Annotated in this window: 49 protein-coding genes, 3 tRNA genes and 1 other annotated feature (1 of these 53 cut by a window edge); of the genes, 23 read left to right on the forward strand and 29 right to left on the reverse strand. The window is 65.4% G+C overall.

The annotated features are described in order from the left end of the window. From CGX12_RS01645 to CGX12_RS01655, 3 genes are all read right to left on the reverse strand, one after another. The coding region (locus CGX12_RS01645; RefSeq protein ID WP_176441972.1) for a PqiC family protein at positions 1-345 on the reverse strand (345 nt) is incomplete at its 3' end. A gap of 2 nt (positions 346-347) precedes the next feature. Beyond that, the gene (gene pqiB / locus CGX12_RS01650; protein WP_094038159.1) at positions 348-1985 is read right to left on the reverse strand and encodes an intermembrane transport protein PqiB; all 1638 of its coding nucleotides are present in this window, start codon (positions 1983-1985) and stop codon (positions 348-350) included. After that, positions 1978-3342, reverse strand: a complete 1365-nt coding sequence (locus CGX12_RS01655; protein WP_176441973.1) for a paraquat-inducible protein A — start codon at positions 3340-3342, stop codon at positions 1978-1980. Before CGX12_RS01655 ends, pqiB begins: the two co-directional genes overlap by 8 nt. Before the next feature lie 270 nt (positions 3343-3612). Between CGX12_RS01655 and CGX12_RS01660 the strand changes: the two genes are divergently transcribed. The 9 genes from CGX12_RS01660 (at position 3613) to CGX12_RS01700 (ending at position 18580) form a co-directional block, all read left to right on the forward strand. After that, positions 3613-7023, forward strand: a complete 3411-nt coding sequence (locus CGX12_RS01660) for a putative bifunctional diguanylate cyclase/phosphodiesterase (protein ID WP_094038161.1) — start codon at positions 3613-3615, stop codon at positions 7021-7023. 102 nt (positions 7024-7125) lie between these two features. Beyond that, positions 7126-8958, forward strand: coding sequence for a sensor domain-containing diguanylate cyclase (locus tag CGX12_RS01665; RefSeq protein WP_176441974.1), 1833 nt, complete (start codon positions 7126-7128; stop codon positions 8956-8958). Positions 8959-9088: 130 nt separating this feature from the next. After that, entirely contained in the window at positions 9089-9457 is a 369-nt protein-coding gene (locus CGX12_RS01670; protein WP_094038163.1) for a response regulator transcription factor, read from the forward strand. Then, a complete protein-coding gene (locus CGX12_RS01675) occupies positions 9457-10080 on the forward strand; it encodes a chemotaxis protein CheC (RefSeq protein ID WP_094038164.1) in 624 nt (207 codons plus the stop codon). The genes CGX12_RS01670 and CGX12_RS01675 overlap by 1 nt, the downstream gene beginning before the upstream one ends. Continuing rightward, positions 10077-11915 (forward strand): sensor domain-containing protein, encoded by a 1839-nt coding sequence (locus CGX12_RS01680; RefSeq protein ID WP_142995562.1) that lies wholly within the window; start codon positions 10077-10079, stop codon positions 11913-11915. Before CGX12_RS01675 ends, CGX12_RS01680 begins: the two co-directional genes overlap by 4 nt. 88 nt (positions 11916-12003) lie before the next feature. Further along, positions 12004-12807, forward strand: coding sequence for a transporter substrate-binding domain-containing protein (locus tag CGX12_RS01685; RefSeq protein WP_176441975.1), 804 nt, complete (start codon positions 12004-12006; stop codon positions 12805-12807). Then, positions 12807-14927 (forward strand): ATP-binding protein, encoded by a 2121-nt coding sequence (locus tag CGX12_RS01690; protein WP_094038167.1) that lies wholly within the window; start codon positions 12807-12809, stop codon positions 14925-14927. The genes CGX12_RS01685 and CGX12_RS01690 overlap by 1 nt, the downstream gene beginning before the upstream one ends. Before the next feature lie 35 nt (positions 14928-14962). After that, positions 14963-17320 carry an ATP-binding protein gene (locus tag CGX12_RS01695; RefSeq protein WP_176441976.1) on the forward strand — a complete coding sequence of 786 codons (2358 nt, stop codon included), beginning with the start codon at positions 14963-14965 and terminating at the stop codon, positions 17318-17320. Positions 17321-17335: 15 nt separating this feature from the next. After that, on the forward strand, positions 17336-18580 hold the full coding sequence (locus CGX12_RS01700; protein ID WP_094038169.1) for an EAL domain-containing response regulator: 1245 nt from the start codon (positions 17336-17338) through the stop codon (positions 18578-18580). A 57-nt stretch (positions 18581-18637) separates the two neighbouring features. Here CGX12_RS01700 and CGX12_RS01705 read toward each other — a convergent pair whose 3' ends face one another. From CGX12_RS01705 to CGX12_RS01715, 3 genes are all read right to left on the reverse strand, one after another. Further along, the gene (locus CGX12_RS01705) at positions 18638-19828 is read right to left on the reverse strand and encodes an amino acid aminotransferase (protein WP_094038170.1); all 1191 of its coding nucleotides are present in this window, start codon (positions 19826-19828) and stop codon (positions 18638-18640) included. 108 nt (positions 19829-19936) lie between these two features. Beyond that, complete coding sequence (locus tag CGX12_RS01710; RefSeq protein WP_094038171.1) at positions 19937-21127, reverse strand: Bcr/CflA family multidrug efflux MFS transporter; 1191 nt, start codon at positions 21125-21127, stop codon at positions 19937-19939. Positions 21128-21199: 72 nt separating this feature from the next. Continuing rightward, on the reverse strand, positions 21200-22090 hold the full coding sequence (locus CGX12_RS01715) for a DNA replication terminus site-binding protein (RefSeq protein ID WP_094038172.1): 891 nt from the start codon (positions 22088-22090) through the stop codon (positions 21200-21202). Here CGX12_RS01715 and CGX12_RS19790 point away from each other — a divergent pair. Next, positions 22089-22256 (forward strand): hypothetical protein, encoded by a 168-nt coding sequence (locus CGX12_RS19790; RefSeq protein ID WP_176441977.1) that lies wholly within the window; start codon positions 22089-22091, stop codon positions 22254-22256. The two genes, CGX12_RS01715 and CGX12_RS19790, sit on opposite strands and share 2 nt — an antisense overlap. Positions 22257-22297: 41 nt before the next feature. On the opposite strand, the gene hisIE is transcribed toward CGX12_RS19790, so the two are convergent. From hisIE to hisG, 8 genes are read right to left on the reverse strand one after another with little or no spacing between them, the layout of a single operon-like run. After that, positions 22298-22903, reverse strand: coding sequence for a bifunctional phosphoribosyl-AMP cyclohydrolase/phosphoribosyl-ATP diphosphatase HisIE (gene hisIE, locus CGX12_RS01720; protein ID WP_094038173.1), 606 nt, complete (start codon positions 22901-22903; stop codon positions 22298-22300). Next, on the reverse strand, positions 22896-23669 hold the full coding sequence (hisF, locus tag CGX12_RS01725) for an imidazole glycerol phosphate synthase subunit HisF (protein ID WP_094038174.1): 774 nt from the start codon (positions 23667-23669) through the stop codon (positions 22896-22898). Before hisF ends, hisIE begins: the two co-directional genes overlap by 8 nt. Continuing rightward, the gene (hisA, locus tag CGX12_RS01730) at positions 23651-24388 is read right to left on the reverse strand and encodes a 1-(5-phosphoribosyl)-5-[(5-phosphoribosylamino)methylideneamino]imidazole-4-carboxamide isomerase (protein ID WP_094038175.1); all 738 of its coding nucleotides are present in this window, start codon (positions 24386-24388) and stop codon (positions 23651-23653) included. Before hisA ends, hisF begins: the two co-directional genes overlap by 19 nt. Continuing rightward, on the reverse strand, positions 24389-24979 hold the full coding sequence (gene hisH, locus CGX12_RS01735) for an imidazole glycerol phosphate synthase subunit HisH (RefSeq protein WP_094038176.1): 591 nt from the start codon (positions 24977-24979) through the stop codon (positions 24389-24391). Continuing rightward, complete coding sequence (hisB, locus tag CGX12_RS01740) at positions 24976-26046, reverse strand: bifunctional histidinol-phosphatase/imidazoleglycerol-phosphate dehydratase HisB (protein WP_094038177.1); 1071 nt, start codon at positions 26044-26046, stop codon at positions 24976-24978. Before hisB ends, hisH begins: the two co-directional genes overlap by 4 nt. Further along, entirely contained in the window at positions 26047-27105 is a 1059-nt protein-coding gene (gene hisC / locus CGX12_RS01745) for a histidinol-phosphate transaminase (RefSeq protein WP_094038178.1), read from the reverse strand. After that, the gene (gene hisD / locus CGX12_RS01750) at positions 27102-28394 is read right to left on the reverse strand and encodes a histidinol dehydrogenase (protein WP_094038179.1); all 1293 of its coding nucleotides are present in this window, start codon (positions 28392-28394) and stop codon (positions 27102-27104) included. Before hisD ends, hisC begins: the two co-directional genes overlap by 4 nt. A gap of 3 nt (positions 28395-28397) precedes the next feature. Then, positions 28398-29294, reverse strand: coding sequence for an ATP phosphoribosyltransferase (hisG, locus tag CGX12_RS01755; protein WP_094038234.1), 897 nt, complete (start codon positions 29292-29294; stop codon positions 28398-28400). A 42-nt stretch (positions 29295-29336) separates the two neighbouring features. Next, positions 29337-29461: a sequence feature (His leader region), on the reverse strand. A 363-nt stretch (positions 29462-29824) separates the two neighbouring features. Between hisG and CGX12_RS01760 the strand changes: the two genes are divergently transcribed. The 3 genes from CGX12_RS01760 (at position 29825) to CGX12_RS01770 (ending at position 34557) form a co-directional block, all read left to right on the forward strand. Beyond that, the gene (locus CGX12_RS01760; RefSeq protein ID WP_094038180.1) at positions 29825-30664 is read left to right on the forward strand and encodes a DUF2279 domain-containing protein; all 840 of its coding nucleotides are present in this window, start codon (positions 29825-29827) and stop codon (positions 30662-30664) included. A 228-nt stretch (positions 30665-30892) separates the two neighbouring features. Then, on the forward strand, positions 30893-31849 hold the full coding sequence (locus CGX12_RS01765) for an ABC transporter substrate-binding protein (RefSeq protein ID WP_094038181.1): 957 nt from the start codon (positions 30893-30895) through the stop codon (positions 31847-31849). Beyond that, entirely contained in the window at positions 31846-34557 is a 2712-nt protein-coding gene (locus CGX12_RS01770) for a PAS domain S-box protein (RefSeq protein WP_094038182.1), read from the forward strand. Before CGX12_RS01765 ends, CGX12_RS01770 begins: the two co-directional genes overlap by 4 nt. Positions 34558-34570: 13 nt before the next feature. Here CGX12_RS01770 and CGX12_RS01775 read toward each other — a convergent pair whose 3' ends face one another. Beyond that, positions 34571-34987: a DsrE family protein gene (locus CGX12_RS01775; RefSeq protein ID WP_094038183.1), complete on the reverse strand. Its 417-nt coding sequence runs from the start codon at positions 34985-34987 to the stop codon at positions 34571-34573. A gap of 36 nt (positions 34988-35023) precedes the next feature. Beyond that, complete coding sequence (locus CGX12_RS01780) at positions 35024-36343, reverse strand: tetratricopeptide repeat protein (protein WP_094038184.1); 1320 nt, start codon at positions 36341-36343, stop codon at positions 35024-35026. Positions 36344-36495: 152 nt separating this feature from the next. On the opposite strand from CGX12_RS01780, the gene CGX12_RS01785 reads away from it, so the two are divergent. From CGX12_RS01785 to tsaB, 3 genes are all read left to right on the forward strand, one after another. Next, entirely contained in the window at positions 36496-37470 is a 975-nt protein-coding gene (locus CGX12_RS01785; protein ID WP_094038185.1) for an AraC family transcriptional regulator, read from the forward strand. Between the two features lie 71 nt (positions 37471-37541). Beyond that, positions 37542-39461, forward strand: a complete 1920-nt coding sequence (yoaA, locus tag CGX12_RS01790) for a DNA repair helicase YoaA (protein ID WP_094038186.1) — start codon at positions 37542-37544, stop codon at positions 39459-39461. Positions 39462-39469: 8 nt separating this feature from the next. Continuing rightward, entirely contained in the window at positions 39470-40150 is a 681-nt protein-coding gene (gene tsaB, locus CGX12_RS01795) for a tRNA (adenosine(37)-N6)-threonylcarbamoyltransferase complex dimerization subunit type 1 TsaB (RefSeq protein WP_094038187.1), read from the forward strand. A 20-nt stretch (positions 40151-40170) separates the two neighbouring features. Here tsaB and CGX12_RS19795 read toward each other — a convergent pair whose 3' ends face one another. Beyond that, complete coding sequence (locus tag CGX12_RS19795; RefSeq protein WP_176441978.1) at positions 40171-40326, reverse strand: hypothetical protein; 156 nt, start codon at positions 40324-40326, stop codon at positions 40171-40173. 109 nt (positions 40327-40435) lie between these two features. Here CGX12_RS19795 and fadD point away from each other — a divergent pair, with 109 nt between their 5' ends. Together fadD and rnd are read left to right on the forward strand one after the other, a co-directional pair. After that, positions 40436-42145 carry a long-chain-fatty-acid--CoA ligase FadD gene (fadD, locus tag CGX12_RS01800; RefSeq protein WP_094038188.1) on the forward strand — a complete coding sequence of 570 codons (1710 nt, stop codon included), beginning with the start codon at positions 40436-40438 and terminating at the stop codon, positions 42143-42145. A gap of 105 nt (positions 42146-42250) precedes the next feature. Beyond that, positions 42251-43348, forward strand: coding sequence for a ribonuclease D (rnd, locus tag CGX12_RS01805; RefSeq protein ID WP_094038189.1), 1098 nt, complete (start codon positions 42251-42253; stop codon positions 43346-43348). A 36-nt stretch (positions 43349-43384) separates the two neighbouring features. On the opposite strand, the gene minE is transcribed toward rnd, so the two are convergent. The 3 genes from minE to minC are packed head-to-tail and all read right to left on the reverse strand — an operon-like array spanning position 43385 to position 45190. Then, positions 43385-43678: a cell division topological specificity factor MinE gene (gene minE, locus CGX12_RS01810; protein ID WP_094038190.1), complete on the reverse strand. Its 294-nt coding sequence runs from the start codon at positions 43676-43678 to the stop codon at positions 43385-43387. Positions 43679-43681: 3 nt separating this feature from the next. Next, positions 43682-44494 (reverse strand): septum site-determining protein MinD, encoded by an 813-nt coding sequence (gene minD / locus CGX12_RS01815; RefSeq protein ID WP_094038191.1) that lies wholly within the window; start codon positions 44492-44494, stop codon positions 43682-43684. A 24-nt stretch (positions 44495-44518) separates the two neighbouring features. After that, positions 44519-45190, reverse strand: coding sequence for a septum site-determining protein MinC (minC, locus tag CGX12_RS01820; protein WP_094038192.1), 672 nt, complete (start codon positions 45188-45190; stop codon positions 44519-44521). 105 nt (positions 45191-45295) lie between these two features. Here minC and CGX12_RS01825 point away from each other — a divergent pair, with 105 nt between their 5' ends. From CGX12_RS01825 to CGX12_RS01835, 3 genes are read left to right on the forward strand one after another with little or no spacing between them, the layout of a single operon-like run. Continuing rightward, positions 45296-45577 carry a YcgL domain-containing protein gene (locus tag CGX12_RS01825; protein ID WP_094038193.1) on the forward strand — a complete coding sequence of 94 codons (282 nt, stop codon included), beginning with the start codon at positions 45296-45298 and terminating at the stop codon, positions 45575-45577. Between the two features lie 31 nt (positions 45578-45608). Next, entirely contained in the window at positions 45609-46271 is a 663-nt protein-coding gene (locus tag CGX12_RS01830) for a fumarylacetoacetate hydrolase family protein (protein WP_094038194.1), read from the forward strand. Between the two features lie 3 nt (positions 46272-46274). Next, positions 46275-46709, forward strand: a complete 435-nt coding sequence (locus CGX12_RS01835; RefSeq protein ID WP_094038195.1) for a YcgN family cysteine cluster protein — start codon at positions 46275-46277, stop codon at positions 46707-46709. A gap of 39 nt (positions 46710-46748) precedes the next feature. On the opposite strand, the gene dsbB is transcribed toward CGX12_RS01835, so the two are convergent. After that, a complete protein-coding gene (gene dsbB / locus CGX12_RS01840; RefSeq protein ID WP_094038196.1) occupies positions 46749-47270 on the reverse strand; it encodes a disulfide bond formation protein DsbB in 522 nt (173 codons plus the stop codon). Between the two features lie 124 nt (positions 47271-47394). Here dsbB and fadR point away from each other — a divergent pair, with 124 nt between their 5' ends. Further along, on the forward strand, positions 47395-48111 hold the full coding sequence (gene fadR / locus CGX12_RS01845) for a fatty acid metabolism transcriptional regulator FadR (RefSeq protein WP_094038197.1): 717 nt from the start codon (positions 47395-47397) through the stop codon (positions 48109-48111). 33 nt (positions 48112-48144) lie between these two features. Here fadR and CGX12_RS01850 read toward each other — a convergent pair whose 3' ends face one another. From CGX12_RS01850 to CGX12_RS01860, 3 genes are read right to left on the reverse strand one after another with little or no spacing between them, the layout of a single operon-like run. Next, complete coding sequence (locus CGX12_RS01850) at positions 48145-49668, reverse strand: SpoVR family protein (protein WP_094038235.1); 1524 nt, start codon at positions 49666-49668, stop codon at positions 48145-48147. A 7-nt stretch (positions 49669-49675) separates the two neighbouring features. Further along, entirely contained in the window at positions 49676-50944 is a 1269-nt protein-coding gene (locus CGX12_RS01855; RefSeq protein ID WP_094038198.1) for a YeaH/YhbH family protein, read from the reverse strand. A gap of 22 nt (positions 50945-50966) precedes the next feature. Continuing rightward, a complete protein-coding gene (locus CGX12_RS01860; RefSeq protein ID WP_094038236.1) occupies positions 50967-52889 on the reverse strand; it encodes a PrkA family serine protein kinase in 1923 nt (640 codons plus the stop codon). A 702-nt stretch (positions 52890-53591) separates the two neighbouring features. Here CGX12_RS01860 and CGX12_RS01865 point away from each other — a divergent pair. After that, positions 53592-54179, forward strand: a complete 588-nt coding sequence (locus CGX12_RS01865; protein WP_094038199.1) for an FMN-dependent NADH-azoreductase — start codon at positions 53592-53594, stop codon at positions 54177-54179. A gap of 54 nt (positions 54180-54233) precedes the next feature. On the opposite strand, the gene aptA is transcribed toward CGX12_RS01865, so the two are convergent. The 5 genes from aptA to CGX12_RS01890 all read right to left on the reverse strand — a co-directional run. After that, positions 54234-55556, reverse strand: a complete 1323-nt coding sequence (gene aptA / locus CGX12_RS01870; protein ID WP_094038200.1) for an omega-aminotransferase AptA — start codon at positions 55554-55556, stop codon at positions 54234-54236. Between the two features lie 181 nt (positions 55557-55737). Beyond that, positions 55738-55814: transfer RNA gene (locus tag CGX12_RS01875), tRNA-Val, on the reverse strand. Between the two features lie 20 nt (positions 55815-55834). Next, positions 55835-55911 (reverse strand) — tRNA-Val (locus tag CGX12_RS01880). Positions 55912-55935: 24 nt separating this feature from the next. Further along, positions 55936-56012 (reverse strand) — tRNA-Val (locus tag CGX12_RS01885). Positions 56013-56103: 91 nt separating this feature from the next. Beyond that, on the reverse strand, positions 56104-56761 hold the 3' portion of the coding sequence (locus CGX12_RS01890) for a DUF3080 family protein (RefSeq protein WP_254918178.1). It continues 335 nt past the right edge of the window; the window shows 658 of its 993 coding nt (coding positions 336-993); its start codon lies beyond the right edge, outside the window — the gene reads right to left on this strand; its stop codon occupies positions 56104-56106.

A 56761-nucleotide genomic window follows, 5' to 3' on the forward strand; every position in this document is an offset into this window, starting at 1 on the left:
GGGTGGAAAAGGGACGGCGCGCGGCGGCCCCCGGCTCCCCCCCGGGGATGGGGGGGGGGCGCGGCCGAGCCGCTCCTGCAGCAGCCGCTGCAGCTGGCCGGCGATGTCTTCCCCCCAAAGGTGCTGGCGCGCCTGGTACACCTCGATGTCGTTCAGCTGCATCACGATGCCCTCGCTGTCCAGGTGGCCGGCCAGCCGCACCGGCGCCACCTGGATGGCCAGGCGGCGCTCATACTGCTGTGCCGGCGCCGTGCTCGGCAGCAGGTAGCTGGCGGTGCCGGGCTGGCTGGCGGCGCAGCCGGCCAGGCCGAGCAGGGCGGTCAGCAGCAGGGCAGGGGTGCTCATTCTCATCTGGGGGCCCTCGGTTGTGGGTCTTCGGTCAGTTTCTTGTCAAAGATCAGGGCGTTGGGCTGATCGTTCAGGGTCCGTACCACCGGCTGCAGCTCGCGCATCAGCTTCTCCAGCCGGGACAGGGTCTGGGTCAGCTCGTCGTAGCCCTGGGAGTCGGGGGCGAAGCCCTGCAGGGTGTCGCGCAGCTGGCGCAGGGTGGCGTTGGCGTTTGCCGGCAACTGGCCGGTGGCCGGATCGGCCAGCAGCGCATCCACCGAGGCGGCGATGCCGTTCACTTTCTCCATGGTCTGGCGGGTGGTGGCCAGGGTGTCGTTGAGGGTGTCGAGGAGGGGCTCCACGTCCAGGTTGTTCAGTTTGTCGAGCAGGTTGGACACCTTCTGCTCGATCTGGGCGAAGCTGCCGGAGGTGGTGGGGAACACCGGCCGCTCCACAAAGGTCATGCGCTGGAAGGGCACCACGTCCTTGTGGAAGTTGAGATCCACGAACAGGGCGCCGGTGAGCAGGTTGCCGGCCTTGAGCGAAGCGCGCAGGCCGTTGTGGAACATCCGCTCCAGGCGCTGGTACCACTGGTCGGTGTCTATCTCCTGCTGCTCCTCGTCGAAGCGCTGGGGCTCGATGCGGATCAGCACCGGAATGGCGAAGCGACTGAGGGAGTCGGGCTGGGGCGCGGTGAAGTTCCAGGGCACGCTCACCACGGTGCCGATGCGCACGCCGCGGTATTCCACCGGGGCGCCGGGACTCAGGCCCCGCACCGTGTCGTCCACCAGTAGCACGTATTCCAGGTACTGGTCGTAGCTGCCCTCGTAGGCGCTGTCTTCGTCGGGGAACAGCACATAGCTGGCACCGGGTTTGGCGGGCCGGCCCATGGCGGCGTTGTCGGGCACGCCGAAGGTGACGCCGCCGCCGATCAGGGATTCGAGTGATGCTACATTGACCCGGAAGCCCTGGGAGTCCAGGCGCACGTCGACCCCGGCGGTGGTCCAGAAGCGGGTGGTGCTGGTCACCAGCACCTCGTAGGGCGACTGGATATAAAGCTGGTGGCGCATCTCCCGTTTCTTGGGATCGAAGCGGCTGTCTTCCACCCGGCCCACGGTGTACCCCTGATAGGTAACGGGGTCGCCGGTGGTGATGGCGTTGCCCACCTGGCTGACCAGGGTGATGCGCAGGCCGGGGGCGTCGGGGGAGGCCACCGGTGGCTGCTCCAGCACGGTGAAGGTGCGCTGGGGCTGGTCGCCGCCGCCCGGCAGCAGCTGGATATAGGCGCCGGACAGCACGGTGCCCAGGCCGCTGATGCCTTCCCGGCCGATGCGCGGCTTCACCACCCAGAAGCGGGTGTCACTGTTGAGCATGGCTTCCGCCTGGGGACTCATGCGGGCGGTGATCTCCGCATGGGCCAGATCGTCCGACAGACTTACCCGCTCGACCCGGCCCACTTCCACGTTGCGGGTTTTGATCAGGGTCTTGCCCGCCTCTATGCCTTCGGCGTTGTCCATGATCAGGGTGATGGAGGGCCCCAGCTTGCTGAGGTTGTCGTAGATCATCCAGACGCCGATCAACACCGCCACCAGGGGCACTATCCAGATGGGCGAGAGGGATCTTTGGGTCCGGCGTTCGGCACGCGGGCTGTCAGGCATGGTCGGGTTCCTTGCAGGCGTTGTCATGGCCGGCGCTCGGCCGGTCGGAAGGCGGTTCGGCGGCGGCGCCGGCCCAGATGGCCCTGGGATCGAACACCATGGCGGCCAGCATGGTCAGCACCACCACGGCGGCGAAGGCCAGGGCGGCGGGGCCGGGCTCGACGGACATCAGCGAGCCGCTGCGGATCAATGCCACCAGTATGGCCACCACGAAGACGTCCACCATCGACCAGCGGCCGATGAACTCGGTCACCCGGTACAGGCGGATACGGGTCAGGCGGTCGAGGCTGTCCTGGCGACGGCTCACCACGTAACAGAGCCACAGCAGCGCCAGCATCTTGCTCACCGGCACCAGCACGCTGGCGGTGAAGATGATAAGGGCGATGGGCCAGTCGCCGTGCTGCACGAACAGCAGCACCCCGCCCATGATGGTGGAGGGCAGGCTGCTGCCGAGGGAGGTGGTGACCATGATGGGGTAGAGGTTGGCCGGCAGGTACATGACGAGCGAGGCGGCCAGCAGCGCCAGGGTAGCCTGGTTGCGCACTCCCCGGTAGGGGTGCAGGGGCTCGTCGCAGCGCAGGCAGCGGCCCTTGCCGCTTTCTGCTATGGGATTGACCAGGCCGCAGGTGTGGCAGCCCACCAGCCCCTGTTCGGCGGCGGTAAGCCCGGGGCGGGCGCCTTCCGGCGCCATCGGCTCCCGATCGAGGGAGAACCACAGCCAGTCGCTGTCGATGGACTGGGTGGTGAACAGCAGCAGCAGGGCATAGGCGCAGAAGGTCCAGAACGACAGCCCCAGCTCGATATGGGCCATGCCCATCACCTTGATCAGGCTCACCAGGGTGCCGATCACGAAGACGTCGGCCATCATCCAGGGGGTGACGTGGCGCAGGGTGCGGGCGATCTGCCGGCTTCGCGGCAGCGGCCGGCGCAACAGTATGCCCAGGCACAGCCAGGCCACCGAGCACAGGTATACCGCCGGCAGCACGATAACGGTGAGCAGCACGCACAGGGCCACCAGCGGCTGGTGCAGGCCGATCAGGGTGGAGGCGGTGCTGGTCAGCTCTATCCGGTTGCCGATGCCGCTGAGATCGAAGCCGACGAAGGGAAAGGCGACAGACAGGCCCAGGGTGACCAGGGTGGCCAGGCTCAGCGCCAGGCTGCGTTCGGCCGGGTTGGCGTGGCGGCGCACCAGGGTGTGGCCGCAGCGCGGGCACTGGGCTTTTTCCCCGGCCTTCAGGGGCGGCAGCGACACCAGCAGATCGCATTCGTGGCAGGCGCGCAGCCGCCGCCGGGACACGGAATGGCGCCGGTGACGGCTCGCCGGGCCGGGCAGGAACGCTGTGCTGTGCTCGGTCAAGGTGACGTCGAACCTCCGGAATACCGCTGTGAGTGCTTGATGGTACGACAATTTGGCCTGCTTGATAAGGTGCAAGCGGCGGGCTGCTCCCGGGGTCGGAGACCGGCCAAAAGGTGAGGCGGGCCACAGGCCGGCCGCCTGGCAGGGCCAGTCCTATTGAGTCCGCTGCCACAAAGCGGCAAAATTCCCCCTGGTCCGCCATGTTGCCGGTAACATTTTGAATCCGTCGTAGAGTGGTGTCTTTCCTTTCAGCCGGAGCCTCTCCCGAACATGCCCATCGAAGCCAGGCGAATCGCCCTCCATGTCTACCTGCTGCTGATCGTGACATCTGGTACCCTGATGGGCGCCCTGGGATTCGTTGTCGGCCTCTTTCTGCCCCCGGACGATCTGCTCGGCCGGGTGCTCACCCCCGGAGGGGCCCTGGGCGTCATGCTGTCGGCCCTGGGGCTGTACTGCTGCCTGAACGGCCGCTGCCGGCTCAAGGGGAGCCTGGCGCTGGCCGTCATGATGCTGGGCGGCCTGAGCCTCTGGGATCAGCTGTTTCCGCCGCTGGCCCCGGTCCATCCGTTGCTGGCCCGGCTGGGCTCGTCGTCGTTGCCGATGGCCCTGATGCTGCTGGCGACGGGACCCTGCCTGCTGCTCGGCAAGGAGAGCCCCCGCGGACGGCGCTGCTGGCGTGGAACGGGCGCGGTGGCGCTCGTCGCCGGGGCCCTGCTGATGCTGCTGCAATGGACGGGAGAGGCCGCCGCCTGGCAGGGCGCGCATCCCGCCGCGTCCACCATCGTCAGCCTCTACCTGGTGGTGTTCGGGCTGGCGCTGTGGCTGGCCACCGGGCTGGACGGGCCGCTGGCGCTGGGCCGCGGCGCCTACCTGATCGGCACCCTGGGCATGGGGATCACCTGCCTCGGCTGGTACCTGCTGAGCCTGTCCCATCACCTGGAACTCCGCCAGCAGAGCGGGCAGACCGGCGAGAACATGGCGGCGGCGGTCGCCGAGGTGGTCGCCGGCCATGTCCAGTTGCTGCACCGGCTGGGGGAGCGGACCGCGCCCACGGCGAGCCGGGAACCCCAGGCCTCCCATCGGCTCGACGCCGCCAGCTACCTGCGGGATTTTAACAGCATCAAGTTCCTCTGGCTGGCCGACGGCGATGGCGCCGTGATCTGGCGACTGCACCAGCCCGATGCCGGCGTCGACCCCCTGGCCGCCGGGTCGGCGGCGCTGCACGACTGGCTGCGGGTCCCGTCCCCCGAGCCACGGCTGCTGGTGCTGAGCGGCCTCTATCCGGAGCCGGACCCCGCCGCCATCCTGATCAGCCTGCCGCTGGCGGCGGCGCCGGAGCCGGGGATGCAGTTGCTGGCCAAGGTCAGCCTGACCGAGGTGCTGCGGCACAATGTGCACATGAAACTGGCGCCGTTCGCCGTCCATGCCTACCTGGATGGACGGGAGCTGCTGGATTTGTCCGAGTCTGGCTCGCATCGGCACGGGCTGGAACTCGCGCGCCGCGGCCTGCGCCTGCCCCATGGCCCCGAACTGACCCTGGTCACCTACCTGGACGACCGGCGGGCGCTGGCCCTGGCCGCCCACCTGCGGCTGCTGATGGCCCTGACCGGCTTTTTCCTGAGTTTTCTGGCGGCGATCAGTTTCGAACTGGCCAAGCTGTCCCGGCGCAAGGGACAGGCGTTGCAGCAGGCCAGGCAGCACCTGGAGCGCCAGCAGGGCATCGAACAGATGATCTCCCGCGGCCAGCCCCTGGCGACCATCCTGGATGAGATTTGCCGCCTGCTGGCGGTACAGTTGCCGGGCAGCCGGGCCGAGGTGGTGATGCCGCCGGCGGGGCGGGAGGGCGAAGGCGAGTGGTACCCGGTACTGAGCGGCGGTGGTGCCGAACTGGGGGGGCTGCGGATAGTGCCGGGAGAGGGCGAACCGGGCCGGGAGCGGCAACAGCATGTCGAGAACGCCGTGGCTCTGGTGGCGCTGGCGCTGGAGCGCGAGCAGAACCACCGGCTGCTGCTGGAAAACGAACAGCGTTACCGCTCCCTGTTCGATTACAACCCCGACGCGGTGTTCTCCCTGGATCTCGAGGGCATCTTCACCAGCGTCAACCCGGCGTTCTGCGAGTTGCTGATGCTGACGGCGGACAGCGTCGTCGGCCGTTCTTTCCGGCTGCTGGTGGAGCCCGCCGAGCAGGCCCTGGCCGAACAGGCCTTCCGGCAGGTGGTGACCGGCCTTGCCCGCCGCTACCAGCTGACGGCCGACAACGGCCGGGGCATCCGGGTGGACCTGGATGTCACCAAACTGCCGATCGTGGTCAACGGCCGGATCACCGGGGTGTACGGCATCGCCAAGGACATTACCCGCCAGCAGGAAGATGCCCGCCGCCTGGCCCACCACGCCGGGCATGATGCCCTGACCGGCCTGCCCAACCGCTCCCTGCTCGAGCAGCGCATGGCACTGCTGGGGCGCGGACAGGGAACCCTGGTGGTGATGTTCATCGATCTGGACGGCTTCAAGCCAATCAACGACAGCCTGGGCCACGGCGTGGGGGATCGCCTGCTGGTGGAAGTGGCGCGGCGGCTCGAGGGGCTGATGTCGGTCAACGACATGGTGGCCCGTTTCGGCGGCGACGAGTTCGTGGCGCTGCTGGCCGGGCTGGACGGACCGGAGGCGGCCGAACGGCTGGCCCGGCGCGTGCTGTCGGCCCTGGCGCAGCCCTATCGCATCGGCCATAACGAACTCTTTATCACCGCGAGCATCGGCCTGGCCGGGCGCGCGGCGGAGCGGAACGAGGCCGGGCCGCTGCTGCAGCAGGCGGACATGGCCATGTATGAAGCCAAGCGCCAGGGTCGCAACCACTGGCAGTGGTACAACGAGGCCCTCAACAGCGTCATGGTCCGGCGGGTGGTCCTGCGCAACGAACTGCAGGATGCCATCGACCATCATCATCTCGAACTCTACTACCAGCCCCTGTTCAATCGCCAGGGCGAGGTGCCCGGGGTGGAGGCGCTGCTGCGCTGGAAGCATCCGCACAAGGGCTATATCTCGCCCGCCGAGTTCATTCCCCTGGCGGAGGAAACCGGCCAGATCATCGCCATCAGCGAGTGGGTGATGGCCCGGGCCTGCCGCGATGCGGCGCAGCTGCGGGAGCTGGGCGACTACCGGGTGGCGGTGAACCTGTCGCCGCTGCAGTTCTACCGCTCCAGTTTTCTCGATACCCTGAGGGCCAAGCTGCGGGAGGCCGCCCTGCCGGCGAGTGCCCTGGAGCTGGAGCTGACCGAAGGCATACTGATGGACGACGCCCAGCACGCCATCACCCTGCTGGAGGAGATCCGCGCCATGGGCATCCGGGTGGCCATCGACGATTTCGGCACCGGCTTTTCCAGCCTGAGCTATCTCAAGCACCTGCCGGTGCACAAGGTAAAAATCGATCGCAGCTTTATCCAGGACGTGACCGAGGCCTCCCATGATGCCGCCATCGTGCGCGGCATCATGGTCATGGCCCATGAGCTGGACCTTGAAGTGGTGGCCGAAGGCATCGAAACCCGGGCACAGTTTGAACGGCTCCGGGGGGACGGCTGCGACCTGTTCCAGGGGTTTTATTTCGCCCGTCCCATGCCGCTCGATCAGTTGCGGTCATTTTTGCTGGAAACGCGATCTGCTCACTTGACGACCGTTAACAAATGATGAAAATAACGCCGGTTCTTCGCCGGCTGCGGCGAGGAAAATGGCTCCGAAAGAGCCTGTTCGGCCCGCTCAGGGGTCAGTTTACCCAGTGGAGTGACCAGCTTGCCGCTTCCCCCCTATCCCGATGATGAAGCCCGACGGCTGCAGTTGCTGCAGGATCTGGCCATACTGGATACCGCGCCGGAGGAGGGCTTTGACGCCCTGACCCGGCTGGCGGCGGAGATCTGCGGCTGCCGCATCGCCCTGATCACCCTGGTGGACGAGGCGCGGCAGTGGTTCAAGTCCCGCCAGGGGCTGGCTGTCAGCGAGACCCCGCGGGACATCGGCTTCTGCAGTCTCGTCCTGTTGCAGGGCGAGCCCCTGGTGGTGCGGGATGCGGCCCGGGAGCCGCGCTTCGCCCACAATCCCCTGCTCGCGCAGCAGGGGGTGCGGTTTTATGCCGGGGTCCCCCTGGTGGTGCAGGCCGGGGTCAGCGCCGTCGGCACCCTCTGCGTGGCCGATCCCCATCCCCGCCCCGAGGGCTTGAGCGAGCTGCAGCTGCTGCAACTGGGCACCCTGGCCGAGCTGGTGAGCGAGCGGCTGCGCAGCCGCCTTATCATCCGCCGCCTGCGGGAGTCGGAGCGGGCGCGCAATCGCCAGTCCCAGTTGCTGGAGGCCATCAAGCGGGCGTCCGGCATCGGCTTTGCCCTGCTGGATCAGGCCGGCACCATCGTCGAACTCAACGACAAGGTCGCCAGCATCCTGGAGCAGCTCCCCGAGACCCTCAAGGGCACGGACCCCCTGGCCCTGACCCTGCCCGCCGCCCGGGCAGGGGTGGCACGGATGATCAACTGCTGCCTGGCGGAGGGACTCAGGGTCAACGGCGACTGGCCCCTGCTGAGCAGGCAGGGGGCGCTGCGCATCGCCGGGGTCAACGCCGAGCGGCTGTGGCTGGATGACCAGCCCTACCTGTTCTGTGTGCTCGGCGACAAGACTCAGGAGCGGCTCGAGGAAACCCTGCGCGATACCCAGGCCCGCACCCTGCGCGAGGTGACCCTGGAGAATTCCCTGTCCGAGATCCTGGCGTCCATCGGCAATGCCATCGTCTATCACAGGCCCGGTGCCCGGGTGCTGATAAGCCACCTCACCGACGACAGCCTGGACATCGAGTACCTGTCCCATCCGGAGCTTGAGGGGCTCCGGGTGCCGCCGCTTGCGGGAACCCGGCCGGTATTCCACGATGCCGGCCAGTCGCCGTTCACCCAGGAGGTGGCGGAGGTGGGGGCCTGGTGGCGGTTCCCGCTGCTGAGCGAGGATCGCCTGCGGCTGCTGGGGGATCTGTGGATATTGCCCCGCCAGTCCACCCGGCCCGCGGCTTCCGAGTTCGTCTTCCTCGAGGGGCTGGCCCGGGTGGCGGGTTTTGCCATGGAGCGCCAGGATCAGTGGGAGGCGCTGCGTGAACGGGCCGAGTACGACGCCCTGACCGGCCTGGCCAACCGAACCCTGCTGGTGGAACAACTGGGTCAGGCGTTGTATGACGCCGCCGAGCACCGGCAGCGGCTGGCGCTGCTGTTTATCGATCTCGACGATTTCAAGCAGGTCAACGACAGCCACGGCCACCATGCGGGGGACAAGGTGCTGACCTGCCTGGCCGAACGCATGAGCGAGACCCTGCGCAAGACCGACATCATCGCCCGCCTCGGGGGCGACGAGTTCGTGGTGGTGTTGCCCGAGGTGGAACTGGACAGTGCCCGGCGGATAGCGCAGAAGCTGCTGGAGGCGCTGTGCCAGCCGATCAAGTGGGAAGAGCGGTTCCTGCCGGTCAGCCTGAGCATCGGACTTATCCTGTCGCGCCCCGGAGAGCTGGACGAGCAGGCCCTGATCCAGCGGGCCGACGCCGCCATGTACCGGGCCAAGCAGGCGGGCAAGAAGCAGGTGGTGCTGTTGCCGGCCTGAGCGGAGGCCGCCGCTCGCCGTGATCCCGGTTTTCTTTTCCGGCAAAGATTCATTTATATCCATTTCAAACGGCGATGTTTTCTCTATAATGTTGGGCTTGTTGCCAATTCAGCCGTTTCCGGACACTAAGATGACCCAAGCCAACGCCATGACCCTGCTGCTGGTGGATGACAGCAGAGTAGCCCGCCTCAGCCTGGTGCGTCAGCTGCAGAGCCTGCCGCTGGCCCTGGACATTCTGGAAGCCGCCTCGGCGGACGAGGCCGAGGCCCTGATGCAGCAGCGGCAGGCCGATGCGGCCCTGATCGACTTCAATATGCCGGGGCGCGACGGCATCGAGCTGGCCAGCCTCTTCCGTCAGCGCCACCCCCGGATGAAGCTGGCCCTGGTGACCGCCAATATCCAGGACGCCCTGGTGAAACGGGCCCGGGAGCTGGACATGACCTTCGTCGCCAAGCCCGCCAGCCTGGACGATCTGGCCCGTTTCCTCGAGGTCGCCTGATGACACTGAGCCTGACCGCCGATGAACACGATGTCATCGTCGAGCTGATGAACATCGGTGTCGGCCGGGCGGCCGGCGCCCTGTCGCAGCTGGTGCAGGACGAAGTACTGCTGTCGGTGCCCCAGTTGCAGTTCCTGACCCCGGCCGAGGCCAGGGACATCTTCTGCCGCTCCATGCCCGGCCTGCTGGCCGGGGTGATGCAGGGGTTCCGGGGCTTTATGAGCGGCCGCGCCGCCCTGCTGTTTCCCGAGGAGCGCAGCCTGGAGCTGGTCCGGGCCATGCTGGGGACGGACCTGTCCGCCGACGAAATCTCCGAGCTGGAGCAGGAAACCCTGGCCGAACTGGGCAACATCCTGCTCAACAACTGCCTGGCGACCCTGGCCAACCTGCTCAACCAGCAGATCCAGACCGAGCTGCCCCAGGCGTTCAATGTGGATACCCCCCACCTGTTGAGCCGGCTGTCGCCCGCCCAGGACGACGAGGGCTCCATGATCATGCTGGTGCAGATCGACTTCAGCCTGCGTGAAAGCGCCCTGCAGGGATACCTGGCCTTTCTGATCGACCTGCATTCGGCGGACACCTTTATCGAGGCGCTGCGTCGCTATCTGGCCGGACTCGAGTGAAGTCAATCGCCATGGATGAGGCACCGAATTACCCGGACCGGCTGGCACTGGCCACCCTGGATCATATCGAGAGCGGCATCATCATCCTCGATGGCGCACGGCGGGTGTGTTTCTGGAACCAGTGGCTGGAGCAGCACAGCGGCATCGGTGCCGGCGAGGCACTCGGTTGCCGGCTGGAACAGCTGTTCGGCGAGCTGCCGGCGGTCTTGCTCGACGCGGTGCGCGACGCCTGCGAACACCGGCTGTCCCGGCTGCTTTCCCACCAGCTGCATCCCCGCTTGCTGCCCCTGCACTGCCGGGCGGCGTCCGGCCGTGGCGGCCCGCTGTTCCACTCCATGCTGTTGCGTCCCCTGGCGCAGACGGAGGGGCTGACCCTGGTGCAACTGCTCGACGCCACCAATGCGGTGCGGCGCGAGCGGCACCTGCGCGACAAGGAACAGGCGTTGCGCAAGGTGCACCAGCACCTGTCGGAAGAAAAGCAGTATATCGACACCGTGCTCAAGACCATCAGCGCCCTGGTGGTGGTGACCGATATCCAGGGGCACATCCTCAGCATCAACCGCAGCTGCGAGCAACAAACCGGGTTCAGCGAAGAGGACGTGCTGGGCCAGCCGCTGAAGGTGCTGTTCAGCATCGACAGCTTCAACCGGCTGCTCGAGGGCCCCTGGCAGTATGACGAACCGCTGCCCTTCACCTGCCGCATGCACAATGCGGCGGGGGAGCTGATGCATATCCGCTGGACGGTGAAAAGCGTCGGCGAGGCGGGCCAGCCGCCCCGTTACCTGATCTATACCGGCCAGGACATCACCGAACGGGAGCGGGCCGATGCCCTGCTTCGCCTGGAGCGGGAGATCCTGGAAATGGCGACCGCCGGCGAGCCACCGGAGCGGACCCTGGATCACGTTTGCCTGGCGCTGGAGCGTCAACTGGAGCAGTGCCGGGTCGCGGTGCTGCAACTGGCGGAGGACGAGCGCCTGCGGATCAGCAACGGTCCCGGCCTGGCGGAGGATTTCGGCCGGCGGCTGGCGGCGTTGCAGACCGAGAACCTGCTGCGCATTCTGCAGCCGGGGCTGCGGGATGGCCGCTTGCAGGTATTTGTGGCCGAAGGCCCGGCGCCGCGCTGGCGATCCTGGCTGGCGCTGGCGCGGGATCATGACATCGCCGGCTGCTGGCTGATGCCCATCCATGCCGGCGCCCGGGTGCCCCAGAGCCTGTTTGCGGTCTTTCCCCGCCAGCGTGTCCACCCCTCGGCCCACGAACAGATGGTGATCCAGCGTATCGCCCACCTGACGGCGCTGATCCTGGAGCGCCATCTGCAGCAGGAGCGGATCCGCTACCTGGCCCTGCACGATCCCCTGACCGGCCTGGCCAACCGCAGCCTGCTGAACGAGCAGTTGCTGCGCAGCATTCACCGGGGCCGCCGGGAAGGGCAGCCCTTTGCGCTGCTGTTCATCGATCTGGACGGCTTCAAGGCGCTCAACGACACCCACGGCCATGACGCGGGGGATGCTTTCCTCGCCGCCCTCGGACATCGGCTGAAAACCAAGCTGCGGGCCACCGACTGCTGTGCCCGTACCGGGGGCGACGAGTTCGTGATCCTGCTGGAGGCGGTGGCCGACGAAAAAACCGCCCGGCGCGTCGCCGAGTCGGTGCTGCGGCTGATCTCCACGCCGCTGGAGTGGGGCGGGCATGCCCTGCAGGTGTCGGCCTCCATCGGCCTCGCCCTCTACCCGGAAGACGGTGACGGCGCCGATGCCCTGCTGACCCGGGCCGACAACGCCATGTATGGCGCCAAGGCCGGGGGCAAGGGCTGCATAGTGCGCCTGCCGGGCTGAACGGGTCGGGATGGGGATGACCATGGATAAACGAATGGCGTCAACACCGGGCGGAACAGGGCGAAACGGAGGAAGGGGACGGCTCCTGGTGGCCGTGGCGTTGGTGCTGGCGGTACTGCTGGGCTGGTGGCACGGGCGCGACGACGGCTCGCTGCAGCGGATCCGGGAGAGCGGGGTGTTGCGCATCGGCTATGCGGTGGAGGCGCCCTATGCCTACTTGTCCGGCACCGGGGCGGTGATTGGCGAGTCGCCGGCCACCGCCCGCCTGATCGCCGCAGCCATGGGCGTGGAACGGCTGGAATGGGTACTGGTCCCCTTTTCCCACTTGATTGCCGACCTGCAGGAAGGGCGCTTTGATCTGATTGCGGCCGGCCTCTTTATCACCGAGGAGCGCGGCTCCCAGGTGCGGTTTTCGTCCCCGGTGCTGGCCATCCGCTCCGGCGTGCTGCTGCGGCGGGGCGAGCAGGAGTCCTTGCGCGAGCGGCTGCTGACGGCAATGCCGGTGCCGCTGGCGGTGCTGGAAGGCGCGGTGGAGCACCAGTGGGCAGTGCTCCGGCCCGAGTTTGGGCCCGGCCTGGTGGTGGTTCCCGATGCCCTGAGTGGCCAAGTGGCGGTGGCCAGCCGGGAGGTTGACGCCCTGGCCCTGTCCTGGCCCGCGACCCGGCTCATGGCGGCGGCCGCACCGGCCACCTTCGAGGCGATGCTGCTGCCGGGCGCCGGCGAAACGGTGAACCTGACTGCCTTTGCCTTCCGGCCCCGGGATCTGAGCCTGCAACAGGCCTGGGAGCGGGCCCAGCGGCAGGTGATAGGCTCATCGGCCCACCTGGCGGCTATTGCACCCTACGGATTCAGCCAGGTCGATCTGGCCGTGGGCAAGGAGACTGCCGACTGATGGAAAAAAATATCCTCGCCACGGCCGGCCTGCGGGCCCGCAACTGGATCTGGCTGAGCATGGCCGCCGCCGTGCTGGTCTGTCTGCTCGTCGCCGGGCTGCACTATCACCACAAGAGCCGGCTCGGCCAGGCTGCGGTGCTGGTGCAGGAACTGGGCCGGGCCGGCGATGACCTGTCCCAGGGGCTGCTGCACCTGACCCTGAGCACCACCGCCGACTCGCCCTGGCAGCGGGAACGGGGGCTGGTACTGCTGCAGCAGGCCATGACCGGATACCAGCGGACCCTGGCGCGGCTCGACCCCGCTGCCGATGCGAGTGCTTTTCGCCGTGATCTCGACGCCTTGGAACAGCAGTTGCAGCCCCTGCGGCAAGATCCATTTTCTGCTGCCCAGAGTCTGTCGCTGCGATTGGCCATGTACCGCCTCAACAGCAGTGCGCAGCAGCTTGACGGCGAGCTGCGCCGGCAGCTCGGCGAACTGTCGGGGCAACTGGATCTGTATTTCGACGGCGGGGTGGTGCTGGCGCTGCTGTTGCTGGGCGGTATCTGCCTGGGTCTGTTCCGGCTGGAGCAGAGCCGCAGCCGGCAACAGCAGCGCCTCGAGCTGCTGGAGGCGGCGGTCTCGCAGCTGAACGACATCGTCATGATTACCGAGGCCGGTCTCCTGGACGAGCCCGGACCGCGTATCGTGTTTGTCAATGCGGCCTTCGAGCGGCACACCGGCTATCGGCGGGGAGAGGTGATCGGGCGGACGCCGCGCATTCTGCACGGCCCGGAAACCAGCGTCGAGGAGCGCCGGCGTATCCGCCGGGCCCTGGAGCACTGGCAGCCGGTGCAGGCGGAGATGCTCAACTACACCAAGGGTGGCGACAAGCTCTGGCTCGAACTGAGCATAGTGCCGCTGACCGATCGGCAGGGTCGCTACACCCACTGGGTGTCGGTCGAGCGCAACATCACCGAGCGGCGGGAGCTGGAGGAGCAGTTGCACCAGGCCCGGCGGCTGGAGTCGGTAGGCCAGTTGACCGGGGGTATCGCCCATGACTTCAACAATCTGTTGACGGTGATCATCGGCAATGCCGAGCTGTTGCAGGAGCAACTGGCCGAGGCGGATCCCCTGCGCCCCCTGGCGGAGTCCATGCTTTCCGCGGCCCAGCGAGGTGCCGAGCTGACCAGCCGTCTGCTGGCCTTTGCCCGCCGGCAGGCCCTGGTGCCGCGGGTGGTGGCGGTCAATGAACTGATGGATGAGATGCAGTTGCTGCTGCGGCGGACCCTTGGCCACCATGTGGCCATCGAGGTAGTCCAGGAGCCGGGTCTCTGGCCGGCGCTGGTGGACCCGGCGCAGTTGGAAAGCGCCCTGCTCAACCTGTGCATCAATGCCCGGGATGCCATGCCCGGCGGCGGGCGGCTGACCCTGGAAAGTGCCAACATCAGCCTGGACGAGGAGGATGCCGGCCGCTACGGCGACGTGGCGCCGGGCGACTATGTGCAACTGGTGGTATCCGATACCGGCAGCGGCATCGCCGCCGAGCACCTGCACCGGGTGTTCGAGCCCTTCTTCACCACCAAGGAGCAAGGCCGGGGCACCGGGCTCGGGCTGTCGATGGTGTTTGGCTTCATCAAGCAGTCGGGCGGCCATATCACCCTGTATTCGGAGCCGGGAGAAGGCACCACGGTGCGCATGTACCTGCCCCGTTCTCCGGTGGCAACACAGCCAGCAGCCCCGGTGACGGCCCCGGGACGCCGGGGTGGGGACGAGACCATCTTGCTGGTTGAAGACGATGCCGAGGTGCGCCGCTATGCCGAGATACAGTTGCAACGGCTGGGTTATACGGTGTTGCTCGCCGCAAATGGCTCCAGCGCGCTGCAGATACTGAGGGAGAGGCAGGATATCGATCTGCTGTTTACCGATGTGATGATGCCGGGCGGCATTAACGGACCCGAACTGGTCGAGCAGACGCGCTGCCTGCATCCGCATATCAAGGTGCTGTACAGCTCCGGCTACGCTGCCAGCACTCTCCTGCACCAGGGGCGGGTGGCGCCGGAGTGGCAACTATTGACTAAGCCCTACCGGCGCGCCGAGCTGGAAGCCAAGGTGCGCCAGGCGCTGGAGCAGCGGCCATGAGGCGGTGGGGGCCGGACAAGGGAAGCTGGCTTCCGGTGCCGAACGGGCACCCCGCCTGGCGCTGGAGTTCGCTGGGGGCGCTCGCCCTGATCTTTGCGGCCGACGCCCTGACCCCACTCGGGTTTGCGCACGGCATCCTCTATCCGCCGGTCATACTGCTGGCCTTGTTCAGCGGCAGCATTCGCCTAGTGTCCGCCGTCAGCCTGGCGGCGGCGGTCCTCACGGTGGCGGGCGTGTTCATTTCCCCGGCGGCTCCCCGTGACTTCGCTCCCCTCTTTGTGTTGGCCAACCGGTTGCTGGCCCTGGTGGCCATTGCCCTGAGCGGCCTGCTGTCGGTCGCCATCATCCATTACCTGCGCCAGACGCATGACGCTTACCGGGCCCAGCAGCGGAGCCGTCAGGAGTCGGAGCTGCTGGCCGGGCGGCTTCGCAACACTCTGGAAAGCATGACCGAGGCTTTTCTGGTGCTGGACAGGGAGCACAGGATCACCTTTGCCAACCGGCGGGCGGAACGGCTGCTGGATACGAGGTCGCCGGCCATGCCGGGCCAGCCGCTGGTGGCCGTCTTTCCCCAGGTCCGGGCGTTGCTGGAGCAGGGGGGACCCGAGGGGGAGGCGGAGTTGTTCTACCCCCGGCGCGAGTGTTGGCTGGCGTGCCGTTATGTGCGCACCGACGACGGCCTGGCGCTGACGTTGCAGGACTGCACCGAACGCAAGCGTAACGAGCAGAGCAGGCTGACCGAAGCCCGGGCATTGCAGATGATCTATGAAGGCGCCTCTCTGCGGGCGGTGCTCACCCAGATAGTGCTGGGTATCGAGCAGGTATTGCCCAACACCCTGGCCTCGGTGCTGCTGCTGGACGAAGCCGGCATCCACCTGCAGGAAGGGGCGGCGCCCAGCCTGCCCGAGTCCTACAATCGGGCGGTATACGGCCTGGCCATCGGTCCTCGGGCCGGCTCCTGCGGTACCGCCATGTACCGGCGCGAAGCCGTGATCGTGGAGGACATTGCCACCGACCCGCTGTGGGCGGACTACAAGGCGCTGGCGCTGGCCCACGGCCTGCGGGCTTGCTGGTCTATTCCCGTGCTTGACGGTTCAGGCCGGGTGTTGGCCAGTTTTGCGCTCTACCACCAGCACCCGAAAGCTCCGAGCGAAGCCGATCGTGCCCTGATCGACCGTACCAGCCACATCGTCGGTCTGGCCCTGGAGCGTCATCGCCAGGAAGCGGCCCAGCGCGCCCTGGAGGAGCAACTGCACCATGCCCAGCGGATGGAGGCCGTGGGCCAGTTGACCGGCGGTGTCGCCCACGACTTCAACAACCTGCTGACGGTGATCCTGGGTAACGGCGAACTGCTGCAGGAGCAACTGGCGCGGGAGCCGGCGCTGGCCGAACTGGCGCAGATGATGGTGGTGGCCGCCCAGCGAGGGGCGGATCTGACTCAGCGGTTACTGGCTTTCGCCCGCCGCCAGGCGCTGGAGCCCCAGGTGATCCGGGTCAACGAGCTGGTCGAGGGCATGCGCACCCTGCTGACCCGGACCCTGGGGCAGCACATCAGCATGGAACTGTGTCCGACCGAGGATCTCTGGCCGGCGCTGGTGGATCCGGCCCAACTGGAAAGCGCCCTGCTCAACTTGTGTCTCAATGCCCGGGATGCCATGCCGGGTGGCGGCCGGCTCACCATTGAAACCGCCAATGTCCGGCTGGACAGGGACTATGCCGCCACCCATGCGGAGGTGGAGCCTGGCGACTATGTGCTGCTGGCGGTGTCGGATAACGGCAGCGGCATTGCTCCCGAGCACCTGGGGCGGATTTTTGAACCCTTCTTCACCACCAAAGAGAAGGGCAAGGGCTCGGGGCTGGGGTTGTCGATGGTGTTCGGTTTTATCCGCCAGACCCGCGGCCATGTCAGCGTCTATTCCGAGCCCGGCATCGGCACTGTGGTGAGGATGTACCTGCCCAGGGCCGGGGCCGGGGCGCTTGAGGCGGAGCCGACCAAGAGGGTGGCACCCTTGCCGCGGGGCGGCGACGAGTGCATCCTGCTGGTGGAGGACGATGCCCTGGTGCGCCGTTATGCCGAGGATCAACTGCGGGGCCTGGGCTACCGGGTGCTGACCGCCAGCAACGGTGACGAGGCCCTGATCCTGCTGCGGCAGGAGCAAGACATCGATCTGCTCTTTACCGACGTGGTGATGCCCGGCGGCTTGGGAGGGCCGGAGCTGGCGGCCCAGGCGAAGGTACTCAGGCCCGGGCTTAAGGTGCTGTTCACCTCGGGCTATACGGAGAACGCCATCGTCCACCATGGGCGCCTGGACAAGGGGGTACAATTGCTGGGGAAACCCTATCGGCGCGCGGAGCTGATGGTGAAAATACGCCAGGCGATGGATAATTCATAAAAAAAGCGGGGTTTCATGATGGCGAAGACAAGGCTGTTGATCCTGGACGATGATCCCATGACCGGGCAGACCATAGCACGCATCGCCGAGTTCGCCGGGGCCGAGGTATGCTTTACCACGGATCCGGAGGAATTTTTCCAACTGGTGGAAACATGGCAGCCAACCACCATTGCGCTCGATCTGGTGATGCCCCGGATGGATGGGGTACAGGTGATGGCGGCCTTGGCTGACAAGGGCTGTTCCGCCCGCCTCATCATCAGCAGTGGGGTGGGCACTCGCGTGCTGGATGCCGCCGGCCGCTCCGCCGCCGAGCATGGCCTCAATATTGCCGGCGTACTGCCGAAGCCCTTTACTCCGGCCGAGCTCAGGACCCTCCTGGCAGAGGAGCCGTTGGCTGATGCCCCGTCTTTACGCCGGGCCCCGGGCCCCGGGCCGCGCCAGCCGACCCTGAAGGAACTGCACCATGCCCTGGCCAAGGGGGCCATCGGCGTGGTGTATCAGCCCAAGGTGGCCTGTCGGGGTACCGAGCTGGCCGGCTTCGAAGTCCTGGCCCGCTGGCAGCACCCGGAGCTGGGTGCCATCGCTCCGGATGTCTTCATCGCCCTGGCCGAGTCGGGAGGGCTGATCGACGAACTGACCGAGCAGGTGCTGGAGCAGGCGTTGAACTGGTTCGCCGGGCTGAATCGAGCCAAGGGAGCCCTGGCGGCGGTGCCGATGCCGGCTTGCTCTCTGAAGCAACTGACCCTGTCCATCAACATTTCGGCCCGCTCTCTGGGCAACCTGGCCCTGTTCGAGCGCCTGGAGCGTCGTTGCGAGGCGTTGGGGCTGGCGCCGGAGCGCCTGATCTTCGAGCTGACCGAAACCAGCGCCATGGAGGATCCGGTGGCTTCCCTGGATATCCTGACCCGGTTGCGGATGAAAGGATTCCAGCTGTCCCTCGACGACTTCGGTACCGGCTTTTCATCGATGTTGCAGCTGGTACGATTGCCCTTTTCCGAACTCAAGGTAGACAAGTCCTTCGTGATGACCGCCATGCAGTCCCAGGAATCCCGGGCGGTGATCAAGTCGGTGATCGAGCTGGGACACAGCCTCGGCCTGCAGGTCACGGCGGAAGGCATCGAGGATAGGAAAACCCTGGACTATCTGCGGCAGTCGGGCTGCGATCTGGCTCAGGGGTACTTTATCGGCAGGCCCATGGCCGAGGCGGCGCTGCCGGCCTGGATCCACGACTACCAGGCACAAGCCAGGGAAAACGGCTGACCGAAACCAGAAAAAAGCCCCGCCGAAGCGGGGCTTTTTTGTCGCCGGGGGGAGGGGTCAGATCACCGCGGCGATGGCGTCGCACAGGGCGTCGATGTTCGACTTGGTGATGCCGGCCACGCTGATGCGGCCGGAGCCGACGATGTAGATGCCGAACTCGTTCTTCAGCCGCTCCACCTGCTCCTTGTTCAGGCCGGAGAAGGAGAACATGCCGTTCTGGCGGGCGATGAAGCTGAAGTCCTGATCCACGCCGCGGCCGGACAGTTTTTCCACCAGCAGGGTGCGCATTTCCTGGATGCGGTCGCGCATCTCGGCCAGCTCGTTCAGCCAGTCCTGGTACAGCTCCGGATCCTCGGCCACCAGGGCCACCACGGCGGCGCCGTGGGAGGGTGGGTTGGAGTAGTTGGCGCGGATGATGGTTTTCACCTGGCTGAAGGCGGTGTCGGCCACGGCGGCGTCGCTGGCGACCAGGGTGAAGGCGCCCACCCGCTCGTTGTACAGGCCGAAGTTCTTGGAGAAGGAGCTGGCGATCAGCAGTTCTTTATTGTGCTCGGCGAACACCCGCAGGCCGTAGGCGTCTTCCTCGATGCCCTTGGCGAAGCCCTGGTAGGCGAAGTCGAACAGCGGCAGCCAGCCTTTCTCGGCGGACAGCCTGGCCAGTTGCTGCCATTGCTCGGCGGTGGGGTCGATGCCGGTGGGATTGTGGCAGCAGCCGTGCAGCAGCACCACGTCGCCGGCCTTGGCCTGGGCCAGGTCGGCCAGCATGGCGTCGAAGTCCAGATCCTTGGTGTCGGCGTTGTAGTAGCCGTATTCCTTCACCTCCAGGCCGGCGGCGGTAAACACGGCCCTGTGGTTGGCCCAGGTGGGGTTGGAGATCCACACGGTGTTGCTGTCGAGCTGGCGGGCGATGAACTCGCCGGCGATGCGCAGGGCGCCGGTGCCGCCCGGTGCCTGGGCGGTGCGGGCGCGGCCGGCTTCGGTCACGGCGGAGCCGGCGCCGAACAGCAGCTGCTGCACCACGCGGCCGTAGGCCTCGGTGCCTTCAATGCTGAGGTAGTTCTTGGTGGTCTGCTCCTGCACCAGGCGGGCTTCGGCTTTTTTCACGCAACGCAGCACCGGGGTCTGGCCGGCTTCGTCTTTGTAGATGCCCACACCCAGGTTGATCTTGTCGGTACGGGGATCCTGGCGGAACGCGTCGGTAAGGCCCAGGATGGGATCGGCAGGGGCGGCGGTGACCTTCTCGAACATGGTAGTGTTGATTCCTTGTAATGATAAATATGGTCCGGGTCGCGGGCTGCGACAGCCCCTAGTTATAACACTTGCGCCCCCATTAAAAAACGGCTTTCACCGGGGAATTTATGCCCGGGCCTTCAGCGCCGGATGCACCAGCAGCCAGTAGCCGGACAGGGCCAGCCAGGTGCACAGGCTCATCACCAGCGCCATGGGCAGGGCCGAGGGCACATGGCTGGCATTGACCGCGAAGGCGGCCACCGCGCCCAGGCCGAAGCGGGTGGTGCCGGCCAGTGCCGAGGCGGTGCCGGCGCTTTCCGGAAAGTGGCTGAGCAGGCCGGCCATGGCGTTGGCGCCGATCAGGCTTATCTGGGAGATCACCAGCATCACCGGCAGCACTATGCCCCAGAGTCCACCCAGGCCGGTGGCGGCGTTGAAGACGAGGAGGATGGCGCCCAGGCTGGCATTGACCAGCCCGGTCTTGAGCAGCCGATCGCTGCCCAGGCGCTTGACCAGCCGGCTGTTGCCGAAGGTGAGCACCATCATCAGCAGGATATTCAGGCCGAACAGCAGGCCGTAGTGCTGGGCCGGGACCCCGAACAGCTCGATGTACACCAGCGGCGAGCCGGAGATAAAGGCGAACATGGAGGCGGTGGTCAGGGCGCCGCACAGGATGTAGCCCAGGGCCGCCCGGTGGCTCAGCACCTTGCCGTAGTTGCGCAGTATGGGCAGCAGCCGGAACGGCTGGCGCAGCTCGGGATTGAGGGTTTCCGGGATCTTGAATGCCAGGGTGACGGCGACCAGGGCGCCGATGGCCGCCAGCAGCACGAAGATGCCGTGCCAGTGGGCCACCAGCAGCAGGTAGCCGCCGACGATGGGGGCGAGCAGGGGGGCCAGCGTCATCACCAGTATCACCATGGACATGACCCGGGCGAACATGTCCCGTTCGAACATGTCGCGCAGCAGGGCGTTGAGCACCACGGATCCGGCGGCGCCACCGATGGCCTGCAGCAGGCGGAAGGCCATCAGCGCCTCTATGCTGTCGGCGAAGGCGCAACCGATGCTGGCCAGGGTAAAGAGCGCGAGGCCGCCGAGCATGACCGGCTTGCGGCCCACGCTGTCGGCCAGGGGGCCGTAGAACAGCTGGCCGAGGGCGAAACCGGCGAGGAAGACGCTGATGGTGAGCTGGGCCTGGGCCACCGGTACGCCCAGATCCCGGGCGATGGTGGGCAGGCTCGGCAGGTACATGTCGATGGCGAGCGGCGTCAGGCCGGCGAGGCTCGCCAGCAACAGCAGCAGGGAAAGGGGCAGACCCATGAGGAACATCCAGAGGTAACAAGTGCAACCAATTTAAACATGATAAGCATTATCATGCAAAGGAAGTGCGCCTCAGGGCCGGTAGGGGTAGATATGCAGCCGGGGAATGAGCGGCTCGTCCTTGATGCGGGCTTCCCGGCGTTTGCGGGGGGTGGCCGGCGGATAGTCCGCAAGCGCGGTCAGCGCCGGCGGCTCGTCCTGGCACAGGATAAGCGGCAGGTGGGCCTTGACCTGCTGCTGGCGGGGGCGGATCTCCTCCTCCTGCCAGCGCACGTTGACCATGGGGTGGGTCTTGACCGGCCGGCGCAGGCGCAGCTCCACCCCCGGCGGCAGCCGCTTGACGTCGTAGATTTCCCGGTCCACGCATTGCAGCCAGGTCTGGGCGTCGACCAGGGGAGGAGGTTTGAGCCGGGACTCGGTGAGCTGGCGCACCAGCTGCTCTTTATCCACTTTCTGGATGATCTGCTTGTTGGCCCAGGTAAAGCCCAGCCGGGAGGCGGGGCGGGGCAGCAGCACCAGCTGGCGGTAGACCTGCAGGGTGATGAGGCCGGGCAGGGTGTCGTGCACCAGGGCGAACTTCTTGTCGCGGCCCTCGGCTTCCTGCACCAGCGCCCGGAACGCCAGCTTGAGCCGGTTGACCTCGTCCACCAGGGCGGCGGTGTCCTCCCCGAGGGCGGCGGGCAGCAACAGCAGGCCGGGCAGACGGAAGCTGGCCTTGGCCGAGCAGTCCGGTTGCAGGTGCCACTGGCGATAGGCCGCCAGGGCGGCGTGCAGGGCGGCATCGCCTTGCAATGGGCTGACGGGGATCCGCGCCACCGGCTCGTGCTCCTGGCCGAGCGGCACGGGCGGCAGGGCATAGCAGCGGGCGAAGGGGCTGGCCCCGGCCAGGAACTGGCAGAGGGCGCTGGTGGCGCTTTCCAGCTCGGCAAAGGCGTGACGCAGGCGGGCGGCGAGGGTGAACATGATTTATGCCAACATACTTTGGGTGCTTTTGAATCTAGCAGGCGAGACGGCGCGGCGCAAGCAGCAGGATGAGGTGGCGCGCCAGGCCGGCAGGGAGGGGGCAGTAGATACACCTATTTTACATAATGTGTGCGCGGGCGAAATAAAAAAGAAAAAGGGGTCCTAGTCAATTAAAAAGTGACTAGGACCCCTTTTAGGGCGGGCGGCTTACTTGTGCCGCGCTTTCAGCTTATTGACCACGTCGGTCAGCTGCAACCCTTCCTGCTGCAGCAGCACGGTCAGGTGGTAGAGCAGGTCGGCGGACTCGCTGACCAGCTCTTCGTGGTCGTGCACCGTGGCGGCCAGCGCCGTTTCCACCCCTTCCTCGCCCACCTTCTGGGCGATGCGCTTGGTGCCCTTGGCGTAGAGGCTGGCGGTGTAGCTGGTGGCCGGATCCGCGCCCTTGCGGCTGGCCAGCACCTGCTCCAGCTCGGCGAGGAAGCTCAAGCTTGGCAACTGCTGGTCGTTGAAACAGGACACGTTGCCCAGGTGGCAGGTGGGGCCGATAGGCTCCACCATCGCCAGCAGGGTGTCCTGATCGCAGTCGGTGCTGAGATCGCGCAGCTGCAGCACGTGGCCGGAGGTTTCACCCTTGGTCCAGAGCCGGTTTTTGGTGCGGCTGAAGAAGGTGACCTGGCCGGTGGCCTGGGACTTTTCCAGCGCTTCCCGGTTCATGTAGCCGAGCATCAGCACCCGGCCGCTGTGGCAGTCCTGCACGATGGCGGGCATCAGGCCGTCGACCTTGTCCCAGTCCAGCTGGTTGGCGTCAATCACGGATCACCACTCCTTCTTGCTTGAGGTATTGCTTGAGCTCACCGATGTCGATGATGCCCTTGTGGAACACGGAAGCGGCGAGGGCCCCGTCCACGTCCGCCTCGAGGAAGGCGTCGCGGAAATGCACCATCTCGCCGGCGCCGCCGGAGGCGATCAGCGGTACCTGGCACAGGGCGCGCACCCGCAGCAGCTGCTCGATGTCGTAGCCCTGGCGCACGCCGTCCTGGTTCATCACGTTGAGCACGATTTCGCCCGCGCCGCGCCGCTGCACCTCTTCCACCCAGTCGAAGGTGCTCCACTTGGTCACCTGGGTGCGGCTCTCGTCGCCGGTGAACTGGTGCACCTGATACTGGCCGCTGGCCTCGTCATAGTAGGAGTCGATGCCTACTACTATGCACTGCACGCCGAAGGTGTCCGCCAGCTCGGTGATCAGTGCCGGGTTGGCCAGGGCCGGGGAGTTGATGGAGATCTTGTCGGCGCCGAATTCGAGGATGCGGGCCGCGTCCTCGATGGACTTGATGCCGCCGGCCACGCAGAAGGGGATGTCGATCACCTCCGCCACCCGGCTGACCCAGCTCTTGTCCACCACCCGCTCCTGGCTGGAGGCGGTGATGTCGTAGAACACCAGCTCGTCGGCGCCCTCGGCGGCGTAGCGCTCGGCCAGGGGCACGATGTCGCCGATGATCTCGTGGTTGCGGAACTTCACGCCCTTGACCACCTGGCCGTCCTTGACGTCCAGGCAGGGGATTATGCGTCTTGCCAGCATGAAATGGCCTCCTTGACGGTGAACTTGCCCTCGAGCAGGGAGCGGCCCAGGATCACCCCGGCCACGCCGGTGCCCTTGAGCGCCTCGATGTCGCCGATGTTGCCGATGCCGCCGGAGGCCTGCCAGAGGATGGTGGGGTAGCGGGCGGCCAGCTCCCGGTACAGGGCGACGTTGGAGCCGGACAGGGTGCCGTCCTTGGAGATGTCGGTGCACAGCACGTGGCACAGGCCCGCGGGCAGATAGTGCTCGAGCAGGGCTTCGATGGTGATGCCGCTGTCTTCCTGCCAGCCGGCGATGGCGATCTTCTTCTCGCCCTCGGGGGTGATGTTGATGTCGAGGGCCAGCACGATGCGCTCGGGGCCGTACTGCTTGATCCAGCCGGCCACCAGCTCGGGATTTTTCACCGCGGTGGAGCCGATCACCACCCGCTGGGCGCCGATGTCGAGCAGATCCTTCACGTCCTGCTCGGTGCGGATGCCGCCGCCGATCTGCACCGGCACGGCGGTGTTTTCAATCAGGCTTTTAATCACGGCAAGCTGGCGCTGGTCGCTGTTTTTGGCACCGTCCAGATCCACCAGGTGCAGCTGGGTGGCGCCTTCGGCCACATAGAGGTCGAAGCGCTCCTGGGGCGAGGCGGTGTATTCGGTTTTCTGCTGGTAGTCGCCCTGGTACAGGCGCACCACCTTGCCATTGATAAGGTCTATGGCGGGAATGATCATTTACAGCTCCAGAAAGTTTTTCAGCAACTGGGCGCCGGCGGCACCGGAGCGCTCCGGGTGGAATTGCACGCCGAAGAAGTTCTCCTGGCCGATGGCGGCGCTGAAGGCCTGGCCATACTGGCAGGAGGCCAGGGTGTATTCGCCCACCGGCACCGCGTAGGAGTGCACGAAGTAGAAGAAGCTGCCGTCGGGAATGTCCTTGAACAGCGGGTGGCCGGGCAGGGGAGTGATCTGGTTCCAGCCCATGTGCGGCAGGCGGATACCGTCGCCGCCCACCAGCTTGGTGCAGTCGGCGTCGATCTTGCCGAGGCACTCGACGTCGCCTTCCTCTGAGCGGTTGACCAGCATCTGCATGCCGAGGCAGATACCCAGCACCGGCTGGTGCAGCCGGTTGATGAGTTCCACCAGGCCGCGCTCGCGCAGGTTCTTCATCGCCTCGCGGGCGGTGCCCACGCCGGGCAGGAACAGCTTGTCGGCCCCCAGCACCACCTCCGGATCCTTGCTCACCTGTACCTGGTAGCCCAGGCGCTCGATGGCGTAGCGCACGGAGGACAGGTTGGCGCAGCCGGTATCGATAATGACGACCTTCACAGTACCCCCTTGCTCGACGGCAGATCATCGCCTTCCACCCGGATGGCCTGGCGCAGGGCGCGGCCGAAACCCTTGAACAGGCTCTCCACCATGTGGTGGGTATTGTCGCCGGTCACCTTGAGGTGAATATTGGCGGCCAGGCTGTCGCTTAAACTCCGGAAGAAGTGGGGCACCATCTCCACCGACAGATCGCCGGCCTTGTCCTGGCGGAACTGGCCCTCGAACTTCATATAGGGACGGCCGGACAAGTCCAGGGTGATGGCCGCCTCGCACTCGTCCATGGGCAGCACGAAACCGAAGCGGCCGATGCCGCGCTTGTTGCCGAGCGCCTTGCGCAGTGCCTCGCCCAGGGCCAGGGCGGTGTCTTCCACCGTGTGGTGGTCGTCGATGTGCAGGTCGCCCTCGACCGCCACTTCCAGATAAAAGCCGCCGTGGGTGGCGATTTGATCCAGCATGTGGTCGAAGAAGTGCAGGCCGGTGCTGATCTTGCTGCCACCGCGTCTATCCAGATCCAGCTTGACGCGGATGTCGGTTTCCTTGGTGGTGCGGATCACCTCGGCGGTACGGCCGCGGCTCAGCAGGCGCACCACGATTTCGGGCCAGCCCAGGTCGTGGTGGCCGTAGTGCAGGCCCTTTAGTCCCATGTTCTCGGCCAGTTGCATGTCGGTGACGCGATCGCCGATCACCCAGGAGTCGGTGAAGTCGACGCGGCCGGCCTGCAGGTAGTCCTTGACCAGCCCCAGGCGCGGCTTGCGGCAGGCGCAGTCGTCGTGCTGGAAGTGGGGGCAGATCAGGATGTCGTCGAACTTGACGCCCTGGGAGGTCAGGATCTGCATCATCAGGTTGTGGGGGGCGTCGAAGTCTTCCTGCGGGAAGCTGTCGGTGCCCAGGCCGTCCTGGTTGGTGACCATCACCAGCCGGTAGCCCGCGTCCTGCAGCTTGAGCAGGGCCGGGATCACGCCGGGCAGGAAGGCCAGTTTGTCGAGCCGGTCCAGCTGTTTGTCGACCGGCGGCTCTTCCACCATGGTGCCGTCGCGGTCGATAAATAAAATACGTTCCTTAGTCACTTATTGCTCCTGTTGCAGTACGGCCAGTACCGCGTCCATTTCGGCCTCTTGGCCGATGGTGATACGAATGCAGTCGGCAAGCCCGGGCTTGCTGGAAAAATCACGCAGTATGATACCCGCCCGGCTCATGCGGTCAAAGACGGCGCTGCCCGGGGTGAAGCGGACCAGCAGGTAGTTGCCGTTGGGGGCGAATACTTCTTTGACCTGGGCGTTGCCGGCGAGTTGCCCGGCAAGCGTCGCCTTGAGCCGGTTGATCTCCGCCACCCGCTCGCGCATCCGCGTGAGGCCGTCCTCGCTCAGGGCCTGGGCGGCAATCTGGGCCACCGGCTCGGGGATGGGGTAGGGGGCGATCACCTTCAACAGCAGTTGCACCACCTCCGGGTTGGCCAGGGTGAAGCCGCAGCGGATGCCGGCCAGGCCGAAGGCCTTGGACAGGGTGCGGATAAGCACCAGCTCCGGGTAGTCGGCCAGCAGGCCGGCCTGGCTGTGCGCGGGGCAGAACTCGATATAGGCCTCGTCCACCACCACCAGGGCGCGGCCGCGGGCGGCTTCGAGCAGGCGGATGAGGCCGCTTTGCTCCACCAGATCGCCGGTCGGGTTGTTGGGCGAGCACAGGAACACCAGCTTGGCCTCGCCCAGGCGGTCGATGATGCCGTCGAAGTCGGGCTGGCGGGAGGCGCTCAGCGGCACGTCGATGATGCCCACGCCGTTGGTCTCGGCGCTGATGGCGTACATGCCGTAGGTGGGGGTGCAGATGATGATGCTGTCACGGCCCGGCTCGCAGAAGGTGCGGATCAGCAGCTCGATGCCTTCGTCGCCGCCGCGGCTGACCAGCACCTGCTCGGGGGCCACACCGGCGTAGCCGGCATAGCCGTTGATCACCGCGGGCGGCTGGCACTCGGGGTAGCGGTTCAGGCGCGAGCAGTCCAGACGGAAGTCGCCGCTGTCGGCCGCCTCGTTGGCGTTCAGCCAGATGTGGCCCTGGCCGCCGATGCGGCGGGCGGACTGGTAGGGGGTGAGCGCCTGAACCTGGGCGCGGGCCAGTTGGGTGAGGCTCATGCTTGTTTCTCCAGTTTGGCCAGCCGCAGGCTGACCGCGTTTTTGTGGGCATCCAGGGTTTCGGTGGCGGCGAGCAGCTCCACCGCCGGACCTATGGCTTGCAGTCCCGCCGGGCTCAGCTCCTGCACCGTGTAGCGGCGCTGGTAGTCGGCCAGCCCCAGGCTGGAGCAGGTGCGGGCATAGCCGTAGGTGGGCAGGGTGTGGTTGGTGCCGCTGGCATAGTCGCCCACCGACTCCGGGGTCCAGGCGCCGAGGAAGATGGAGCCGGCGTTCCTGAGTTTGGGCAGCAGGGCGCGCGGGTCTTCGGTCTGCACGATGAGGTGCTCGGGGGCGTAGGCGTTGGAGATGGCGACGGCCTGGGCCAGATCGTCGCAGATAAAGGTGCGGCTCTCGGCCAGGGCCCGGCGGGCGATGTCGGCCCGGGACAGGGCGGCCAGCTGTTCGGCCAGGGCGGCATCCACCCGCTCGGCCAGGGCGCGGCTGGGGGTGACCAGTATCACCTGGGAGTCGGGGCCGTGCTCGGCCTGGGACAGCAGATCCGAGGCGATAAAGGCGGCGTCGGCGGACTCGTCGGCGATCACCAGCACTTCCGAGGGGCCGGCGGGCATGTCGATGGCGGCGCCGTCCACATCACCGGACACCTGGCCCTTGGCCTCGGTCACCCAGGCGTTGCCCGGGCCGAAGATCTTGTCCACCTTGGTCACCGTCTCGGTGCCGTAGGCCAGGGCGGCCACCGCCTGGGCGCCGCCCAGGCTATAGATGGCGTCCACGCCGCAGCGCCGGGCGGTATAGACGATGGCGTCGTTCACCGGCGGCGGCGAGCACAGCACCACCCGCTCGCAGCCGGCGAGCCTGGCCGGGATGGCCAGCATCATCACGGTGGACACCAGGGGCGCGCTGCCGCCGGGCACATAGAGGCCGACCTTTTCGATGGGCTGGTAGTGCAGCTCGCAGCGTACCCCCGGTTTGGTGTCCAGCACCACGGGGCTGGGGAGCTGGGCCCGGTGGAAGGCCTCGATATTGTCGATGGCGAGCTCGATGGCGGCTTTCAGCTCCTCGCTCACCCGGCTGCCGGCGGCCGCGATGTCCTCCTCGGTCAGCTGCAGGCGCTCGAGTTCCACCTTGTCCAGGGTGCGGGTCAGTTCCCGCAGGGCGGCATCGCCGCCGGCGCGCACTTTTTCGATGATATCCGCCACCTGGGCGTCACGCCCGCCCTGGGCCAGGGCGGGGCGGCGCAGGGCGTCGGCCTGCTCTTGCTTGCTCAGTCGGTTCCAGTCGAAGGTTTGCATGGTTTACTCCATCATCTTCTCGATGGGCAGCACCAGGATGGAAGAGGCGCCCAGGGCCTTGAGGCCTTCCATGGTTTCCCAGAACAGATCCTCGGTGCTGACCACATGGATGGCCACCTGCTTGGTTTCGCCGGCCAGCTGCATGATGGTGGGGCGCTCGGCGCCGGGCATCAGGGCAATCACTTCTTCCAGCTTGTCCTGGGGCGCGTGCAGCATGATGTACTTGCTTTCCCGCGCCTGCTGCAGGCCCTGGATGCGGGGCAGCAGCTTGTCGATGACCTTCTGCTTGTTGGCGGCCAGCGGATTGGCGCTCTGGATCAGCACCGCCTTGGAACGGTAGATGACATCGGTTTCCACCAGGCCGTTGGCCTCCAGGGTGGCGCCGGTGGACACCAGGTCACAGATGGCGTCGGCCAGGCCGGCGCGGGGGGCTACTTCCACCGAGCCGTTCAGCATCACGCTCTTGAACTTGACGCCCTGGCTGTCCATGTAACGCTTCAGCAGCCAGGGGTAGGAGGTGGCGATGCGCTTACCTTCCAGGCTCTTGGGACCCTGGTAGTCGAACTCCTCGGCCACCGCCAGCGACAGCCGGCAGCCGCCGAAGTCGAGCCGCTTGAGCACGCTGTATTCGGCGGACTGGCCGGTGGCCTGGCGCTCCATCACGGTTTCTTCCAGCACGTTTTCGCCGACGATGCCGAGATCGACCACGCCGTCCATCACCAGGCCGGGGATATCGTCGTCCCGCACCCGCAGCAGATCGATGGGCATGTTTTCGGCGTGGGCGATAAGGCGCTGCTCGCGCAGGTTGAGCTTGACGCCGCAGCCTTTCAGCAACTGCTGGCAGTCGGTGCTGAGGCGGCCGGATTTCTGAAGGGCGATGCGAAGGCGATTCTGATCCAATGTCATGTGCTGTGTTCCTTGTGATAAACCGTAAAGCCGTAAAACGAAAAACCCCCGGAAGGGTAGCTTCCGAGGGTCTGGTATTTCTGTCCTGCTGGAAGCCGCCAAGCGCAAGGTCTTCCAGAATAAGTATCCTGAAAGACTAGTCGGGATGATGATGGTGCTTGGCGTTGTGCAGGAAGTTCATATAAAGGCGTAACCTGAATCTCTCTAATGGTCTGGGCTCACCATAGCAAGCCGGGCGGGCTTTGCCAACCCCGACGCCGGATAAACTTGGCGGAGAACAGCGGCGGGCAACGGGCGGGGCGGGGCCACGGGGACAAGGTTTTGGAGATATGCTCCATATTTTTGTTATTCAATATGATTTTGTTCCGCAGTAGTGAAAGTTGGTAGCGTTGAATATTGAATTTCATTCGCTTCCCTGGCGGCGACCAAATGGCGGCGGAAAGCGGGATGGAACCATGACAAGGGCACCCCGGGCCTGGCTCGCTACACTTAGGGATGCCCTGTTTCCGGTCTCAAGGTGACCCATGCCTCCATTCAAATCGAGTGTGCTGTCGATAGTCTTGCTGCTGATGGCGCCGCCGGCCGGTGCGCAGGTGCCGGTCTTGCCGGAGCAAGGCTGGTCGCGGGAGCAGAAGACCTGGGCGCTCAACCTGGCGATAGTGGGCGGGGCCACCGCCTACGGGGTGGCGGTGTGGGACTGGGGTGAGTCCAGCTTCGGCACCCAGAGCGAGGGCTGGTTCGGCCGCGATACCGAGCACGGCGGCGCCGACAAGCTGGGCCACGCCTATACCGGCACCGCGGCCACGGCCCTGTCGGCCGCCCTCTACCGCCGCTGGGGCTACGACGATGCCGAGGCGGCCCGGCTGGGCGCCCTCAGCGGCCTGCTGCTGACCACCACGGTCGAGCTGGGCGATGGCTTTTCCCCGGAGCACGGCTTCAGCTGGGAAGATCAGGTGGTCAACCTGGCCGGGGTGGGGCTGGAATACCTGCGCCAGCGCCATCCGGCCTGGCGCGAGCGGGTGCAGTTCCGCTGGGAGTACTGGCCGTCTCCCGCCGTGCGCCGGGGCCGGCACCACGACATTTTTACCGACTATTCGGGCTCGCGCTGGCTGCTCGCCTTTCCCCTGCACGCCTGGGGCGCCCAGGGAAACGCGCTGCGGTGGATAGAACTGCAGGCGGGCTACGGCAGCCGCGGCTTTGCCGAGCGGGATCGCGACTTTTTCGACCGGCCCGGGCGGCATCCTTTTATTGGCGTCGGCCTCCATCTTCCTCTGGCGCTCGGGCTCCTCGGCGCCGGCCCCGCCACCCGGCGCTGGTTCGAGTATATCCAGGTTCCCGGCACCGCCCTGCCGCTGCCACCATGAGCTTCGGCTGACCCCCTTGATATAAGAAGATTGATCTTGCTCCTGTCAGGAATAGCCGTTCTATGGGAAAATCCCCACGTTTTGCGTGCCATCCAAGGGCGCGCTTTTTTATGGAGCAGTAATGACAGTTCGTCCCGATGCATGGAGCACCGCTTATCGCCCGCCTTTCCCTTGGGGTATCCCGCTTTCCGCTCAAGCCCGGCCCCGGGCTGCCGGGAGCCTGAGCCGATGAAACGCCGTCGTTTCCTGTCCGGCCTGGCGACACTGCCCCTGTTGCCCTGGCTGGGCGCCTGCTCCGCCGCGCCCCTGCGCCTTGGCATCCATCCCTGGATCGGTTACGAGACCCTCTATCTGGCCCGTGACTTCGGCTGGCTGCCGCCGGCTATCCAGTTGCAGAGCGGCGCCAGTGCCAGCGACAGCCTGGCGGGACTGCAGCAGGATCGGCTCGACGCCGCCTGCCTGACCCTGGACGAGGTGCTGCTGGCGCGCGGCGCCGGCGTGCCCCTGACCATAGGGCTGGTATTCAATGTCTCGGCGGGGGCCGACATGGTGCTGGCCAGGGAGGGGATCCAGCGCCTGGAGCAGTTGGCCGGCAAGCGACTCGGGGTTGAACCCAATGCCCTGGGGACCCTGATGCTGGCCAAGGTGCTGCGCCGGGCCGGGCTGTCGCCGTCGGCGTTGACCCTGGTGGAGCTGGCGCCTGAGTCGCAGCTCGAGGCCTGGCGCGCAGGGCGGCTGGACGCGGTGATCACCTACGAGCCCACCGCCGGCCAGTTGCTGCAACTGGGTGCCCGGCGGCTGTTCGACAGCCGGGAGTTGCCGGACACCATCTTCGATGTGCTGGCGGTACGGCGGGATCGCATCCGGCGGCCACAGCTGCAGGCTTTGACGGCCGCCCATTTCCGCGCCCTCGAACATATCCGCAGCAACCGCCAGGATGCCCTCTATCGCATCGCCGCCCGCCAGGGCGTGAGTCATGCCCTGGCCGAGCGGGCCTTGGCGGGCGTGGTGCTGCCGATGCTGTCGGCCAACCGCCGCTACCTGGTCGACGGGGAGGGCAAGCTGGCCCAGGCGGCGGCCCTGTTGGCCGAGCTGATGGCCGGCCAGGGTCTGCTGGCCCGGCCCGATGATCGGCAGGGGCTGTTTTCGCCGCTGTGGCTGCCATCGGAGCGGGAGCACGGATGAAACAGTCATTGTTGACCCCCTTGCTCGCCCTGCTGCTGTGCTTGCCGCTGCGGGCGGAAGAGATACTGACCCTGGGGGTGTTCGCCTATCGGGACAAGCCGGTGATGGAGGCGCAACTGCAGCCCCTGGTCGACTACCTGAGCCAGCAGCTCGAGGATGGCCGGGTGGTGCTGAAGGCACTGGACCAGGAGGAGATGGAGGCGGAGCTGGCCCGCAACGGTCTGGATCTGGTGTTCACCAACCCCAGTCATTATCTGATCCTGCGCAGTCAGAATGCCCTGACCGGCGCCCTGGCAACCCGGATCAGCCGGGAACGCGGCCTGGCTACCAGCGCCCTGGGCGGGGTCATCATCAGCCGGGCCGAACGCGAGGATCTCCATACCCTGGCCGATCTCAGGGGGCGGCGCCTGGCCATTCCGGGTATCAAGTTTCTTGGCGGCTACCAGGCGCAGGCCTATGAGCTGAAACAGGCCGGCATCGAACTGCCGGGCGGCGTAGACCTGGCCGAGCTGGGCAGCCATGACCGGGTGGTGGAGGCGGTGCTGGCCGGCCAGGCCGACGCCGGTTTTATCCGCACCGGCATGCTCGAGTCCCTGGTGGCCGAAGGCCGGCTCGCCGGGGACGAGTTCAGGGTGATCAACGCCCAGCACCTGCCCGGTTTTCCCTATGCGGTGTCGACCCGGCTCTACCCGGAATGGCCGATCCTGGCCCTGCCCCATGTCGAGGCGCGCCAGGTACGCCGCATCGCCAGTGCGTTGATGGCGCTGGCGCACCCCCATCCGGCGGCGGTGGCCGCCGGCATCGAAGGCTTTGCGCCGCCCGGCGACTACCTGCCGGTGGAAAACCTGGCGCGCAGCCTGCGCCTGCCCCCCTTCGACCTGGAGCCGGTGCTGACCCTCGAGGATCTGTGGCAGTACTACGGCCGCTGGATATTGTGGGGGGCCTTGCTGGTCGTGGTGTTGAGCGGCTCGACCGCGGCGCTGATCTGGCAGAACCGCCAGGTTCGCCTGAGCCGTCGACAGTTCCGGGAGCAGAGCCGGCGGCTGGAGGAAGTGATCTGGGGCACCAGCATAGGCACCTGGGAATGGTATGTGCAAACAGGGGAAACCGTGTTTAACGAGCGCTGGGCGGAGATCCTGGGCTATCGCCTGGAGGAACTGGCGCCGGTGAGCATCGACACCTGGCTGCGACTGGCCCATCCCGACGATCTGGCCCGTTCGGCCGAGCGGCTGGAGGCCTGCTTCAGCGGCAAGGAGGAGATCTACGAATGCGAGGCGCGCATGCGCCACAAGAACGGCGACTGGGTCTGGATCATGGACCGGGGACGGGTGGTGGAGTGGACGGACGACGGCAAGCCGCTGCGAATGTCGGGTACCCACCAGGACATCACCCAGCGCAAACGCCAGGAAGCCCTGATCGCCGGCAACGAAGAGCGGCTGCGCACCATCTTCGAGTTTCTGCCCATCGGCATCTCCCTGACCGACCGGGAGGGGCAGGTCATCGATTGCAACAGCGCCTCGGAACAGCTGCTGGGCATCAGCAAGGCCGAACACCTGGCGCGCAATTACCAGGACAAGGCCTGGACCATACTCAGGCCCGACGGCAGCCTGATGCCACCGGAAGAATATGCCAGTACCCGCGCCATGACGGAGGGCCGGCCGGTGCACGACGTGGCCATGGAGGTGCGAACCCCCACCGGCAGCACCTGGCTCAATGTCAGCGCCACGCCGCTGGATCATCCCCTCTACAGCCTGGTCATCGCCTATTTCGATATCACGGGGCAACGTCAGGCCGAGGCCCGCCAGCGGCTGGCGGCCAGCGTGTTCACCCATGCCCGGGAAGGCATCATGATCACCGACAGCCGGGGGCACATCGTCGAGGTGAACGAGGCCTTCACCGCCATCACCGGCTACGGCCGGGCGGAGGTGCTGGGCCGGACGCCGCAGATATTGAGTTCGGGCCTGCAGCCGCCGGAATTCTATACCCGCATGTGGCAGGCCCTGGCCGGCCAGGGCCATTGGCAGGGGGAACTCTGGAACCGGCGCAAGGACGGCGAGCTCTACGCCGAAATGCTCAATATCAGCGCGGTGCAGGACGGCGCCGGCCGGGTACAGAATTTCGTGGCGCTGTTTTCCGACATCACCGCCATCAAGCACCACCAGGCGGAGCTGGAGCGCATCGCCCATTGCGACGCCCTGACCGGCCTGCCCAACCGGGTGCTGCTGGCGGACCGCCTGCGGCAGGCCCTGGCCCGCTGTCGTCGCCAGGGCGGGGCCGTCGCGGTGATCTACCTGGATCTGGACGGCTTCAAGGCGGTCAACGATCGCCATGGCCACGGGGTGGGGGACGAGCTGCTGATCCGGGTGGCCCGGCGGATGCAGGAGGTGCTGCGGGAAAACGACACCCTGGCCCGGCTGGGGGGCGACGAGTTTGTCGCCGTGCTGTCCGACCTGGCGGTGGCGGAGGACTGCATCGCGGTGGTGGAGCGGTTGCTGATGGCCGCCGCCGCGCCGCTCCGGGTGCAGGAATGGACGCTGCAGGTGTCGGCCAGTATCGGTGTCGCCCTCTACCCCAGGGACGATGCGGATCCGGATCTGCTGCTGCGCCATGCGGATCAGGCCATGTACCTGGCCAAGCAGGCGGGCAAGAACCGCTACCAGCTGTTCGGGGTGGCCGGTGCCGAGCCGGCCGTCGTGCCGGGCGGCTAGCCCGGCGCATCGTTCAGAAATACTGGCAGTGATCCGCCTTCAGCGCCTTTTCGGACAGGAACCAGCCCGGATCGACGATGCCCGTGGCCGCCGGCATCAGCTCGGCCGGTGCCACCTCGAAGGTCTGGGCCGCGTAGCGGCAGCCGTAGAGGCGTACCCGCCCGGTGTCGGCCAGCAGTTGCAGGAAATCGGCGATCTCGGTGGGCTCGCCGTCCGCCGCCAGGCGGGCGCGCAGCCAGGCATCGTCGGCGGCGTGGACCCCCTCGATGCGGCGCGATGCCGCCCCCGCCGGGGTCAGCACCCGCACCGCCCAGAGCACGAACAGCATGTCCACCTCTACCCCTTGTGTCGCCTGGGTATAGGCGAAGGTGAGGGGTGTCAGCAGCTTGTCGTAGGCGTCTTCGCGCACGACCATGGCCAGGTGTTTCATCGTTGCCTCCCGGGGCAGGCACTGCCCCGCCGTGGGTCAGGACAAGGCCGTGCGGCTTCTCGCCAGCAGGCTGCGGTTGATGCCGCTGTGGGGCTTGAGCGCCAGGCGCTCCCGGGCCAGCGCCTCGCCCAGCCGGGCGAAGCCGCCGCGCAGGGCCGCCTCGGCCAGGGTCAGGTCGATGATGTCCCGCTGGGCGTGGCTGCCGCCGAAGCGGTTGACGATATGGCGCGCACCGTAGAGCCGCTCCACCGCCAGCGGGTAGTCCCCGTGCCGGAAGGCGACGAAGCCCTCGATCAGCGGCCGGCCGGTTTCCCGGGCCCAGGCCGCGGTTTCGCCGTCCTCGTTGGCCTGGTACCGGGCCAGCAGCCGGGCGATCTTCTGCTCCTGCCCGGCGCCCAGGTAGGCCATGGCCGCGTGCCAGTCGTTGAAGGGATAAAGGCTGCCGTCGGCGTGTTGCTCCCACACCTCGGCCAGCTCCCGCCAGCGCGCGTCCGGCTCCAGGCCGGCCAGCTGCAGCCGCCACAACAGGGCAGTGGCGTCGACCAGATCCAGGGCGACCGTGCTCTGTCCCTCGCGCACCGGCCCGTCATAGAGCGCCAGGGCCTGGTCGGGCTGGCCCAGCTCCAGGTGGCACAGCGCCCGGTGCCACCAGTTGTGCACCTTGAAGAAGTTGTCATCCCCCGACCAGCAGGATTCCCGGCTCTGCATCCAGCCGATGCCGTCTTCGGGCCGGCCCTGCATTTCCATCACATGGGCCACGGCGTGATGGGCCCAGCAGTCGAGGGGCTCCAGCGCCAGGGCCTGCCGTCCCCGCTCCTCGGCCCGGCCATAGTCACCGCACTCCTCCAGCCCGAAGGCATGCATGCCGAGCAGGACGGAATAGCCCGGCAGCTCGGACGACCAGCAGGACAGGGCGCGGGCCAGCCGATCGCGCAGCGCCCGGGCGTTGGCGCGATAGAAGTCCAGCAGGTGACCGCATTGCAGCGCCACCATGTCCCTGGGGTGGTCGATGCTGTGCCGCTCGAGGGCGATTGCCGCGGCCGTCCAGCGTCCGTCGAGCAGGAGCCCGAGGGCGCCGAGGTGGGAAGCCTCGCGTTCGTTGAGACGCATGGCGCCGAGACGCCGGACCAGGGTGGCGGCCTCGCGCGAGGCCGCCGGCTCGGTGGCTCCGGCCAGGATATGCGCCTTCATGATGGCGGCCATGGCGAAGTCGGGCGCGAGTTCGAGGGCGCGGTCGAGCAGGCCGATGGGATCCCCCCGGTAGAGGTTGAACGCGGTCACGGCCTGGTCGAACAGGACGACGGCCTCCGCCGAGGCGCCGCTGAGGGTATTGCCTTGCTGATCGCTGAGCTTCATGGTTGGACTCCCGGTAAGCGAACCTGACCGAGCCAGGGCCGCCTGTGCGGGCCCCCGGCTCTCCTGTGCTAAGATTAGGCGCGGGGCACCGCCTGAACAATGCGCGGGGCGCCGGGACTTTTGCCCGATCCGCCGACCCTTCGGAGCCGTCCATGGATCCCATTTCCGACATAGTGCAGGGCCTGCACCTGAGTGGCGGCCTCTTTCTCGATGCGCAATTCGGCGCGCCCTGGTGCGTCGTCGCCCGGGTCGGGCCGGAGGACTGCCATCCGTTTTCCGCCACGCCCCGCCATCTCATCGCCTACCACTACGTGACCGAGGGCCAGTTGCAACTGCAGCTGGCCGGCCAGGCGCCGGTCAGCCTGAGTCGCGGCCACCTGGTGCTGTTGCCCCACAACGACGAGCACCGCCTGGGCAGCGACCTGACGCTGCCGGCGGTGGGGGTCGACGGCCTGATCCGGCCGGCTGGGGAAGGGCAGAGCCTGCCCTCCATCCGCTACGGGGGGGAGGGGCCCCGGGCCCGGATCCTCTGCGGCTTTCTCGGCTGCGATGGGCCGGGGGATCCCTTGCTGCCGCTGCTGCCGGGGGCGCTGCTGCTCAGGGTGGCGGACGCGGCCACCGGGGACTGGATCGAGAGTTCCCTGCAGTTCGCCGCCCGGCAACTGGCGAGCGGCCGGCTGGAGTCCCCGGCGATGCTGGCCCGGCTGGCGGAACTGCTGTTTATCGAGGCGATCAACGGCTGGCTGCGGGCACAGCCGACGACTTCCCAAGGGTGGCTGGCGGGCTTGCGGGATCCCGTGGTCGGACGGGCGCTGGGGTTGCTGCATGGCCGCCCGGGCCAGCGCTGGACCACGACGCTGCTGGCGCGGGAGGCGGGGTTGTCGCGCTCGGCCTTTGCCGAACGGTTCCGGACGCTGCTGGGCGAGCCGCCGATGACCTACCTGGCCCGCTGGCGGATGCAGGGGGCGGCCCGGCAACTGGCGGAATCCGCCTTGCCCCTGTCCCGCATTGCCCTCGAGGCGGGCTACGACTCCGAGGCGGCCTTCAACCGGGCTTTCAAGCGTGTCTTCGGGCTGCCGCCGGCGACCTGGCGCCGGCGGCAGCAAAGCGAAGACCCGGCGCCCTGAAGCCGCCGGAGCCTGCCCGTCGCGGCGCTATTTTGCTATCATCGGTTTTTTGCCAGCGGATACAGCTTGCCGTGGACGATCAGAACAGTTCAACGCTTTTTGCCGAGCAGGGCCCCCTGGCCCGGGCCATCGACGGTTTTACCCCCAGGGCGGCTCAGGTGGCCATGGCGGCGGCGGTGGCCCGGGCGCTGGACGACCAGGTTCCCCTGGTCGTCGAAGCGGGCACCGGCACCGGCAAGACCTACGCCTACCTGGCGCCGGTGCTGGCGGCGGGCAAGAAGGTGGTGCTCAGCACCGGTTCGCGCAACCTGCAGGAGCAGCTGTTCCACCGGGATCTGCCGACCCTGGTCGGGGCCATGGCCTACCATCATCCGGTGGCCCTGCTCAAGGGGCGGGCCAACTACCTCTGCCTGGAGCGGCTGGCGCTGTTGAACGATGCCGTGCCCGGGCTGTCGCCCGAGGGCCTGGCGGATCTGCAAAAGGTCAGGCGCTTCGCCCCGCTGACCACCAGCGGCGACGTGGGTGACATTCCGGGCCTGCCCGAACGCAGCGAGATACTGCCGCTCATCACCAGCACCAACGACAACTGCCTGGGGCGCGACTGCGGCCATTACCAGGACTGCCACCTGGTCAAGGCCAGGGCCAGGGCGATGGAGGCCCAGGTGGTGGTGGTCAACCATCATCTGTTCTTCGCCGACATGGCGGTACGGGACACCGGCTTCGGCCAGCTGATCCCCGACGCCGAGGCCTATATCCTGGACGAGGCCCACCAGTTGCCGGAGATCGCCGGCCAGTACTTCGGCCAGAGCCAGTCCAGCCGCCAGTTCGTGGAACTGGCGCGGGATCTGCGCCTGGCCCAGAAGGTGGAGGCCAGGGACATGGCGCAGCTGGGCAAGGCCGCGGATCAACTGGAGCGCAGCGCCCAGGATCTGCGACTCGCTTTCGGGCTGGAGGCGGGCCGCGGCCAGCTGAGGCCCATGCTGGCCCGTCCCGCCGTGGCCCAGGCGCTGGCGCGTCTTCGGGAAAGCCTGGAATTCTGCTACGAGGTGCTCAAGCTCGGCCTGGGGCGGGGCGAGCAGCTCGACCAGTGCTTCGAGCGGCTGATCGGCCTGCGCACCCAGCTGGAGTCGCTGACCCGGGTCGAGGAAAACGGCTATTCCTACTGGTTCGACTGCAGCCGGCTGCACGTCAGCCTGCACAAGACGCCGCTGTCGGTGGCGGAGCGCTTTGCCGCCGAGCTGGCCAAGGAGGGCGTGAGCTGGGTCTTCACCTCCGCCACCCTGGCGGTGGGCGACAGTTTCGCCCACTTTTGCGCCGATCTCGGGCTCGAACGCTGCCGCACCTTGCAATTGGACAGCCCTTTTGATTACCCTCGCCAGTCCCGTCTGTGCGTGCCCCGCTACCTGCCCGAGACCAACGGGCCCGGCCGCGGCCGGGTGTTGGCCAACACCCTGGTCGACACCCTGGCCCGGGTGCCGGGGGGCAGCTTCTTCCTCTGCACCAGCTACCAGGTGATGAACGAGGTGGCCGAGGTGCTGCGCGCCCGGCTCGACCGTACCGTGCTGGTACAGGGGGAGGACAACAAGGTGCGGCTGCTGGAGCAGTTCGGCCAGGACGGCCGGGCGGTGCTGGTGGCCACCGGCAGCTTCTGGGAAGGCATAGACGTGCGCGGCGACGCCCTGCAGTGCGTGGTGATCGACAAGCTGCCCTTCAGCGCGCCGGACGATCCCCTGCTCAGCGCCCGGCTGGAGGATTGCCGGCGGCGGGGCGAGGACGGCTTCGCCCGGGTCCAGTTGCCCAAGGCCATCATCACCCTCAAGCAGGGGGTGGGGCGGTTGATCCGGGACGTGCAGGACAGGGGCGTGCTGGTGATCACCGACGGACGCCTGGTCAACCGGGCCTACGGCGCCGACTTTATCAGGAGCCTGCCGGCCATGCCGCGTACCCGCTCCCTGGAGCGGGTGGCCGAATTTCTATCAACCTTGGAGTAACAGACAGCATGACCCGACTACTGGCCATCGACACCGCCACCGAAGCCTGCTCCGCCGCCCTCTGGCTGCAGGGCGAGGTGCTTTGCCGCTATCAGGTTGCCCCCCGGGGGCATACGGATCTGATCCTGCCGATGGTGAGCGAACTGCTGGCCGACGCCGGGATCACGCTCGGCCAGCTCGACGGCCTGGCCTTCGGCCGGGGACCGGGCTCCTTTACCGGGGTGCGCATCACCTTAGGGATCGCCCAGGGCCTGGCTTTCGGCGCCGACTTGCCGTTGCTTGGGGTTTCCAACCTGCAGGCCCTGGCCCAGGGCGCACACCGGCAGAGCGGGTGCGAACGGGCGCTGGCCGCCATCGATGCCCGCATGGGAGAGGTTTACGTCGGCGGTTTTCGCCTGCACCAGGGCGTCATGGTGGTCGAGGAGGAAGAGCAGGTACTGGCCCCGGCCGACTACCTGGCCGGCACCCCTTCGTCCTGGGAGCAGGGTGCCGGCAGCGGCTTTGTCACCTATCCTGAACTGGCAGCACGGGTCGGGCAGCGGTGCGAGGCGGTGCCCTTTCCCGAGGCGCGGGACATGCTGCCCCGGGCGCTGCAGGCATTGCAGGCCGGGGAGGGGGTTGCCGCCGCCGACGCCCGGCCCGTCTATCTGAGGGACAAGGTGACCTGGCAGAAACTGCCCGGCCGCTGACAGGAGCCAGGGTGGCAAACTTACCAGAACCGCAGCAGGAGGAGCAGGAAGGATCCCTGCTGCTTTATCCGCAACGCCCCTTCCACCGGACGCTGCTGTACCGCCGGCGCCGGCAGCGCCAGCAGCGGCGCCAGATCCGGCATTGGCATCACCGGCGCCGCTGACGTTGGTTTCATCACATCCTTGTTAAAATTTCGTTGTTTTTGTTGCGCTGTGCGGGTAACTTTTAGAGCTAAAGCTTTAAACTGTTGATTTAAAGTCACCCCCCTGTCGCAGGAGACTGATATGGAACAGATCCCGTCCGGCGTCCAGCCGGCGCCCTTATCCGACAAACCCTGGCTGCGCCGCTACCCGGAGGATGTGCCCGCCGAGATAGACGCGGATCGCTTCGCCTCCCTGGTGGAGATGTTCGAGCAGAGCGTCGCGGCCCACGCCGACAAGCCGGCCTACACCAACTTCGGCCAGACCCTCTGTTACCGGGAGCTGGACCGGTTGTCCCGGGACTTCGCCGCCTACCTGCAGCAGGGGCTGGGGCTGGCGCCCGGCGAGCGCATCGCGCTGATGATGCCCAACCTGCTGCAGTATCCGGTCTGCCTGTTCGGTGCCCTGCGCGCCGGCCTGGTGGTGGTCAACGTCAACCCGCTTTACACCGCCCGCGAGCTCGAGCACCAGCTGCGGGATTCCGGCGCTCGCGCCATCGTCATCGTGGAGAACTTCGCCCATACCCTGGACAAGGCCATCAGGCAGACGGCGGTGGAGCGGGTGATCCTGACCCGGATGGGCGATCACCTGGGGCTGGTGAAGGGCACCTTGCTGAACTTTGTGGTCAGGCACATCAAGAAGATGGTGCCCCGCCACCATCTGCCGGCCTGGGTCGGCTACCAGGAGGCCATGGCCAGGGGACGGGCCATGGACTACCGCCGGCCCGAGCTGTCCGGCGACAGCCTGGCCTTTCTGCAGTACACCGGCGGCACCACCGGCCTGTCCAAGGGGGCCATGCTCAGCCACCGCAACATGCTGGCCAACGTGGAGCAGTGCCTGGGGGTCTATGGCCCCGTGCTGGACGAGGGCAAGGAGCGGGTGGTCACCGCCCTGCCGCTCTACCATGTGTTCGCGCTCACGGTAAACGGCCTGCTGTTTCTGCGCCTGGGTGCCCAGAACCTGCTGATCACCAATCCGCGGGACATTCCCGGCTTCGTCAAGACGCTCAAGGGTTTCGATTTCACCTGCCTGACCGGGGTCAATACCCTGTTCAACGCCCTGGTGAACAACCCGGACTTCCAGGGCCACGACTTCGGCAGCCTGAAGCTGACCATCGGCGGCGGTATGTCGGTGCAGCGGGCGGTGGCCGAGCAGTGGCAGGCGATCACCGGCAGCAAGCTGCTGGAGGGCTACGGCCTGACCGAATGCTCGCCGCTGGTGACCGTCTGCCCCTACGACATGGACGGTTACAACGGCTCCATCGGCCTGCCGGTGTGCTCCACCGAGGTGCGGCTGGTGGACGAGGAGGGCGAGGTCATCACCCTGAGCCAGACTCCGGGCGAGATGGAGGTGAGAGGGCCCCAGGTGATGAGTGGCTACTGGGGGCAGAGCGGGGCCGACGACTCGACTTTCCACGACGGCTGGCTGCGCACCGGCGACATCGCCACCATGGACGAGCAGGGCTTCCTGAAGATAGTGGATCGCAAGAAGGACATGATACTGGTGTCGGGCTTCAACGTCTTCCCCAACGAGATCGAGGACGTGGCCATGCTGCACCAGGCGGTACTGGAGGCGGCGGCGGTGGGCGTGCCCCACAAGGAGACCGGCGAGATGGTCAAGCTGGTGGTGGTGAAAAAGCCGGGCGGCGAGCTGGACGAAAAAGCGCTGATCAGGCACTGCCGGCAACATCTCACTGCCTATAAGGTGCCTAAGGTGATAGAATTTCGCGACGAATTGCCCAAAACCAATGTCGGCAAGATATTGCGCCGGGAACTGAGGGACAGGGCTGCCTGAGCGGCAACCCCGGGCGCCCGATAACCATCCCGGCGGCGCCCGGCGGAGCTGGCCCGTGCGTTTCGGCGCCCAGCCCGGATTCTGTCTTGCCGTAATCGAGCACCCATGACCTATACAGTGATCACCGATAACCAGACCCTGGCCGACTTCTGCGCCACCGACGCCACCCTGCTGGCGGTGGATACCGAGTTCGTCCGTACCCGTACCTTCTACGCCAAGCCCGGCCTCTACCAGTTGCACGATGGTCGCCGCACCGCCCTGATCGACCCGCTGGCGGTGGCCGATCTCTCGCCCTTGTGGCGGCTGCTGCACGATCCGGGCCGGATCTGCCTGCTGCACGCCGGCGGCGAGGATCTGGAGCTGTTCCAGCACCAGAGTGGCGCCCTGCCGGCCCGGGTGCACGATACCCAGCTGGCGGCGGCCTTCCTCGGACTCGGTGCCCAGCTCGGTTTTGCCGCCCTGGTCGAGCAGTTGCTGGGTGTCAGCCTGGACAAGGCCCATGCCCGCACCGACTGGCTGGCCCGTCCCCTGTCGGCCGAGCAATTGCGCTACGCCGCCGACGATGTCATCTACCTCTACCCGCTGTACGAGCGGCTGTGGCAGCAGCTTGAGCAGAAAGGCTTTACCGCCTGGTTCGAGCAGGAATGCGAGTGGACGGTGAAGCGGCGCAGCGTCAGCACCCCGCCGGAGCTGGCCTACCTGGACATCAAGAATGCCTGGACCCTGGACCGGCAGGCCCTGGGCGTACTGCAGCGCCTTTGCCAGTGGCGGCTGCTCGAGGCCCGGCGGCGGGATCTGGCGGTGAACTTCGTGGTCAAGGAGGCCCACCTGGTGCAGGTGGCTGAGCGGGCGCCGCGTTCCCTGTCCGATCTCAACCGGCTGGGACTGGAGCCGATGGAGATCAAGCGTCACGGCGATACCCTGCTGGCGCTGGTGCAGGAAGCGCTGGCCAGCCCCGACAGCTGGCCCGAGCCGGTCAGGCGGCTGGTGGATTATCCGGGGTACAAGGGCGAACTCAAGCGCATCAAGGGACTGGTCGAGCAGGCGGGGGAAGATGCCGGCGTGCCGGCGGAGCTGATCGCGTCCAAGCGGCTGATCCACCAGTACCTGAGCTGGAAGTGGCGGCTGGAAGAAGCCGAAGACGTCATCCCGGCACTGTTGCAGGGCTGGCGCGGCGAGCTGCTGGGCGCCCGGCTCCGGTAGAATAAGAAAAGGGGGCGCCTGGGCGCCCCTTGTCCTTTACAGGCTGGCCTTGTCTTTGTCCTTATCCTTGTCTTCCGGCTCGGGCAGCATGATGTTCAGCTCCAGCACCGACAGGTTATCCCCTTTCTGATCGAGCTGGACCGAGATCTGATCGAGATCGATGTCCACGTATTTACGGATAACGTCCAATATATCCTGTTTCAACTGCGGCAGATAATCCGGGGTATCCCGCTGGCTACGTTCGTGGGCAACAATGATCTGCAGGCGCTCTTTGGCGATCTTGGCGCTGTTCTGGGGCTTTCTTGAACGAAAATAGTCCAGTAGAGACATAGGTTAACTCCCAAAAAGTCGGCTGAAAAATCCCTTCTTTTCCTCCTCGAGGAAGCGGAAGGCGCGTTCTTCGCCCAGCAGGCGGGCCACGGTGTCCGCATAGGCCTGGCCGGCATCGGATTCTTCGTCCAGGATCACCGGCTCGCCGGCGTTGGAGGCCTTGAGCACCGCCGGGGACTCGGGGATCACGCCCAGCAGCGGGATGGCGAGGATCTCCTGCACGTCCTGCACGCTCAGCATGTCGCCCCGGCTGACCCGTTCGGGAGAGTAGCGGGTCAGCAGCAGGTGCTCCTTGATGGGCTCCATGCCTTTCTCGGCGCGGCGGGACTTGGAGGACAGGATACCCAGGATGCGATCGGAATCCCGTACCGAGGACACCTCCGGGTTGGTGGTGACGATGGCTTCGTCGGCGAAATAGAGTGACATCAGGGCACCGGTTTCGATGCCGGCGGGGGAGTCGCAGATGATGTAGTCGAAATCCATGGCCGCCAGGTCGTTGAGCACCTTCTCGACCCCGTCCCGGGTCAGGGCGTCCTTGTCCCGGGTCTGGGAGGCCGGCAGTATGTAGAGCTGCTCTACCCGCTTGTCGCGGATCAGGGCCTGGTTGAGGTTGGCGTCGCCATTGATGACGTTGACGAAGTCATACACCACCCGCCGTTCGCAGCCCATGATGAGATCCAGGTTGCGCAGACCGATATCGAAATCGATCACTACCGTCTTGTGGCCCAGTTTGGCCAGTCCGGTGCTGATGGCTGCGCTGGAGGTGGTTTTACCCACGCCTCCCTTACCTGATGTGACGACGATAATTCGTGCCATAGTGTGTTCCTAAAAGTCGTAAAATTAGAGTCTGTCGAACTTTAACTGTTCGCCCGCCAGGGAAATACTGACTGCCTGTTCCCAGTTGGCACCTTGCAAGCCATCGCTCAGCTGGTAATGACCGGCGATGGAGATCAGTTCCGCCATCAGCTGCTGGCAATAGATGCGGGCCGATTCGTTGCCCTTGGCGCCGGCCACCGCCCGCCCGCGCAAGGGGCCATAGATATGGATGCTGTCATCGGCGATCACCTCGGCCCCGTTGCCGACCGCGCCCAGTATTACCAGGGAGCCGTTGGGGGCGTAGACCTGCTGGCCGGAGCGCACCGGTCCACGGTGCACCTTGGTGCCGGGCTGGTTGAGCAGGGCGGCGGGCACTTCCTGCACCGGCACCTTGCCGGTGGTCATGACCGCCAGCCCCGCGTCCCTTACCGCGGCCCGGGTGTGGTCGTCCTTGATGCCGCTGACCCCGACCGGGACCAGGTCAAGCTCCCTGATGGCGCCGGCCAGGGCGTTGAAGTCGGGTGTTTGCGAGAGTTTTTCGATATTGATGACTAAAGGTGCGGCTCGGAAGAACTCCGGCGCCTGTGCGATTTTTTCAGCCAATTGCTGTTTTACCCGCTGAATATCGCTATCGGTAATATGGGCTACCGACAGGGTAAAGCTACTGCCTTTTAATTCGATGCCACGCTCCGCCATTTGCGGCTTTCCCCCGAGGATGCAATCCTTTTTGTTATTGGTCGTGCTGATGTTATAGTTTGCCATCTTCACTGGCAATAAACCCGACGGATTATAGCAATTTCCATGTTGTGTGTAGTGTATAAAAGCCCGAAAAAGGCGGAGACCTATCTTTTCGTCGAGCGGCGCGACGACTTTTCGCGTGTGCCGGCCGCCTTGCTGGATACTTTCGGCACCCCGCAGTTGGCGATGATCGTCAACCTGGCCACCAAGACCCGGCTGGGCCAGGCGGATATCGACAAGGTCAGGCTGGCGCTGCGCACCCAGGGATATTATCTGCAGTTGCCGCCGCCGCCCGACGATCTGCTGAAGGCCCACCTGGCCGCCCGGGGCAAGTCCCCGGCCTGACCCTCCCGCGTGCACCAAACAGGAGCCTCTTATGTACCAACATCTCGATTTGCAGGGCCACCCGCTGCCTTATGCGGTGGGCAAGGTGGTCTGCGTGGGCCGCAGCTACAAGGAGCACGCGGCGGAGCTGAACAACCCGGTGCCGGAACAGCCCTTGTTGTTCATCAAGCCCTCCACCAGTCTGGTGGGGCTGGAGGCGCCGCTGCTGCTGCCCCGTGGCCAGGGGGCGGTGCATCACGAGCTGGAAGTGGCCCTGCTGATCGGACGCCGGCTGTGCCACACCGAGCCGGGGCACGCCCTGGAGGCGGTGGCCGGCGTCGGCCTGGCGCTGGATCTGACCCTGCGCGAGGTGCAGGAGCAGCTCAAGGCCAAGGGCCATCCCTGGGAGCGGGCCAAGGCCTTCGATGGCAGTTGCCCCATCAGTCCCTTCGCCCTGCCCGAGGTGCTGGATGATTTACAGCACCTCAAGTTCTCACTGGCGGTGAACGGCCAGGAGCGCCAATCCGGCAATACCGCCCTGATGCTCTGGTCCATCGGCGAACTGCTGGCGGAGATGAGCCGCTGCTTCACCCTCAACCCCGGCGACGTGGTGCTGACCGGCACGCCCAAGGGCGTGGCCGAACTCAGGCCCAATGACCGGCTCGAGCTGCAGCTCGACGGCCAGTATCGTTTCGAAGCAAGGGTGGCAGGCTAGGTGATGCAGTCCGATTTCTGGCATAGCAAGCGGCTCGACGAAATGAGCGAGCAGGAATGGGAAGCCCTGTGCGACGGCTGCGGCAAGTGCTGTCTCAACAAGCTGATTGACGAAGACACCGATGAGCTGGTGCACACCAACGTGGCCTGCGAACTGCTCAATACCCACAGCTGCGCCTGCAGCGACTACGCCAACCGTTTCGCCCGGGTACCGGACTGCCTGAAGATCACCCGGGACAAGCTGGCCGACTATTACTGGCTGCCGTCCACCTGTGCCTACCGCCTGCTGGCGGAGGGCAAGTCACTGCCGTCCTGGCATCCGCTGCGCACCGGCTCCAAGAGCGCCATGCACAAGGCAGGCCAGTCGGTGCGGGGCAAGGTGGTGCTCGAATCCCAGGCCGGCGACTGGGAAGATCATATCATTACCTGGGCCAGTTGACCGGCTACCGTGAAGTGTGAGGCGCATCTGCCTCACGCCTCACGCCTCACGCCTCACGCCTCGCCTCAACGCACCGACCAGCCGTACGACGATAAAGAAGGCCGCCAGGCCCGCCAGCAGCGCGAAAATCCCCATCAGCCACTGGGGCATGCTCCAGCCCAGCCAGGACCAGTCCACGTCGGCGCAATCTCCGGTGGGGTGGAACAGTGCCGGCATCCAGCGGTCCAGCGGGGCCCAGGCGGGAAATTCGGCGAAGCTGGAGCACTGGTTGAAGGGGGAGGGGTTGAGCTGGTAACCCACGTGCTCTTCCGCCAGCAGATATCCCTTGGCGGACGCCGCCAGCCAGCCCGGCAGGGCGAGGTTGCCCGGCATCCCCTGGGGCGCCAGCCAGCCCAGCAGGCCGGCGAGGATGACACCGACCAACGCGGCGCGCTGATAGACGCACATGACGCAGGGGTGGTAGCCCTGCACATACTGGAAGAACAGCGCGATCAGCAGCAGCAGGGCGGCGCCGGCGGTGAGCAGGGCCCAGGCAAAACGGGAACGGGAGAAGGCGTACAAGTTCGGATCCTCATGGTCTCGGGTCGGCGGCGTGTCCGGGTGGTTGCGCTTGTGAGAAACTGGTCTGCCCTGTTATCATCACTGTCAGTCTTGCCTGCCTTAACAAATTTAACAGAGTGGTTGCATGGTCATAAAGGCACAAAGCCCAGCCAGTTTTGCGGAAGAATATATCATAGAGTCTATCTGGAACAGTCGATTTCCGCCGGGCTCCATCCTGCCTGCCGAACGGGAGCTGTCCGAATTGATCGGCGTTACCCGAACCACCCTGCGCGAGGTGCTGCAGCGGCTGGCCCGGGACGGCTGGCTGACCATACAGCACGGCAAGCCGACCCGGGTCAACAATTTCTGGGAAACCTCCGGCCTGAACATCCTGGAGACCCTGGCCCGGCTGGACGAGGACAAGGTGCCCGAGCTTATCGAGCAACTCCTTTCCGCCCGTACCCATATCAGCAGCATCTTTATCCGCGGTGCGGTCAAGAATGCCCCCCAGCGGGTCATCGCCCTCGCCGGTGAACTCGAGCAACTGGCGGACGAAGGCGAGGCGTTCGCCCGCTTCGATTACGAGCTGCACCACCAGTTGGCCTTCGCCTCCGGCAATCCCATCTATGCCTTGATCCTCAATGGTTTCAAGGGGCTCTATTGCCGGGTGGGGCGTTACTACTTCTCCCGTCCGGCGGCCCGGGCCCTGGCTGCCGATTACTATCGCACCCTGGCCCGGCTTGCCGCCGAGGGCAGGGTGGAGGAAGTAGCCGAGGTGGTCAGGGAATACGGCAAGGCCTCGGGGCGGTTGTGGCACGAGATGCGCGAGCACATGCCCGACAGCCTGGTGCAGCAAAAATAAACAACAACGCCTCCCTGTGGAGGCGTTGTTGTTTCAGATGGCGGAAGGGGATTTGTCCGGGCAACGGCCGACGATGGTGGCGCCGCCGTCCGGCTCCTCCTGCTCCAGTATGACGTCGAATCCCCACAGCCGGTGCACATGCTTGAGCACCTCATGGCGCGATTCCGCCAGCGGGATGCGGTTGTGGGGCACATGGCGCAGGGTGAGGGAGCGGTCGCCCTTGACCTCGACGTTGTATACCTGCAGGTTGGGCTCCAGGTTGGACAGGTTGTACTGGTTCGACAGGGTCTGGCGCAGCTGGCGGTAACCCAGTTCGTCGTGGATGGCGGAAATCTCCAGGTAGTTGCGGGTGTCGTCGTCGGCGACCGCGAACAAGTGAAAGTCGCGCATCACCTTGGGCGAGAGGAACTGACTGATAAAGCTCTCGTCCTTGAAGTTTTCCATGGCAAAGTGCAGGGTCTTGACCCAGTCGCTGCCGGCGATGTCCGGGAACCAGGCCCTGTCTTCCTCGGTCGGCCGTTCGCAGATCCGGCGCAGATCCTGGAACATGGCGAAACCCAGGGCATAGGGGTTGATGCCGGAATAATAGCGGCTGTTGTAGGGCGGCTGGAAGATCACGTTGGTATGACTGTGCAGCACCTCCATCATGAAACGGTCGGTGACCAGGCCTTCGTCGTACATGTGCTGGGTGATGGTGTAGTGCCAGAAGGTGGCCCAGCCCTCGTTCATCACCTGGGTCTGCTTCTGGGGATAGAAGTACTGGCTGATCTTGCGCACTATGCGCACCACCTCCCGCTGCCAGGGCTCGAGCAGGGGGGCGTGTTTCTCGATAAAGTAGAGGATGTTCTCTTCCGGCTCTGCCGGATAACGCCGTTTCTTTTCTTTCTTGGCGTCGTCCATGCGCGGCAGGGTCCGCCACAGCTCGTTGACCTGGGTCTGCAGGTAGGCTTCCCTGGCCTTTTGCCGACGACGCTCTTCCGCCAATGACAGCTTCTGGGGGCGCTTGTAGCGGTCCACCCCGTAGTTCATCAGGGCATGGCAGCTGTCGAGGATGGCCTCCACCTCGGTCACCCCGTACTTTTCCTCGCACTCGTTGATGTAGTTTTTGGCAAACAGCAGGTAGTCGATGATCGACTCGGCATCGGTCCAGGTCTTGAACAGGTAGTTGTTCTTGAAGAAGGAGTTGTGGCCGTAGCAGGCGTGGGCCATCACCAGGGCCTGCATCGGCATGGTGTTTTCCTCCATCAGGTAGGCGATGCAGGGGTTGGAGTTGATCACGATCTCGTAGGCCAGCCCCATCTGGCCACGCTTGTAATTCTGCTCGGTCTGGATGAATTTCTTGCCGTAGGACCAGTGGTGGTAGCCGATGGGCATGCCGATGCTGGAGTAGGCGTCCATCATCTGCTCGCCGGTGATGATCTCTATCTGGTTGGGATAGGTATCGAGGCCGTAACCGGCGGCGATACGGGCGATCTCCCGATGATAGCTCTCGAGCAGATCGAAGGTCCAGTCGGGGCCGTCACTCAGCGGCCGGGTTTTCGCGATTGCTTCTGCCATGGTCACCTCACGCCGCTTGTTTCTTGAACAGTTCCCGGAACACGGGGTAGATGTCTTCCACCGACCGAATGTGCTCCATGGCGAAATTGGAATAGCTGCGCGCTATGCTCTCGTATTCGTGCCACAGGGTCTGGTGGGCCCGGTTGGTGATCTCGATATAGGCGTAGTAGCGTACAAAGGGCATGATGTCGTTGTTCAGCAGTTGCCGGCACAGGGGTGAATCATCGGCCCAGTTGTCGCCGTCGGAGGCTTGTGCCGCGTAGATGTTCCATTGATCCGCCGGATAGCGTTCCTGCATCACGTCCTTCATCATCTGCAGGGCACTGGAGACGATGGTGCCGCCGGTTTCCTGGGAGTAGAAAAACTCCTGCTCGTCCACCTCCTTGGCCTGGGTATGGTGGCGGATGAACACCACGTCGACATTCTTGTAGGTACGGGTCAGGAAGAGGTAGAGCAGCAGGTAAAAGCGCTTGGCCATGTCCTTGGTGGCCTGGTCCATGGAGCCGGACACGTCCATCAGGCAGAACATCACCGCCTGGGTGGAGGGGATGGGGCGCTTGATAAAGTTGTTGAAGCGCAGATCGAAGGTGTCGATAAAGGGCACCGCCGCGATACGCCGCTTGAGCTCGAGTATTTCCTCCTCGATGTCCTGGATGCGGGCATAGTTTTCCGCCGGACGCTTGCCGAGCTCGGCCAGCTCCTGCTCCAGCTCGGCCACCGTGGTCTTCTTGCCGGCCTGCAGGGCGGTGCGCCGGGCCAGGGACTGGCGCAGGGAGCGGACGATGTTGATGTTGGCCGGCACCCCGTCCGAGGTGTAGCCGGCGCGGAAGGTTTTCATTTCGCTGATTTTGTTGAGCTTGTTTTTCTCCAGGTTGGGCAGCTCCAGGCCGTCGAACAGCAGGTCAAGGTATTCATCCTTGGAGATCTCGAACACGAAATCGTCTTCTCCGTCACCCTGGTTGCTGGCCTCGCCCTGGCCTCCGCCCTTGCCTCCGCCGCCGAGGGGCCTTTCAACCCGGTCACCGGTGATGAACTGGTCGTTGCCCGGGTGGACCTGCTCCCGTTTGCCGCCCTTGCCCTGATGAAAGAAGGGCTCGGAGATATCACGGGTGGGAATGGAGACACTCTCGCCCTTGTCGATATCCTGAATGCTGCGTTTCAGTACCGCATCCGATACCGCCTTTTTGAGTTGTTGTTTGTAGCGGCGGATAAAGCGCTGCCGGTTGACAGCGCTCTTGTTGCGGCCATTTAGTCGTCTGTCGATAAAATGCGCCATACACTCCCCCAAAATCCTTCCGTCAGGTTGATTTACGCACCCGCAGGTACCACTCGGACAGCAGCCGCACCTGCTTGCGGGTGTAGCCTTTTTCCATCATGCGGGCGACGAAGTCGTCGTGTTTCTTCTGCTCCTCGGCACTGGTCTTGGCGTTGAAGGAGATGACCGGCAGCAGCTCTTCGGTATTGGAGAACATCTTCTTCTCGATAACGGTCCTGAGCTTCTCGTAGCTGGTCCAGTTGGGGTTCTTGCCGGCGTTGTTGGCCCGGGCCCGCAGCACGAAGTTGACGATTTCGTTGCGGAAGTCCTTGGGGTTGCTGATGCCCGCCGGCTTCTCGATTTTTTCCAGCTCGGCATTGAGCGCGGACCGGTCGAACAGCTGCCCGGTTTCCGGATCCCGGTATTCCTGGTCCTGGATCCAGAAATCCGCGTAGGTGACGTAACGGTCGAAGATATTCTGGCCGTACTCGGAGTAGGACTCCAGATAGGCGGTCTGGATTTCCTTGCCGATGAACTCGACGTATTTGGGGATCAGGTAACCCTTGATGAACTCCAGATAACGGTCGTGCACTTCCTGCGGGAACTGCTCCCGCTCGATCTGCTGTTCGAGCACATAGAACAGGTGCACCGGGTTGGCCGCCACTTCCGCATGGTCGAAGTTGAATACCCGGGACAGGATCTTGAACGCGAAGCGGGTGGACAGCCCGGTCATGCCTTCGTCCACGCCCGCGTAATCCCGGTATTCCTGGTAGGACTTGGCCTTGGGATCCGTGTCCTTCAGGCTTTCGCCGTCGTAGACCCGCATCTTGGAATAGATGCTGGAGTTTTCCGGCTCCTTGAGACGGGACAGCACGGTAAACTGGCCCAGGGTTTCGAGGGTGCCGGGCGCGCACTTGGCCCGGGCGAGCTCGCTGTTGGTCAGCAGTTTCTTGTAGATCTCCACTTCTTCGGTGACCCGCAGGCAGTAGGGTACCTTGACGATATAGACCCGATCGAGGAAGGCTTCGTTGTTCTTGTTGTGTTTGAAGTGCTGCCACTCCGATTCGTTGGAGTGGGCCAGGATGATGCCCTCGAAGGGGAGGGCGGACAGCCCCTCGGTACTGTTGTAGTTGCCTTCCTGGGTGGCGGTGAGCAGGGGGTGCAGCACCTTGATCGGTGCCTTGAACATTTCCACGAATTCCATCATGCCCTGGTTCGCCCGGCACAGGGCGCCGGAGTAGGAGTAGGCGTCGGCATCGTTCTGGGCGTAATGCTCAAGCTTGCGGATATCCACCTTGCCCACCAGGGCGGAGATGTCCTGGTTGTTGTCGTCGCCAGGCTCTGTCTTGGCGATGGCGATCTGGTCGAGCACCGAGGGATAGACCTTCTCGACCCGGAAGCGGGTGATGTCGCCGCCGTATTCGTGCAGGCGCTTGACCGCCCAGGGCGACATGATGGGCCTGAGGTAGCGGCGCGGGATACCGTATTCCTGCTCCAGTATGGGGCCGTCTTCTTCCGTGTCGAACAGGCAGAAGGGATGGTCGTTGACCGGCGAGTCCTTGAGCCGGTAGATGGGCACCTTCTGCATCAGTGACTTGAGGCATTCGGCCAGGGAGGACTTGCCGCCCCCCACGGGACCCAGCAGGTACAGGATTTGCTTCTTCTCTTCCAGCCCCTGGGCGGCGTGTTTCAGGTAGGAAACGATCTGCTCGATGCTGTCTTCCATGCCGTAGAAGTCGGCAAAGGCCGGGTAGCGGGCGATGACCCGGTTTGAGAACAGCCGGCTGAACCTCGGCACCTGGGCGGTGTCGATCATTTCCGGCTCGCCGATGGCCATTAGCAGCCGTTCGGCGGCGGAAGCGTAGCACGCCTTGTCTTCCCGGCACATGTCCAGGAACTCCTGCAGGCTGTACTCTTCTTCCTTGGCCTTTTCATAGCGCGTTTGGTAGTGCTCGAAGATACCCATGATATTGTCCCCCATAAATCCCGGCTCCGACATCTTGCGTTATTGCATTAAGAAGAAAGAGCCTTGCGCACACATCTTTCAGTCCTTTATTGAAAGGTTAGACAGGATTGCGCCAATACGCTTGTGTAACGCTCAGAAAAATCGAAGATTTTGCGAAACAGCTCCCAATTGGGGGGTTGTCTCACTTGAATCTAGTTTTGCGGCTCGGATGGCCGCAAGCAAGATGAAGCCGAGACGGGGGAGGGGGAGGGTGAAACGTCAACAGGGAATAACCTTTACGTTAGCGTAACCAAGCTGTTCGTTTGCTGCTCAGTTAAACGGTTTGTGATTTTTTTACGTTGACTTCACAATTGCGCCCGGTTAGATTGAAAGGGCATCAAGGTCTAGCCAATTGCTCCAGCCTAAATTCAGCAACTTGTTAGGTATGATGCGTAGCTCTGTTTAAGCACGTTTCCGTTTGTTTGACCCTCGCTTGCGAGGGTTTTCTTTTTTGTTATAAAACCACAAGTCTGATATTACGTTTACGTAAACGAACTTTGATTGCTGCCATCAAATTCAAATTTTTTGAATTTGTTGTGCGTTAATTTCCGATTTCTCCCGCCCCTACCTTGCCCTAAAGTGACCCCATCCGCTGAGCATGGCAGCCTGTTATGACAGCAAGATGTTAGTTCAGCACGAATTTACAGAAACAGGAGTGGTCACATGAGCAAGACACTGGTACTGAAGTCCAGCATTCTGGGTGAATATTCGCAGTCAGCAAAACTGATAGATTACATGATCGAGCGAGCCGGTGCCGAAAGGGTACAGATCCGGGACCTGGCCGCTGAGCCGTTGCCGATGTTGGACGGAGCCGGTGCCATGGCCCTGCGGGGAGGGGATCAGCTCAGCGAGCAACAACAGGCCCTGCTGGCGCTGTCCGACGGGCTGGTGGAAGAGCTCAAGGCCGCCGATACCCTGATCATCGCCGCGCCCATGTACAACTTCCATATCCCGGTGCAGCTCAAGGCCTGGATCGATCTGGTCTGCCGTGCCGGCGTCACTTTCCGTTACACCGAGCAGGGGCCGGAAGGACTGGTGAAAGGCAAGAAGGCGGTGGTGGTGACCACCCGTGGTGGCATGCACAAGGACAGCCCCACCGACCTGATCACCCCCTATCTGCGCACCGTGCTGGGCTTTATCGGCATCACCGAGGTGGAGTTCGTCTATGCGGAAGCCCTGAACATGGGCGAGGACGCGCAGAAGGCGGGCCTGGATCAGGCCAGGCAAAGCCTGGAAGCCCTGGTCGCCTGACCCACTTATTATGCCAACATACAAAAAGCGGGCTGCCCAGGCAGCCCGCTTTTTTCAGCCATAGAGCCGGCGGATGCTCTGTTCAAGTATGCCGACGGTCTGGTCCACATGGTGCTTTTCGATAATCAGCGGCGGCGACATGGCGACGGCATCCCCCAGGGCACGCAGCATCACCCCCTGCTCCCAGGCCGCAGACTGGATCATGGCCCCGCTGGCGCCGGCTTTGCCCGGCAGCGGCTCGAACTCGACGGCGGCGATCAGCGCATAGTTGCGGATATCGATGACCCCCGGCAACCCTTTCAGGCTGTGCAGGCCCTGCTCAAAATAACTGGCGATGTCGCCGCCCTGGGCGCCCCGGCGCAGCAGGCCGCCCTGCTCGTAGATATCCAGGGTGGCCATGGCGGCGGCGCAGGCCAGCGGGTGGGCCGAATAGGTATAGCCGTGGAAGAATTCCACCCCCGGGCCGCCTTCGTCCACCACCGCCTGGTAGATATGATCGCCGGCGAACACCGCGCCCATGGGGGCGGCGCCGTTGGTCAGGCCCTTGGCCGTGGTCATGATGTCGGGCAACACGTCGAAGGTCTGGCTGGCAAAGGCTTCGCCGGTCCGGCCGAAGCCGCAGATCACCTCGTCGAAGATCAGCAATATGTCGTGCCGGTCGCAGATCTCGCGCAGGCGCTTGAGATAACCCTCCGGCGGCGGCAGCACGCCGCCGGCGCCGGTGATGGGCTCGACGATGACGGCGGCGATGCGGCTGGCATCGTGCAGCCGGATCAGCCGCTCCAGCTCGTTGGCCATGTCCACCCCGCCGTGCAGCGGCAGGCCGCGGGAGAAGGCGTTCAGGGCGAGATCCTGGGTATGGGAGAGGTGATCCACCGGCAGCCACTGGCCAAAGGCCTTGTAGTTGCTGGTGATGCCCCCCACCGAGATGCCGCCGAAGTTGACGCCGTGGTAGCCTCGCTCCCGGCCGATAAACAGCTGCTTGCCACCCTGGCCCCGGGCATGGTGATAGGCCAGCGCCATCTTGAGGGCGGTTTCCACCGATTCTGAGCCGGAGTTGGTATAGAACACCTTGTTCAGGTTGCCCGGGGCCAGGGCGGCAAGGCGCTCCGACAGCTCGAAGGAGAGGGGATGGCCGAAGCCGAAACAGGGGGCGTAATCCAGGGTCCTGGCCTGCCGGGCGATGGCCTCGGCGATATGGGGGTGGCCGTGGCCGGCATTGCAGCACCAGAGGCCGGCGGTCATGTCCAGCACCTGGCGCTGATCGTCCGTGGTCCAGTACATGCCCTTGGCGCCGGTAAGCATGCGCGGTTGTGTCTTGAAGCCCTTGTTCGGGGTGAAGGGCATCCAGTGGGCGGCCAAACTCTGATGATTCATGGGTCTCTCCGTTATTCGGGTGGTCTGCGGTCGGCAAGGTACCGTATCGGGAGACAGTGTGATCAAAGTGTTAAGGTTTAAAAATCACGTCGTTTCAATGTTCAGTTTGAGCGGGCTAGACATAACCGGAGAAGCCAGGAAGGCGGGCACAAAAAAACCTGCGCGAGGCAGGTTCAGTAACTGGTGCGTTCTAGTGGACTCGAACCACCGACCCCCACCATGTCAAGGTGGTGCTCTAACCAACTGAGCTAAGAACGCAAAATCTTTGCACTGTAATCTGGTGCGTCCTAGTGGACTCGAACCACCGACCCCTACCATGTCAAGGTAGTGCTCTAACCAACTGAGCTAAGGACGCATTGTATTGCTGTCGCGGCTGAACTGGTGCGTTCTAGTGGACTCGAACCACCGACCCCCACCATGTCAAGGTGGTGCTCTAACCAACTGAGCTAAGAACGCAGGCCGCCTTCAGGCGCTGCGTATACTAGCCAAGGGCGGGGGCAGGGGCAAGCGTTTTTTCTTGTTGAACAAACGGATGGAGAACTATTGTTCAAGTCGGCGAAATATCGCACCGGGCCAGGAAGCGCTGCCACAGCCGGGCATGTTCCAGGGTCAGCTCCCGGTAGCGGCGATAGACCCGGCTGTCGAGCCCCAGGGCGAAGTGGCGGCGGTACTCGGCCAGTTGGTCGTTGCCCGGCACTGGCGGATTCAGGGTGCGCTCCAGCAGGGGAGCCAGCTGCACGAACTGGCGATCGAGCTGGCTGAAGTAGGCCTGGATGTCCCTGATATAGTAGTGCTGCATGGCGTTGCGCAGCCGTTCGGCCTGGTCCCGGCCCCGGGGACCGCAGTCGAACCGCTCCAACTGCTGCAGGAACCCGATGCTCTGCTCGAGGTAGTGGGCGGCACTGTGCAGGGAATAGAACAGCTGCCCCAGGTAATCGTTGTCGTAGAGGCCGCTGAGCGCCAGGTTAAGTTCCCGGACGGTGAGGGGTGCCGGCTCGGCCAGGCCCCGGGCCTGGCGGTGGAGGCGGTCGAACAGGGTAAAGGCCGCCACCGTTTCCTGGTAGCCGCCCTGCTGGGCGAAGCGCAGGGTCCGGGCGCGGGGCATCAGGGCGGCGCGGATTTCCGGCTCGGCCACCATCATGTTCCAGTGGTAGCCGGGCAGCAGCGGTGCCTTCAGGGACTCGACCTCGCTCAGCCAGTCCTGC

It is taken from the genome of Zobellella denitrificans (assembly GCF_002237365.1).
GTDB classification, from domain to species: Bacteria; Pseudomonadota; Gammaproteobacteria; order Enterobacterales; family Aeromonadaceae; genus Oceanimonas; species Oceanimonas denitrificans.

Excerpts from the sequence above, each read along its gene's own strand:
- pqiB (WP_094038159.1), bottom strand. The coding sequence starts at position 1,985 with ATGCCTGACAGCCCGCGTGCCGAACGCCGGACCCAAAGATCCCTCTCG.
- CGX12_RS01660 (WP_094038161.1), top strand. The coding sequence starts at position 3,613 with ATGCCCATCGAAGCCAGGCGAATCGCCCTCCATGTCTACCTGCTGCTG.
- CGX12_RS01670 (WP_094038163.1), top strand. The coding sequence starts at position 9,089 with ATGACCCAAGCCAACGCCATGACCCTGCTGCTGGTGGATGACAGCAGA.
- CGX12_RS01675 (WP_094038164.1), top strand. The coding sequence starts at position 9,457 with ATGACACTGAGCCTGACCGCCGATGAACACGATGTCATCGTCGAGCTG.
- CGX12_RS01690 (WP_094038167.1), top strand. The coding sequence starts at position 12,807 with ATGGAAAAAAATATCCTCGCCACGGCCGGCCTGCGGGCCCGCAACTGG.
- CGX12_RS01700 (WP_094038169.1), top strand. The coding sequence starts at position 17,336 with ATGATGGCGAAGACAAGGCTGTTGATCCTGGACGATGATCCCATGACC.
- CGX12_RS01705 (WP_094038170.1), bottom strand. The coding sequence starts at position 19,828 with ATGTTCGAGAAGGTCACCGCCGCCCCTGCCGATCCCATCCTGGGCCTT.
- CGX12_RS01710 (WP_094038171.1), bottom strand. The coding sequence starts at position 21,127 with ATGGGTCTGCCCCTTTCCCTGCTGCTGTTGCTGGCGAGCCTCGCCGGC.
- CGX12_RS19790 (WP_176441977.1), top strand. The coding sequence starts at position 22,089 with ATGATTTATGCCAACATACTTTGGGTGCTTTTGAATCTAGCAGGCGAG.
- CGX12_RS01715 (WP_094038172.1), bottom strand. The coding sequence starts at position 22,090 with ATGTTCACCCTCGCCGCCCGCCTGCGTCACGCCTTTGCCGAGCTGGAA.
- hisF (WP_094038174.1), bottom strand. The coding sequence starts at position 23,669 with ATGCTGGCAAGACGCATAATCCCCTGCCTGGACGTCAAGGACGGCCAG.
- hisA (WP_094038175.1), bottom strand. The coding sequence starts at position 24,388 with ATGATCATTCCCGCCATAGACCTTATCAATGGCAAGGTGGTGCGCCTG.
- hisC (WP_094038178.1), bottom strand. The coding sequence starts at position 27,105 with ATGAGCCTCACCCAACTGGCCCGCGCCCAGGTTCAGGCGCTCACCCCC.
- hisD (WP_094038179.1), bottom strand. The coding sequence starts at position 28,394 with ATGCAAACCTTCGACTGGAACCGACTGAGCAAGCAAGAGCAGGCCGAC.
- CGX12_RS01760 (WP_094038180.1), top strand. The coding sequence starts at position 29,825 with ATGCCTCCATTCAAATCGAGTGTGCTGTCGATAGTCTTGCTGCTGATG.
- CGX12_RS01765 (WP_094038181.1), top strand. The coding sequence starts at position 30,893 with ATGAAACGCCGTCGTTTCCTGTCCGGCCTGGCGACACTGCCCCTGTTG.
- CGX12_RS01770 (WP_094038182.1), top strand. The coding sequence starts at position 31,846 with ATGAAACAGTCATTGTTGACCCCCTTGCTCGCCCTGCTGCTGTGCTTG.
- CGX12_RS01775 (WP_094038183.1), bottom strand. The coding sequence starts at position 34,987 with ATGAAACACCTGGCCATGGTCGTGCGCGAAGACGCCTACGACAAGCTG.
- CGX12_RS01780 (WP_094038184.1), bottom strand. The coding sequence starts at position 36,343 with ATGAAGCTCAGCGATCAGCAAGGCAATACCCTCAGCGGCGCCTCGGCG.
- CGX12_RS01785 (WP_094038185.1), top strand. The coding sequence starts at position 36,496 with ATGGATCCCATTTCCGACATAGTGCAGGGCCTGCACCTGAGTGGCGGC.
- tsaB (WP_094038187.1), top strand. The coding sequence starts at position 39,470 with ATGACCCGACTACTGGCCATCGACACCGCCACCGAAGCCTGCTCCGCC.
- CGX12_RS19795 (WP_176441978.1), bottom strand. The coding sequence starts at position 40,326 with ATGAAACCAACGTCAGCGGCGCCGGTGATGCCAATGCCGGATCTGGCG.
- fadD (WP_094038188.1), top strand. The coding sequence starts at position 40,436 with ATGGAACAGATCCCGTCCGGCGTCCAGCCGGCGCCCTTATCCGACAAA.
- rnd (WP_094038189.1), top strand. The coding sequence starts at position 42,251 with ATGACCTATACAGTGATCACCGATAACCAGACCCTGGCCGACTTCTGC.
- minE (WP_094038190.1), bottom strand. The coding sequence starts at position 43,678 with ATGTCTCTACTGGACTATTTTCGTTCAAGAAAGCCCCAGAACAGCGCC.
- minD (WP_094038191.1), bottom strand. The coding sequence starts at position 44,494 with ATGGCACGAATTATCGTCGTCACATCAGGTAAGGGAGGCGTGGGTAAA.
- minC (WP_094038192.1), bottom strand. The coding sequence starts at position 45,190 with ATGGCGGAGCGTGGCATCGAATTAAAAGGCAGTAGCTTTACCCTGTCG.
- CGX12_RS01825 (WP_094038193.1), top strand. The coding sequence starts at position 45,296 with ATGTTGTGTGTAGTGTATAAAAGCCCGAAAAAGGCGGAGACCTATCTT.
- CGX12_RS01830 (WP_094038194.1), top strand. The coding sequence starts at position 45,609 with ATGTACCAACATCTCGATTTGCAGGGCCACCCGCTGCCTTATGCGGTG.
- CGX12_RS01835 (WP_094038195.1), top strand. The coding sequence starts at position 46,275 with ATGCAGTCCGATTTCTGGCATAGCAAGCGGCTCGACGAAATGAGCGAG.
- fadR (WP_094038197.1), top strand. The coding sequence starts at position 47,395 with ATGGTCATAAAGGCACAAAGCCCAGCCAGTTTTGCGGAAGAATATATC.
- CGX12_RS01850 (WP_094038235.1), bottom strand. The coding sequence starts at position 49,668 with ATGGCAGAAGCAATCGCGAAAACCCGGCCGCTGAGTGACGGCCCCGAC.
- CGX12_RS01855 (WP_094038198.1), bottom strand. The coding sequence starts at position 50,944 with ATGGCGCATTTTATCGACAGACGACTAAATGGCCGCAACAAGAGCGCT.
- CGX12_RS01860 (WP_094038236.1), bottom strand. The coding sequence starts at position 52,889 with ATGGGTATCTTCGAGCACTACCAAACGCGCTATGAAAAGGCCAAGGAA.
- CGX12_RS01865 (WP_094038199.1), top strand. The coding sequence starts at position 53,592 with ATGAGCAAGACACTGGTACTGAAGTCCAGCATTCTGGGTGAATATTCG.
- aptA (WP_094038200.1), bottom strand. The coding sequence starts at position 55,556 with ATGAATCATCAGAGTTTGGCCGCCCACTGGATGCCCTTCACCCCGAAC.